The sequence below is a fragment of the Candidatus Diapherotrites archaeon genome (assembly GCA_040755695.1).
Classification (GTDB): Archaea; Iainarchaeota; Iainarchaeia; order Iainarchaeales; family 1-14-0-10-31-34; genus JBFMAK01.
Genome location: JBFMAK010000003.1, coordinates 1 through 54,304, shown reverse-complemented (window position 1 = coordinate 54,304; position 54,304 = coordinate 1). Strand labels below are relative to the sequence as shown.

At 38.9% G+C, this 54,304-nt stretch carries 70 protein-coding genes, 4 tRNA genes and 2 rRNA genes (1 of these 76 cut by a window edge); 41 read left to right on the top strand and 35 right to left on the bottom strand.

Features of this window, described 5'->3' with window-relative positions:
- The 9 genes from pyrB to AB1467_05390 all read right to left on the bottom strand — a co-directional run.
- Nucleotides 1–806: the 5' portion of an aspartate carbamoyltransferase gene (gene pyrB / locus AB1467_05430; GenBank protein MEW6295700.1), read on the bottom strand. The gene continues 187 nt to the left of window position 1, outside the view; the window shows 806 of its 993 coding nt (coding positions 1–806); the start codon lies at nucleotides 804–806; its stop codon lies beyond the left edge, outside the window.
- A gap of 58 nt (nucleotides 807–864) precedes the next feature.
- Nucleotides 865–1,212, bottom strand: coding sequence for a hypothetical protein (locus AB1467_05425; protein MEW6295699.1), 348 nt, complete (start codon nucleotides 1,210–1,212; stop codon nucleotides 865–867).
- 79 nt (nucleotides 1,213–1,291) lie between these two features.
- A 23S ribosomal RNA gene (locus tag AB1467_05420) occupies nucleotides 1,292–4,365 on the bottom strand.
- Between the two features lie 377 nt (nucleotides 4,366–4,742).
- Nucleotides 4,743–4,816 (bottom strand) — tRNA-Ala (locus AB1467_05415).
- Nucleotides 4,817–5,066: 250 nt separating this feature from the next.
- A 16S ribosomal RNA gene (locus tag AB1467_05410) occupies nucleotides 5,067–6,559 on the bottom strand.
- The 16S and 23S rRNA genes sit together here with 1 tRNA gene alongside, the layout of an rRNA operon.
- Before the next feature lie 361 nt (nucleotides 6,560–6,920).
- Nucleotides 6,921–7,073 (bottom strand): hypothetical protein, encoded by a 153-nt coding sequence (locus AB1467_05405; protein MEW6295698.1) that lies wholly within the window; start codon nucleotides 7,071–7,073, stop codon nucleotides 6,921–6,923.
- Between the two features lie 77 nt (nucleotides 7,074–7,150).
- A complete protein-coding gene (locus AB1467_05400; GenBank protein MEW6295697.1) occupies nucleotides 7,151–7,282 on the bottom strand; it encodes a hypothetical protein in 132 nt (43 codons plus the stop codon).
- A 104-nt stretch (nucleotides 7,283–7,386) separates the two neighbouring features.
- Nucleotides 7,387–7,923, bottom strand: coding sequence for a hypothetical protein (locus AB1467_05395; GenBank protein MEW6295696.1), 537 nt, complete (start codon nucleotides 7,921–7,923; stop codon nucleotides 7,387–7,389).
- A 2-nt stretch (nucleotides 7,924–7,925) separates the two neighbouring features.
- Nucleotides 7,926–8,182: transfer RNA gene (locus AB1467_05390), tRNA-Glu, on the bottom strand.
- Between the two features lie 104 nt (nucleotides 8,183–8,286).
- Here AB1467_05390 and rpl40e point away from each other — a divergent pair.
- Genes rpl40e through AB1467_05370 form a run of 4 tightly spaced genes read left to right on the top strand, consistent with a single transcriptional unit; the run spans nucleotide 8,287 to nucleotide 10,885 of the window.
- Nucleotides 8,287–8,451 (top strand): 50S ribosomal protein L40e, encoded by a 165-nt coding sequence (gene rpl40e, locus AB1467_05385; GenBank protein MEW6295695.1) that lies wholly within the window; start codon nucleotides 8,287–8,289, stop codon nucleotides 8,449–8,451.
- A gap of 6 nt (nucleotides 8,452–8,457) precedes the next feature.
- On the top strand, nucleotides 8,458–9,279 hold the full coding sequence (locus tag AB1467_05380; protein MEW6295694.1) for a UbiA family prenyltransferase: 822 nt from the start codon (nucleotides 8,458–8,460) through the stop codon (nucleotides 9,277–9,279).
- A gap of 26 nt (nucleotides 9,280–9,305) precedes the next feature.
- Entirely contained in the window at nucleotides 9,306–10,238 is a 933-nt protein-coding gene (locus tag AB1467_05375) for a helix-turn-helix domain-containing protein (GenBank protein MEW6295693.1), read from the top strand.
- Entirely contained in the window at nucleotides 10,235–10,885 is a 651-nt protein-coding gene (locus AB1467_05370; GenBank protein ID MEW6295692.1) for a protein-L-isoaspartate(D-aspartate) O-methyltransferase, read from the top strand. The genes AB1467_05375 and AB1467_05370 overlap by 4 nt, the downstream gene beginning before the upstream one ends.
- Before the next feature lie 20 nt (nucleotides 10,886–10,905).
- Here the strand turns inward: AB1467_05370 and AB1467_05365 are convergent, their stop codons facing one another.
- From AB1467_05365 to AB1467_05355, 3 genes are all read right to left on the bottom strand, one after another.
- Nucleotides 10,906–11,850 (bottom strand): hypothetical protein, encoded by a 945-nt coding sequence (locus AB1467_05365; protein MEW6295691.1) that lies wholly within the window; start codon nucleotides 11,848–11,850, stop codon nucleotides 10,906–10,908.
- Nucleotides 11,851–11,882: 32 nt separating this feature from the next.
- Nucleotides 11,883–12,080 (bottom strand): hypothetical protein, encoded by a 198-nt coding sequence (locus AB1467_05360; GenBank protein ID MEW6295690.1) that lies wholly within the window; start codon nucleotides 12,078–12,080, stop codon nucleotides 11,883–11,885.
- A gap of 101 nt (nucleotides 12,081–12,181) precedes the next feature.
- Nucleotides 12,182–12,445 (bottom strand): hypothetical protein, encoded by a 264-nt coding sequence (locus AB1467_05355; protein MEW6295689.1) that lies wholly within the window; start codon nucleotides 12,443–12,445, stop codon nucleotides 12,182–12,184.
- A gap of 364 nt (nucleotides 12,446–12,809) precedes the next feature.
- On the opposite strand from AB1467_05355, the gene AB1467_05350 reads away from it, so the two are divergent.
- On the top strand, nucleotides 12,810–13,523 hold the full coding sequence (locus AB1467_05350; GenBank protein ID MEW6295688.1) for an ATPase domain-containing protein: 714 nt from the start codon (nucleotides 12,810–12,812) through the stop codon (nucleotides 13,521–13,523).
- Nucleotides 13,524–13,534: 11 nt separating this feature from the next.
- Here the strand turns inward: AB1467_05350 and AB1467_05345 are convergent, their stop codons facing one another.
- Nucleotides 13,535–14,170 (bottom strand): hypothetical protein, encoded by a 636-nt coding sequence (locus AB1467_05345; protein MEW6295687.1) that lies wholly within the window; start codon nucleotides 14,168–14,170, stop codon nucleotides 13,535–13,537.
- A 75-nt stretch (nucleotides 14,171–14,245) separates the two neighbouring features.
- On the opposite strand from AB1467_05345, the gene AB1467_05340 reads away from it, so the two are divergent.
- From AB1467_05340 to AB1467_05295, 10 genes are all read left to right on the top strand, one after another.
- Entirely contained in the window at nucleotides 14,246–14,974 is a 729-nt protein-coding gene (locus AB1467_05340) for an ATPase domain-containing protein (GenBank protein ID MEW6295686.1), read from the top strand.
- Between the two features lie 24 nt (nucleotides 14,975–14,998).
- Nucleotides 14,999–15,241 carry a hypothetical protein gene (locus AB1467_05335; protein ID MEW6295685.1) on the top strand — a complete coding sequence of 81 codons (243 nt, stop codon included), beginning with the start codon at nucleotides 14,999–15,001 and terminating at the stop codon, nucleotides 15,239–15,241.
- Nucleotides 15,242–15,335: 94 nt separating this feature from the next.
- The gene (locus AB1467_05330; protein ID MEW6295684.1) at nucleotides 15,336–17,729 is read left to right on the top strand and encodes a hypothetical protein; all 2,394 of its coding nucleotides are present in this window, start codon (nucleotides 15,336–15,338) and stop codon (nucleotides 17,727–17,729) included.
- Nucleotides 17,726–18,133, top strand: a complete 408-nt coding sequence (locus AB1467_05325) for a hypothetical protein (GenBank protein MEW6295683.1) — start codon at nucleotides 17,726–17,728, stop codon at nucleotides 18,131–18,133. Before AB1467_05330 ends, AB1467_05325 begins: the two co-directional genes overlap by 4 nt.
- Nucleotides 18,120–18,626, top strand: coding sequence for a hypothetical protein (locus tag AB1467_05320; GenBank protein ID MEW6295682.1), 507 nt, complete (start codon nucleotides 18,120–18,122; stop codon nucleotides 18,624–18,626). Before AB1467_05325 ends, AB1467_05320 begins: the two co-directional genes overlap by 14 nt.
- Entirely contained in the window at nucleotides 18,623–19,048 is a 426-nt protein-coding gene (locus AB1467_05315) for a hypothetical protein (protein MEW6295681.1), read from the top strand. Before AB1467_05320 ends, AB1467_05315 begins: the two co-directional genes overlap by 4 nt.
- Nucleotides 19,029–19,931 (top strand): hypothetical protein, encoded by a 903-nt coding sequence (locus tag AB1467_05310; GenBank protein MEW6295680.1) that lies wholly within the window; start codon nucleotides 19,029–19,031, stop codon nucleotides 19,929–19,931. The genes AB1467_05315 and AB1467_05310 overlap by 20 nt, the downstream gene beginning before the upstream one ends.
- A 40-nt stretch (nucleotides 19,932–19,971) precedes the next feature.
- Nucleotides 19,972–20,556, top strand: a complete 585-nt coding sequence (locus tag AB1467_05305) for an ATPase domain-containing protein (protein ID MEW6295679.1) — start codon at nucleotides 19,972–19,974, stop codon at nucleotides 20,554–20,556.
- Nucleotides 20,557–20,592: 36 nt separating this feature from the next.
- On the top strand, nucleotides 20,593–20,931 hold the full coding sequence (locus AB1467_05300) for a hypothetical protein (protein ID MEW6295678.1): 339 nt from the start codon (nucleotides 20,593–20,595) through the stop codon (nucleotides 20,929–20,931).
- A gap of 197 nt (nucleotides 20,932–21,128) precedes the next feature.
- Nucleotides 21,129–21,365 carry a hypothetical protein gene (locus tag AB1467_05295; GenBank protein ID MEW6295677.1) on the top strand — a complete coding sequence of 79 codons (237 nt, stop codon included), beginning with the start codon at nucleotides 21,129–21,131 and terminating at the stop codon, nucleotides 21,363–21,365.
- Between the two features lie 93 nt (nucleotides 21,366–21,458).
- On the opposite strand, the gene AB1467_05290 is transcribed toward AB1467_05295, so the two are convergent.
- Both AB1467_05290 and AB1467_05285 read right to left on the bottom strand, forming a co-directional pair.
- The gene (locus AB1467_05290; protein MEW6295676.1) at nucleotides 21,459–21,725 is read right to left on the bottom strand and encodes a hypothetical protein; all 267 of its coding nucleotides are present in this window, start codon (nucleotides 21,723–21,725) and stop codon (nucleotides 21,459–21,461) included.
- Nucleotides 21,722–22,012 (bottom strand): hypothetical protein, encoded by a 291-nt coding sequence (locus AB1467_05285; GenBank protein ID MEW6295675.1) that lies wholly within the window; start codon nucleotides 22,010–22,012, stop codon nucleotides 21,722–21,724. Before AB1467_05285 ends, AB1467_05290 begins: the two co-directional genes overlap by 4 nt.
- Before the next feature lie 164 nt (nucleotides 22,013–22,176).
- On the opposite strand from AB1467_05285, the gene AB1467_05280 reads away from it, so the two are divergent.
- From AB1467_05280 to AB1467_05260, 5 genes are all read left to right on the top strand, one after another.
- Nucleotides 22,177–23,874 (top strand): type II/IV secretion system ATPase subunit, encoded by a 1,698-nt coding sequence (locus AB1467_05280; GenBank protein ID MEW6295674.1) that lies wholly within the window; start codon nucleotides 22,177–22,179, stop codon nucleotides 23,872–23,874.
- A gap of 18 nt (nucleotides 23,875–23,892) precedes the next feature.
- The gene (locus tag AB1467_05275; protein ID MEW6295673.1) at nucleotides 23,893–24,777 is read left to right on the top strand and encodes a type II secretion system F family protein; all 885 of its coding nucleotides are present in this window, start codon (nucleotides 23,893–23,895) and stop codon (nucleotides 24,775–24,777) included.
- Nucleotides 24,774–25,793, top strand: a complete 1,020-nt coding sequence (locus AB1467_05270; protein ID MEW6295672.1) for a type II secretion system F family protein — start codon at nucleotides 24,774–24,776, stop codon at nucleotides 25,791–25,793. The genes AB1467_05275 and AB1467_05270 overlap by 4 nt, the downstream gene beginning before the upstream one ends.
- 89 nt (nucleotides 25,794–25,882) lie before the next feature.
- Nucleotides 25,883–26,332, top strand: coding sequence for a hypothetical protein (locus AB1467_05265; GenBank protein MEW6295671.1), 450 nt, complete (start codon nucleotides 25,883–25,885; stop codon nucleotides 26,330–26,332).
- Between the two features lie 97 nt (nucleotides 26,333–26,429).
- Entirely contained in the window at nucleotides 26,430–26,702 is a 273-nt protein-coding gene (locus AB1467_05260; protein MEW6295670.1) for a hypothetical protein, read from the top strand.
- Here the strand turns inward: AB1467_05260 and AB1467_05255 are convergent.
- Nucleotides 26,699–27,136, bottom strand: coding sequence for a PIN domain-containing protein (locus tag AB1467_05255; protein ID MEW6295669.1), 438 nt, complete (start codon nucleotides 27,134–27,136; stop codon nucleotides 26,699–26,701). The genes AB1467_05260 and AB1467_05255 overlap by 4 nt on opposite strands.
- A gap of 88 nt (nucleotides 27,137–27,224) precedes the next feature.
- Nucleotides 27,225–27,296 (bottom strand) — tRNA-Ile (locus AB1467_05250).
- A gap of 152 nt (nucleotides 27,297–27,448) precedes the next feature.
- On the opposite strand from AB1467_05250, the gene AB1467_05245 reads away from it, so the two are divergent.
- From AB1467_05245 to AB1467_05210, 8 genes are all read left to right on the top strand, one after another.
- Nucleotides 27,449–27,722, top strand: a tRNA-Gln gene (locus AB1467_05245).
- A gap of 74 nt (nucleotides 27,723–27,796) precedes the next feature.
- Nucleotides 27,797–28,186, top strand: coding sequence for a hypothetical protein (locus tag AB1467_05240; GenBank protein MEW6295668.1), 390 nt, complete (start codon nucleotides 27,797–27,799; stop codon nucleotides 28,184–28,186).
- Nucleotides 28,183–28,569, top strand: coding sequence for a hypothetical protein (locus AB1467_05235; protein ID MEW6295667.1), 387 nt, complete (start codon nucleotides 28,183–28,185; stop codon nucleotides 28,567–28,569). The genes AB1467_05240 and AB1467_05235 overlap by 4 nt, the downstream gene beginning before the upstream one ends.
- Nucleotides 28,570–28,575: 6 nt before the next feature.
- The gene (locus AB1467_05230; GenBank protein ID MEW6295666.1) at nucleotides 28,576–29,361 is read left to right on the top strand and encodes a DNA glycosylase; all 786 of its coding nucleotides are present in this window, start codon (nucleotides 28,576–28,578) and stop codon (nucleotides 29,359–29,361) included.
- A gap of 227 nt (nucleotides 29,362–29,588) precedes the next feature.
- Complete coding sequence (locus AB1467_05225; protein MEW6295665.1) at nucleotides 29,589–29,741, top strand: hypothetical protein; 153 nt, start codon at nucleotides 29,589–29,591, stop codon at nucleotides 29,739–29,741.
- On the top strand, nucleotides 29,728–29,934 hold the full coding sequence (locus AB1467_05220) for a PspC domain-containing protein (GenBank protein MEW6295664.1): 207 nt from the start codon (nucleotides 29,728–29,730) through the stop codon (nucleotides 29,932–29,934). The genes AB1467_05225 and AB1467_05220 overlap by 14 nt, the downstream gene beginning before the upstream one ends.
- A gap of 200 nt (nucleotides 29,935–30,134) precedes the next feature.
- Nucleotides 30,135–30,614 carry a hypothetical protein gene (locus tag AB1467_05215; protein MEW6295663.1) on the top strand — a complete coding sequence of 160 codons (480 nt, stop codon included), beginning with the start codon at nucleotides 30,135–30,137 and terminating at the stop codon, nucleotides 30,612–30,614.
- Nucleotides 30,615–30,671: 57 nt separating this feature from the next.
- Nucleotides 30,672–30,902 (top strand): hypothetical protein, encoded by a 231-nt coding sequence (locus tag AB1467_05210; GenBank protein MEW6295662.1) that lies wholly within the window; start codon nucleotides 30,672–30,674, stop codon nucleotides 30,900–30,902.
- Nucleotides 30,903–31,019: 117 nt separating this feature from the next.
- Here the strand turns inward: AB1467_05210 and AB1467_05205 are convergent, their stop codons facing one another.
- Entirely contained in the window at nucleotides 31,020–31,334 is a 315-nt protein-coding gene (locus tag AB1467_05205; protein MEW6295661.1) for a hypothetical protein, read from the bottom strand.
- A 76-nt stretch (nucleotides 31,335–31,410) separates the two neighbouring features.
- Between AB1467_05205 and AB1467_05200 the strand changes: the two genes are divergently transcribed.
- From AB1467_05200 to AB1467_05175, 6 genes are read left to right on the top strand one after another with little or no spacing between them, the layout of a single operon-like run.
- Complete coding sequence (locus AB1467_05200) at nucleotides 31,411–31,884, top strand: hypothetical protein (GenBank protein ID MEW6295660.1); 474 nt, start codon at nucleotides 31,411–31,413, stop codon at nucleotides 31,882–31,884.
- Nucleotides 31,881–34,301, top strand: a complete 2,421-nt coding sequence (gene purL, locus AB1467_05195) for a phosphoribosylformylglycinamidine synthase subunit PurL (protein MEW6295659.1) — start codon at nucleotides 31,881–31,883, stop codon at nucleotides 34,299–34,301. Before AB1467_05200 ends, purL begins: the two co-directional genes overlap by 4 nt.
- A gap of 4 nt (nucleotides 34,302–34,305) precedes the next feature.
- A complete protein-coding gene (purQ, locus tag AB1467_05190) occupies nucleotides 34,306–35,283 on the top strand; it encodes a phosphoribosylformylglycinamidine synthase I (GenBank protein MEW6295658.1) in 978 nt (325 codons plus the stop codon).
- A 7-nt stretch (nucleotides 35,284–35,290) separates the two neighbouring features.
- The gene (locus AB1467_05185; GenBank protein MEW6295657.1) at nucleotides 35,291–36,310 is read left to right on the top strand and encodes a DUF362 domain-containing protein; all 1,020 of its coding nucleotides are present in this window, start codon (nucleotides 35,291–35,293) and stop codon (nucleotides 36,308–36,310) included.
- Nucleotides 36,300–36,956, top strand: a complete 657-nt coding sequence (gene nth / locus AB1467_05180) for an endonuclease III (protein ID MEW6295656.1) — start codon at nucleotides 36,300–36,302, stop codon at nucleotides 36,954–36,956. The genes AB1467_05185 and nth overlap by 11 nt, the downstream gene beginning before the upstream one ends.
- Nucleotides 36,940–37,215, top strand: coding sequence for an acylphosphatase (locus AB1467_05175; protein ID MEW6295655.1), 276 nt, complete (start codon nucleotides 36,940–36,942; stop codon nucleotides 37,213–37,215). Before nth ends, AB1467_05175 begins: the two co-directional genes overlap by 17 nt.
- On the opposite strand, the gene AB1467_05170 is transcribed toward AB1467_05175, so the two are convergent.
- From AB1467_05170 to AB1467_05155, 4 genes are all read right to left on the bottom strand, one after another.
- Nucleotides 37,212–37,700, bottom strand: coding sequence for a hypothetical protein (locus AB1467_05170; GenBank protein MEW6295654.1), 489 nt, complete (start codon nucleotides 37,698–37,700; stop codon nucleotides 37,212–37,214). The two genes, AB1467_05175 and AB1467_05170, sit on opposite strands and share 4 nt — an antisense overlap.
- Before the next feature lie 5 nt (nucleotides 37,701–37,705).
- Nucleotides 37,706–37,996, bottom strand: a complete 291-nt coding sequence (locus tag AB1467_05165; protein ID MEW6295653.1) for a DUF357 domain-containing protein — start codon at nucleotides 37,994–37,996, stop codon at nucleotides 37,706–37,708.
- A gap of 1 nt (nucleotide 37,997) precedes the next feature.
- Nucleotides 37,998–38,771, bottom strand: coding sequence for a diphthine synthase (dph5, locus tag AB1467_05160; GenBank protein ID MEW6295652.1), 774 nt, complete (start codon nucleotides 38,769–38,771; stop codon nucleotides 37,998–38,000).
- 261 nt (nucleotides 38,772–39,032) lie between these two features.
- On the bottom strand, nucleotides 39,033–39,887 hold the full coding sequence (locus tag AB1467_05155) for a DUF63 family protein (protein ID MEW6295651.1): 855 nt from the start codon (nucleotides 39,885–39,887) through the stop codon (nucleotides 39,033–39,035).
- 49 nt (nucleotides 39,888–39,936) lie between these two features.
- On the opposite strand from AB1467_05155, the gene AB1467_05150 reads away from it, so the two are divergent.
- From AB1467_05150 to AB1467_05135, 4 genes are read left to right on the top strand one after another with little or no spacing between them, the layout of a single operon-like run.
- Complete coding sequence (locus AB1467_05150; GenBank protein ID MEW6295650.1) at nucleotides 39,937–40,782, top strand: class I SAM-dependent methyltransferase family protein; 846 nt, start codon at nucleotides 39,937–39,939, stop codon at nucleotides 40,780–40,782.
- Nucleotides 40,783–41,196 (top strand): phosphoribosyltransferase, encoded by a 414-nt coding sequence (locus AB1467_05145; GenBank protein MEW6295649.1) that lies wholly within the window; start codon nucleotides 40,783–40,785, stop codon nucleotides 41,194–41,196. It abuts the gene before it with no gap.
- 55 nt (nucleotides 41,197–41,251) lie between these two features.
- Nucleotides 41,252–41,905 carry an adenylate kinase gene (locus AB1467_05140; GenBank protein MEW6295648.1) on the top strand — a complete coding sequence of 218 codons (654 nt, stop codon included), beginning with the start codon at nucleotides 41,252–41,254 and terminating at the stop codon, nucleotides 41,903–41,905.
- Nucleotides 41,906–41,946: 41 nt separating this feature from the next.
- Nucleotides 41,947–42,213 (top strand): ribbon-helix-helix domain-containing protein, encoded by a 267-nt coding sequence (locus AB1467_05135; protein ID MEW6295647.1) that lies wholly within the window; start codon nucleotides 41,947–41,949, stop codon nucleotides 42,211–42,213.
- Here the strand turns inward: AB1467_05135 and AB1467_05130 are convergent.
- On the bottom strand, nucleotides 42,206–42,625 hold the full coding sequence (locus tag AB1467_05130; GenBank protein MEW6295646.1) for a PIN domain-containing protein: 420 nt from the start codon (nucleotides 42,623–42,625) through the stop codon (nucleotides 42,206–42,208). The genes AB1467_05135 and AB1467_05130 overlap by 8 nt on opposite strands.
- A gap of 124 nt (nucleotides 42,626–42,749) precedes the next feature.
- Between AB1467_05130 and AB1467_05125 the strand changes: the two genes are divergently transcribed.
- Nucleotides 42,750–42,884, top strand: a complete 135-nt coding sequence (locus AB1467_05125) for a hypothetical protein (GenBank protein MEW6295645.1) — start codon at nucleotides 42,750–42,752, stop codon at nucleotides 42,882–42,884.
- A 41-nt stretch (nucleotides 42,885–42,925) separates the two neighbouring features.
- Entirely contained in the window at nucleotides 42,926–43,195 is a 270-nt protein-coding gene (locus tag AB1467_05120) for a hypothetical protein (GenBank protein ID MEW6295644.1), read from the top strand.
- Here the strand turns inward: AB1467_05120 and AB1467_05115 are convergent.
- On the bottom strand, nucleotides 43,192–44,022 hold the full coding sequence (locus AB1467_05115) for a TIM barrel protein (GenBank protein ID MEW6295643.1): 831 nt from the start codon (nucleotides 44,020–44,022) through the stop codon (nucleotides 43,192–43,194). The two genes, AB1467_05120 and AB1467_05115, sit on opposite strands and share 4 nt — an antisense overlap.
- The gene (locus AB1467_05110; GenBank protein MEW6295642.1) at nucleotides 44,019–46,262 is read right to left on the bottom strand and encodes a PKD domain-containing protein; all 2,244 of its coding nucleotides are present in this window, start codon (nucleotides 46,260–46,262) and stop codon (nucleotides 44,019–44,021) included. The genes AB1467_05115 and AB1467_05110 overlap by 4 nt, the downstream gene beginning before the upstream one ends.
- A gap of 69 nt (nucleotides 46,263–46,331) precedes the next feature.
- Between AB1467_05110 and AB1467_05105 the strand changes: the two genes are divergently transcribed.
- A complete protein-coding gene (locus tag AB1467_05105) occupies nucleotides 46,332–47,255 on the top strand; it encodes a class II fructose-bisphosphate aldolase (protein MEW6295641.1) in 924 nt (307 codons plus the stop codon).
- Between the two features lie 5 nt (nucleotides 47,256–47,260).
- On the opposite strand, the gene AB1467_05100 is transcribed toward AB1467_05105, so the two are convergent.
- The 10 genes from AB1467_05100 to AB1467_05055 all read right to left on the bottom strand — a co-directional run bounded on the left by AB1467_05100 (nucleotide 47,261) and on the right by AB1467_05055 (nucleotide 54,122).
- Complete coding sequence (locus AB1467_05100; GenBank protein ID MEW6295640.1) at nucleotides 47,261–47,680, bottom strand: hypothetical protein; 420 nt, start codon at nucleotides 47,678–47,680, stop codon at nucleotides 47,261–47,263.
- Between the two features lie 10 nt (nucleotides 47,681–47,690).
- Nucleotides 47,691–48,053 (bottom strand): hypothetical protein, encoded by a 363-nt coding sequence (locus AB1467_05095; protein MEW6295639.1) that lies wholly within the window; start codon nucleotides 48,051–48,053, stop codon nucleotides 47,691–47,693.
- 56 nt (nucleotides 48,054–48,109) lie between these two features.
- Complete coding sequence (locus AB1467_05090; GenBank protein ID MEW6295638.1) at nucleotides 48,110–48,595, bottom strand: acyltransferase; 486 nt, start codon at nucleotides 48,593–48,595, stop codon at nucleotides 48,110–48,112.
- A gap of 2 nt (nucleotides 48,596–48,597) precedes the next feature.
- Complete coding sequence (locus AB1467_05085) at nucleotides 48,598–48,792, bottom strand: hypothetical protein (GenBank protein MEW6295637.1); 195 nt, start codon at nucleotides 48,790–48,792, stop codon at nucleotides 48,598–48,600.
- 65 nt (nucleotides 48,793–48,857) lie between these two features.
- Nucleotides 48,858–49,238, bottom strand: coding sequence for a PPC domain-containing DNA-binding protein (locus AB1467_05080; protein MEW6295636.1), 381 nt, complete (start codon nucleotides 49,236–49,238; stop codon nucleotides 48,858–48,860).
- Between the two features lie 93 nt (nucleotides 49,239–49,331).
- On the bottom strand, nucleotides 49,332–49,703 hold the full coding sequence (locus AB1467_05075) for a hypothetical protein (protein ID MEW6295635.1): 372 nt from the start codon (nucleotides 49,701–49,703) through the stop codon (nucleotides 49,332–49,334).
- Nucleotides 49,704–49,821: 118 nt separating this feature from the next.
- Nucleotides 49,822–51,087, bottom strand: a complete 1,266-nt coding sequence (ahcY, locus tag AB1467_05070) for an adenosylhomocysteinase (protein ID MEW6295634.1) — start codon at nucleotides 51,085–51,087, stop codon at nucleotides 49,822–49,824.
- Nucleotides 51,088–51,108: 21 nt separating this feature from the next.
- Nucleotides 51,109–51,756: a hypothetical protein gene (locus tag AB1467_05065; protein MEW6295633.1), complete on the bottom strand. Its 648-nt coding sequence runs from the start codon at nucleotides 51,754–51,756 to the stop codon at nucleotides 51,109–51,111.
- Complete coding sequence (locus tag AB1467_05060) at nucleotides 51,753–52,667, bottom strand: hypothetical protein (GenBank protein ID MEW6295632.1); 915 nt, start codon at nucleotides 52,665–52,667, stop codon at nucleotides 51,753–51,755. Before AB1467_05060 ends, AB1467_05065 begins: the two co-directional genes overlap by 4 nt.
- 9 nt (nucleotides 52,668–52,676) lie before the next feature.
- On the bottom strand, nucleotides 52,677–54,122 hold the full coding sequence (locus tag AB1467_05055) for a hypothetical protein (GenBank protein MEW6295631.1): 1,446 nt from the start codon (nucleotides 54,120–54,122) through the stop codon (nucleotides 52,677–52,679).
- Between the last annotated feature and the right edge of the window lie 182 nt (nucleotides 54,123–54,304).

The window sequence follows — 54,304 nt, the reverse complement described above, 5'->3', positions numbered from 1 at the left end:
ATAATATAGGAGTCTTTCACCCTGTTGTATTCTGTTTCGTCAGAAAACCTTTCCTTCTGGATTCTTGTAACATAAAGTACGTCCAATTCGGGAAGGCAGGATTCTATTTCACTGCATTCCCTCACAGAGCTTTTCTCTTTTACTTCTTCAATCAAGTGAGAAGGCATCTTTAATGATTCTGGTGAAATATAGAATTGGTTGCAGTTGAAGTGCATTAAGGCGAATGCAAGCGAATGAACAGTCCTTCCGTACTTCAGGTCTCCGGCAAAGCCTATGTTAAGGCCGTCAATTCTTCCAAGGAATTTTTGTATGGTGTACAAGTCTAACAGGGTCTGTGTTGGATGCTGGTTGCTTCCATCTCCTGCATTTATTACTGGTTTGGAAGAAAGCTCTGCTGCCCTCCTTGCTGTGCCGCTCAATGGATGCCTTACCACAATCAAGTCGCAGTAATTGCTTATCACTCTTATTGAATCAGAAAAGCTTTCTCCTTTTTTTGTGGAGGTAACTCCTGCTTCCTGGAATCCAATTACCCTGCCCCCCAATTCTTGCACTGCTGTTTCAAAGGAAAGCCTTGTCCTGGTGCTCGGCTCAAAGAAGAGTGAAGCAATAGTCTTTCCTTTTAGGAGCAAAGCCTTCTTCTCTTTTGGCATTTCTTCTAATTCTTTTGCTTTCTGGAGCACGAACAGAATGTCTTCTTTTGGGAAGTCTTTTATTGAAATGCAGTCCTTTAAAGAAAAATTTGAATTAAGAGGAATAAGAGAATCAGCTTTTTTTTGAAATTTTCGGCTTAATTTTGCGTCTTTCATTTCAAAAAAACAATTGGATACAAAAATGTTTAAAAAATGAAAGGAGGTTATGTATACCTTAAGGATATTTTGTTTTTTCGTCTTGTGGTCTGAAAGCTGGAGAATTAATTAGAATTGCCTTGAATGTTCCTTCAAATGTGTATTCAGTGTTTTTTGGAATGAAAATTAGTTCCCCTTTTTTTGCCATAAATTTTTTATTGCCTTTTCTTACAGTCAATTTTCCTTTTAAGATATAGTATGCTCTGTCGCTGCGCGTGTTTTTTGTTTTTTCACAATGCTTTACTGCATTGCTTAGCGCAACACTCAAATTTTTGCTTAATTCTTTTGTCAAAAAATTAGTTACACCATAATTTTTATTAATTGTTCTTGTAATGCCTTCACTCTTTTTTATGAGCTTGATTTCCATTCGAACCAATAAAATTAGATCAAAAAGAATTTTAAAGTAATTTAAAAAATTCGTTTGACGCATTGGCATTAAGTCCAGGAATAGAGTTCTCTCGAGTTTTTAGTGGCAGTGGACTGAGCGAGTTGCCAAAGCTTCTCGCGTACATCCCTGCTCTATCAAGCTCCTCTTCTAGGAGTACTCTTACCGCTAACGTCCTTTGACCCGGAGGCCAAAAGGTTTCGCGGGTGATTGCTTCTTTTCAGGGACTTCTTCGAGCTTAGATGCTTTCAGCTCTTATAAGTTCCGGCGTAGCTACCCAGCAGTGCCTTGTCAGACAACTGGTATACCAGTGGCCAGGACCCAGCGTTCCTCTCGTACTTACTGGATCTTCCCCTCAAGCAATCCGCATCCCCAATAGATAGGATCCAAACTGGCTCGCACCGTTCTCAACCCAACTAACGTAAGATTTTAATCAGTTAACACCTGCACCCTTGGCCGCTTATGCACGGCCAGGATATCTTGAGACGACGGCGAGGTCGCAAACCGCGGGGTCGATTAATTCAACTTTTTCTTTCTAACAATTTTTTTCTTTTAGTAAAGTTTTTCTTTTTGCTAAAAAGAAAAAGTTTGTGAACTCTCACCCGCGACCACTCAATTACCCCCAAGATCAGTTCACTGTCAGACTAGGCCCCCATTAATAAGGACACTAGTGCTCGCTAGACCCTTCTTTCGAACCCGCGTTCCTTGCTGTGCGGAACACGGTTAAGCGTGCTTTTGGTCTTGTCCTCTACGGAGAATTTCTGTCTCTCCTGAGCACACCTTTGGACACCCCTGATATCTTTTCAGGGGTGTACCACCCCAGTCCAACTACCCATCTAATGTTGTCCTCTTTCGAGTTAGATGCATAGTTTTCAAAGGATGGTGTTCCATTTTTGCCTCCACAACTCCTGACGAAATTGCTTCTAAGGCTACCATCTACTCTGGACATCAAAAACCATACAACAGCATCAGACTGTAGTAAACCGCTGTGGGGTCTTCTCTTCCCATTGGAGATCCGTGGCATATTCACCACGTAGTGAGTTCATCAGGCTCAAACTAGGGACAGCGGGAATCTCGTTACTTCCTTGGTGCAAGCCGGCAATCAACCGGCAAGGTATTACGCTACCGTGAGAGCCTCAGAGTTAGGCCCGCTCTTCACCAGCGCTTAGCTTTCTTGGAAAAAAGTTTAACGTACTGGCAGTGAGCAGAAGTCAGCCCCAATACACACCATTGCTGGCTGGCTGGGACATGTGTTTTTATTAAACAGTCGGACTCCCTTTGTCATTGCAACCTGCAATTAAAAATAACTGCAGGCACCCTTTATACCGAAGATACAGGGCTAGTTTGCCGAGTTCCCTTAGTTTGATTACTCCTGTAACGCCTTGGCCTTCTCAGCCAGGGGCACTTTTCTCAGTTCTTGGTACGGTCGCACAAAATTCTTCCTGTTTCCTTTTTCATTGACTCCAAGCCTAGGCCAAGCTTTGCAGCTATTCTTGGATTTAATCTCCTTCTCATTATTATAATACTCCGAAGATTTATTCCAGTTAAACATTCAGACGAGAATGTTCGGCTTAGCTCGAAGTGTCAGAAAACAGGCTATTGTCGCCAAATCGTATTCGTGCGGTATCAGAATATGAACTGATTTCCCTTTTGGCCACTTCTTATTGAGAGCGGCCTTAGGACCGACTTACCCTTAGCTAAAGATTAGCGCTAAGGAACCCTTGCCCTTTCGGCGGAGGAAATTCTCATTCCTCTATTGTTATTACTAGCGCGAGGATCCGTTTTCATGGAAGATCCACAAGTCTTCTCAAACTTGCTTCTACTCTACCACAATACCTTCCCTACTGAATCTTTCTTCTTTCGAAAAAAGTCCTATGGTATCGGCAGCTGGTTTAGCCCGGTTTATTTTCAAGACCTTTTCCCGTTGGGTGTGTGAGCTGTTACGCTTTCTTTAAAGGATGGCTGCTTCTAAGCCAACCTCCACACTGTCTTAGGAAGAAGATGCTTTTTGCGATTCACACTCAACCAGCATTTATGGGCCTTAACCACAGTTCAAGTTGTTCCCTTCTTGGATTAAAGGCTTACCCTTCAACCCCTACTCCAGCCATCTACGATGACAGCAGATTGGGAGTTTGACAAGAAAGCTGGAACTTTCGAACCAGTACTTTCTAATCAGTATCTCTACCCCGCTGTCTTTCTCCGGCCAGGCTAGCCTGAGGGCTAATTCGGGAGGTGCCCGCTATTGCCGTGCTCGACTGGCATTTTACTCCTACTCCCAGGTCACCCGAACAGATAGACTAGAATCGGTTGCAGACCTCCATCATTCTGTAGAATGACTTCATCTTGCCAAGGAGTAGATCGCACGGCTTCGGGTCTGTAACGCGTGACTCAAGCTCTTACGAACTTTCAACCTAGTTCTTGCGAATTGCGTTGAATTGGTTTCCCTGCGACTTCAAGCTTTAAGCTCTTAGTCTTGCCACGCATTAAAATTCCCTCGCTCGTGATTCATGACGAACGACATGACCCTGATCAGGCCTTCTCGCTTTCAATCTTTCAATTGATTGCTTTGGAGGCCCTCTATTCTTTAAGGCCATGTCTTCCTGTGACCGCATAGTTTCAAGCGCTTTTAACCCCCTGTTAAGGGTGCTTTTCAACTTTCCCTCACGGTACTAGTTTGCTATCGGACTTAAGTTGTATTTAGTTTTTGGGGTCAATGGCCCCAAGTCTTTTCACGCAATATCCAATGCATGATACTCTCGAAATGCAAGAATCTTCCCTTTCCATTTACACTTACGAGGCTCTTGCTCTCTATGGCACTGCATTCCAGCAGACTTCAATTCAATTTCAGGGAAGTACTTGCCTCACACCACATCTCCTGCAGATTGCTCTGCAGAATTCAGTTTGAACTGCGCTGTTTTCGGTCGACCCTAATTACAGCATCACGATTGTTTTCTTTTACTGCAGGTACTAAGATGTTTCAGTTCCCTGCGTTCCCTCTCACGCTTTCGCGCGAGAAATTCAGGCATCCCTGGTTCAAGCGACTGCATGCGTCTCGCCAGGGCTTATCGCAGCTTGCCACGCCCTTCTTCAGCACTTAAGCCTAGTTATCCACTATGCGGCTTACAGAACTCTAAACCTGTTAGACTTGCCAATGCATCAACCGCCACTGTCGGTTGACGCCAGTATACTACCTTCGCATTCGCTCGGTAGTATTTGCTTCGCAATTTACTACTTTGCTTTGCGTCGGTAGTGCTTCCTCGCTTTCGCTCGGAATTATAGCGCCTTCCTCATTCAGTTTTGAACGATTGCTTCCCTCAAGAAATAGCTCTTGAAGTGCTTCACCAATTTTTGATAAAACTTTTTTTTAAAAAGTTTTTGATGAACATGATATCTTAAAATTGTTTTTCTGCTTTAATTCTTTTTCTTGTTCGAATTTCAAATTAATTCTCCCTAATTTAAGGGAGGTACTGGAACCGCCTTATAGGGAGGTATCGGAACCGCAGGTTCTGATATGGACTCAAGGGGATTCGAACCCCTGGCCTCCTCGGTGCAAACGAGGCGCTCTACCAAGCTGAGCTATGAGCCCAATCAAACTGTTGCACTCAATTCAATTAGTCCATGCCCTCTTTTTTTTTGCAGAGCGCAGGCCAATTAATTTCCAATTATTTTTATTTAATTTTTTGTAATTTAAAAAAAGGATTATTAAGAGCTTGAAGCAAAAGAAAAATTTTTGAACCTAGGCCGATACCCCCACAAGGGAGGTATTTGAACCTCTCGTAAGGGAGGTATCTGATCCGCCCTAAGGGAGGTATCGGAACCGTAGGTTCTGATATTGAAGGAGGTGATCCGTCCGCAGGTTCCCCTACGGACACCTTGTTACAACTTAGCCCGCTTTGCAGAACTGGGAATCGTTTTAATCTTTAAGACTACAGCTCATCCAAACTCTACTCAGCTGGCTTGATGGGCGGTGTGTGCAAGGCGCAGGGACTTATTCACCGGAAGATTATGACTTCCGATTACTGGGGATTCCATTTTCACGAGGCCGAGTTACAGACCTCGATCCGAACTGAGGTTGAGTTTAGGAGATTGCCTTGCCCTTTCGGGTTTGGAGCCCATTGTCTCAACCATTGTATGCCGCGTGTTGCCCAGGAGATTCGGGCCATACAGATCTACCGTTGCCCACCCCTTCCTCAAGGTTACCCTTGCAGTTTTCTTAGAGTGCTCTCCCTGAAACCAGAAAGATTGCAACTAAGAATGTGGGTCTCGCCCGTTGCCTGAGTTGACAGGACGCTTCATAGTACGAGCTGACGATGACCATACAACACCTCTCAGCGTGTCAGGTAAGCCCTTCGGACTGACCATCATTCTGCTGTCGCCCCTGGTGAGTTATCTGGCGTTGTATCCAATTGAACCGCAGCATCCACCCCTTGTAGTGCGCCCCCGCCAATTCCATTAAGTTTCAACCTTGCGGTCGTACTTCCCAGGCGGCAGACTTAATGGCTTCCCTTCGGCACCCCTATAACTTGTAGTTATCGGGACACCTAGTCCGCATCGTTTACGGCTGGGACTAACCGGGTATCTAATCCGGGTCGCTCCCCCAGCTTTCGTTTCTCACCGTCAGGTCCGTACTAGTCAAGCGCCTTCGCTACTGGTGGTCCTCCTGAGATCTTTAGATTTCACTCCTACCTCAGGAATTCCCTTGACTTCTTCCGGCCTCGAGCCTGAAAGTATTTTTGGCACTTCATTGAGTTGAGCTCAATGATTTCACCAAAAACTTTTCAGGCAGGCTACAAACTCTTTAGGCCCAATATAAATGGACACCACTTGCGGGGTACGTATTACCGCGGCGGCTGGCACGTATCTTACCCCCCGCTTATTCATGAAGCTTTTTTGGCTTCATAAAAGCTGTCAGTGACAGCACTTGAAATCCCCTTATCACGCTTTCGCGCATTGTAAAGAATTCGCAACTGCTGCACCCCGTAGGGCTAGGAACCTTTTCTCAGTTTCCTTCTCCGGGCGACCTCTCCCAAGGCCCGTATGGATCTTTGGTTTGGTGGGCATTTACCCCGCCAACAGCCTAATCCACCGCAGCCCCATCTTCAAGCGAGTTATTCCAGCATGAGGAATAATCCCTTTAAGCAATAGAACCTTCCAGTGTCAGTTGCCTGTAGTGCATTATGCCCAGTTTCCCGGGTTTTGCTCTTCTTGAAGGCAGGTTAGCTACGTGTTACTGAGCCGTTCGCCACAGTCCTTCATGGCTAGGACTGTAAGACTTGCATGTTTGAGTCGAATTTCAATAGCAGTATCCGCCAGCAGGATCAGCTGGTATCAATTATATTTCGTCCTTTTAGCTTGGCTGAAATCGGAATTGGTTAATTTTTTTTTTCCTTTGCCTCAATTAGCTCATAATCCTTTTTTTTCCTAAAAAAATTCAAAAATTTTTTTTTTTTGAGTTAATTGAATTGATTCAATAAACTTGAATCAGAATTTAATCTTGATGCTAACGCATAATTCTTTCGTTGTCTGTGCATCGAAGCCATTCAGTTGGGTGAATGCCTTCTGTCATCGGAATTAAGAAGCAATTCCTCTTGTGAAACGCATTGAACTCCAATAAAACCCAATCAGCCTATCAGAGAAAGGTTTTATTGTTCTATTAAATTTATAGTAATAATAATTATGTGTTTTTGTATTTAAAAATCTATCGCGTTTTCGTGGTCTTCAAATATCTTTGAAGGCATCTTCTTCATTATGAGCTTTTGCCTTATGAAGCCTGATTTCGTGCCTGCCTTTCTCTCGTGCCAGTAAGGCCTGTCAAAGAAACCGTGAAGCTTCCTTCCCTTCAAGCCAATTCCCTATAATATAAGGACTCCAGGGCTTTTAAGCTTTGCTTTTTTTTAATCAGAATTTCGCAATTTTGTCTTTATGTTGTCGCCCTGTCTTTCAGGTATTTTTTCTTTCTTTTTTCTCTTCTCATTTTCTTTTTCTTCCACTTCCATCTCTCTCTGGCTCGCGTTTTCTTGAACCTGCTGGAGTCCTTGCTTCTCGTGCCCAAAAAACCACCTGAAAAAATCAATCAAAAAAATTTTAAATTCAATTAATTACATAAAATTGACTGAAAAAGAATTTAAATGGAACTGGGCTTTTTCTTAAATTGAATTAGCCGTGCGGTCCTTGCTCGCACCAAGGGTCTTGCACTCCAAAAGCTTTCAGCACTTCTTCGCGAGTTTTTGATTGAAGTAAAATTCTTTTTATCTGCTCACCCCTGTATCCTTTTCTTGCTGTCTTGACTGCAATCTCTTCCAGGGTTAAGCCCCCTAACACAAAATGCTTTTTCTCAATGATTTTCTTTATGAGCAAACAGTTTTTTTGGAATTCAATTAATAATCCTAAATACTGCCTTGCCTTTTCCGGAGCCTGTTTTCCATAATGATAAATAAATTTTTTCCCTTTCTCTATAAAAGCCCAGTCAAGAGGATACAATTCAGGGGAAGTGCTTATATCATGCTTTTCCAAAAATTTCTTGTCCAATTCAACAATTCTTTTTAATGTATTTAATGTTTCCTGAATTTGATTTTTTGGTGTTTTTCCCCTTAACCTACTTAACCTTGATTTTCCTATACGGCTCAAATGCAATTTTTCTCTCTCAAAAAAAGCCAGTTTTTTTTCTACAAGAGCAGGAACTCTTTTTTTCATAATGCTCCGACCGGGATTTGAACCCGGGTTACAGGCTTACTGCCCCTTTTCTTTTTTAGAAAAAAAGAAAAGTGGTAAGTTGCCCCAAAAGAAAAAAACCATAATAAATTTGCCTGAAGCAAACCCTTTTTCTTTTGGATAGACCGTAGACTTTTCTTTTTCGGGAAAAAGAAAAGGCTTAGGGTGAAAGGCCTGAGTGCTATCGGCAAAACCAAAAATAATAATTTCTTGATTTTTTGGCCGGCTACACTATCGGAGCATAAAGCCTTTCCCAGTGTTTTACAACTGGTTTTTTAATATTTGGGGGGGAATAATTATTTAATTTGATTGTAATCGTTTTTTGTTTTTCTGTCAGGTGATGTAATGGCAAGGTTTGAGCAGGCGGATTCAAGGCTTTACAGCAATGTGTGGATTTGCATGAGGTGCAATGCAAAGAACAGGGCTACTCCCGGAAAGAGGCCTTCCAAGTGCAGGAAATGCAATTCCAAGAAATTGAGGTTGAAGAGGAAGGCTGTAAAGAAAGTGTAATGCTTTATGAGCTTAAGGGATTATATTAAAATCATAAGGCCTTTTAATTGCCTGATTGCGGCTTTTGGAGCATTCTTGGGTTTCAGCCTTTCAATGAATTCTTTTTATTTTGACTTGCCTTTGCTGTATTCAATGCTTGCTGTGTTCTTTGTGTGTGCTGGAGGCCAGGCAATAAATGACTTTTTTGATGTTGAAATCGACAGGATAATTAAGAGGCACAGGCCTCTTCCAAGGAAGGCAGTAGGCTACTTTAATTCATTGGTTTATTCTATTGCTTTGTTTTTGGTTGGAATTGGCTTTTCTTATTTTATTGGTTCATTGCATTTCTGGCTTGCAGTGTTTTTTGCTTTGCTCTTGATTTTTTATTCTGCTTTCCTTGGAAGATTTAAGTTCATAGGAAATTATGTGATTGCTTTCAGTGTTGCTTTCACTATAATTTACGGGGGCCTTTTAGGTGAAAGCCTTTGCCTGCCTGTAATTCTGGCTATTTCTGCTTTCCTTGCCAATTTAGGCAGGGAGATAACAAAGGACTTGGAGGACTTGAAGGGAGACAGAGGATTAAAGACTTCTTTAGGTTCATTTTTCTCATTGAGGCCTCTGGCTTTCTTTGCTTTGTTCTTGTATTTGCTTGCTGTTGCTGTAGGCTTTTATCCTTTTGTTGCCGGGATTTTCTTTAATTTTTATTACTTCTTTTTGATGGTTGCTTCCTTTCTTTTGTTTGTCTGGGCTTTCAGGCTTCTCCTGGAAAAAGAATTCAGGAGCTCTCAGCTTTACTCCAAGCTTGGAATGCTGGCTGGAATGATCGCCTTTCTTGTCGCATTGATTTAAATTTTTGTTTGAGCACAATTTTTTGTATGAGGGAAGTAGTTTTATTCAAGTTAGTGTCTTTTCTTAACGGGAAAGGCTTTACTGTGAACAGCTTTTTTGATTACAATTCCTGTTTTGATTTGATTGCCAAAAGGAACAATTTCACTTTGATTGTGAAGGTTTACTCCAATATTGATGCCGTAAGGCCAGAGCAGGCTTTGGAGCTTTTAAAGCTGGGCAAAACATTTAATGCAATGGCTTTGGTTATTGGAGAGAAAACAAGATTAGGCGAATTAAAGAAGGGAGAAATTTATGAAAGGCATTCTATTCCTGTAATGTCCTTTAATACTTTTTCTTCTGTTCTGGATTCTTTTGCTCCTTCTGTAAGGCATTTCAAGGGCAAAACAATTGTTGAATTGGATTACAATAAATTAAGGGAGGGCAGGGCGAAAGAGGATTTGTCCCTTGAGGAATTGGCTAGAAAAGTTGGAATTACAAAGGAGTCTTTGTACAGGTTCGAGCACGGGCATTCGACAAGCATTGGGACTGCAAGGAAGCTGGAGAAGGCTTTGGGCGTAGACCTTGTTTTGGAAAAGAATCTCCTTGACTCTTTCTTTCAGGACCAGTTGGAGCGCGAGAAGAGAATGCCTTTTGATTCAATGCCTAAGGACGAATCAATTGAGAAGATTCACTATTTAGGCTTGGATGTTTTTGAGCTTCAGCATTCGCCTTTTAGGGCTGTGGGCTCGAAAAAGGAATTTCTTTTAATAGACAAGGGAAAAGAGAAGCAGGAATTAAAGAAGAAGGCTTTGGTGTTAGAGAAGGCAAAGGCTGTCTTTGATTCCCATTCCCTTATAATTACAAAAAAATACAAGATTGAAAGGATTTCAGGTACTCCAGTAATTCAGGAGGAAGAATTGGATTCTTACAGCAGGATTAATGAATTGCTTGCAGAAATAAAGAGAAGGGAGAAGAAATGAATGAAAGAGAATTTGAGTTGAAGAGAAATAATTTAGTGCGCTACCTCAAAGAATCTGATGTAATAAAGTCTCTTTTGATTGAAAAAGCTTTCCTTAAAGTGAAGAGAGAGCTCTTCATGCCTTCTCATTTAACTGAATACGCTTACTCTGATAACGCTTTCCCTATTGGATTCAATCAGACAATAAGCCAGCCTTACACTATTGCTGTAATGCTTGAATTGCTTGATGCAGGAGAGGGAATGAAGGTGCTTGAGGTTGGCTCTGGCTCAGGCTATGTATGTGCTCTGCTCTCAGAGATTGTTGGGCCTAAAGGAAAGGTTTTTGGAATTGAGTTGGTGAAGGAATTGTTTGAGCAGGCAAAAGAGAACCTGAAACTGCAGGGCTGCAGGAATGCAGAGCTTTTCTTGGGTGACGGCACTAAAGGTTTAAGTGAAAGAATGCCTTTTGACAGGATTCTCTTGAGCGCTGCAGCAGGCGATGTGCCTGAAGCTTTGGTTGAGCAGTTAAGTGAAGGCGGAAAAATTGTTGCCCCTGTTGGAGACCATTGGAGCCAGCAAATGCAGGTAATAGATAAATCCAAAGGCAAGATCAGGAAGATAATTCCTTTGCCAGGATACTTTGTTTTCGTGCCTTTGAAGAAAACGTGAAAATTGCAGTAAATTGTCTTTTAGTGCATTCTAAGTTTTCTAGTGTGCCTTAAATTTTTTGGCTGCAAAAAAGAGGTTGTTTGAATTCTTCTGATAATACTATCTTTATCACTCAAAAAGATTCTTCTTTTGCGCCGGAGTCTTTTCCTTAATTTTTCAGCTGTCACCCAACCCTTTTTTGCCTCACTTTCTCGTATTCTATAGGCGGCATATCTCTCCATTTCTTCTCGTGTTAAACCTATTTTTTCCAGCTTTTCTTTTTTTCTAAGCACTTCATTTATTTTGCTCATCTCACTTTCAGGGATTTTCTTCCCGCTTTTATTAGCTGTTTCATATTCACCCAACAATTTTTTTTCTTTTCCGGTGAGTTGTCCTTCGCTTTGCACTTTTACCTTTTCAGCTATTTTCCTTATTTCTTCTAAGCCTCTTTTTCTTGGCAGGCCTTTTTCTCTTTCTGTTATAATTTCTTTTATATTTCTTATATCTGCTACTAGTGCACCGTATAAATCTGTGAAGTAATCGCCAGTGCTTGTTTTTTTGTCGTGAATGTGCTTGAGCAGAATGCCTGATTCAATTCTCGGCTCTAAAATTTGAGCAATTTTTTGCATATCTCTTTTTTTCCTGACAACATATCTTCCATCTTTCTTCTCAATTTTAACATCAAAATTTTCCAGGCGCCCTTTGCTGTGTGGGGCTATTTTTTTGAGTGCTTCTATCCTAAGTTTGTAGTATTCCTTGATGTAATTTTCTACTTTTTCTTTGTTTGGTTCTATTTTTCTTATTTCTTTTACTTTTTCTTCGAAGCTCATTTCCTTGGCTGGTTTCTTTAATATCTTTTTTATTTCTGGGGGGAACATTCTTGAGCCTGAAACAAGGTCGGGAATTATTTCTGGGTATTTGCTCTTATAGTAGAGAAGCAGTTCCTTTCTCGTGCGTTCTCTTGACCTTCTCTTTTTTTCGCTCATTTACGACCCCAATTTTTAAGTAGAAAACTGGATTAAATTCCTGCTGTGTTCTTGTATTCTTCAAGGCATTGCTCTGAGCAGAAGCGCCTGTAATACAAATAATTTCCCTTGTTTGTGAGGACCTTCCCGCAGTTCAGGCAGGAGAATTCTTTTTCCGGTTCATCCTTTTTCCTGAACTTGTCTTTCTGCCTGCTTAATTTAATGTATTTTTCGTCTATTCCTATTCCCATGGTTTCACCTTACGAACTTGATTTAATAATTTAATTATTGAACCAATTAATAAAAATAGTTGTTCAGAGCGCTTTCAAGGTGATTTCTTTTTCCTCTTTTTTTAGAGTATCTCGAAGTCCTCTGAACCAGAAAACTTTTTTAATTTCTCTTTTACTGGAATTATCTGTTGCCCGAATTCCCTTGGCGTTCTCTCCACCATTACCTGAGAGCTGTTACCCCTTTTCACGCTCGTTACAAAGGCGTTGATTTTGTCCATTGCATCTTCTTTCATTTGGCCTGCATAATTGCATTTAGTGCACACAAGGCTTTGGCCGTTGTACTTCAACTGCATTGAACCGCAGGAAGGACAGTATTTGAATTTCACTTTACATCACCCCAAATTTTTTCTGCTGGTTTTTGATAAAACTTTTTTTAAAAGTTTTTTTTGATAAAACTTTTCCCGGAGAAAAAGTTTTAAAGGCAGTTATTTATTGGCATTAAGTTATTTTTAAGCTTTTCTCTTGCGCTAAGCAAACTTCTTTCTTTTAATTTTTTTCTTTACATAGTTATTTTGCCGGGATGAAGAACGACGATGACTCAGATTCCGAAGGGAAGATGGTGAGAGATGGGCGACCTGACTGGTTTTTTTTCTTTTTCCTCTTTTTTTGACTGCAAGGTTTATTAATTATTTTACTGTATTTTTTATGGCATTAATTAAAAATAATTAAATAATTGGTTTGGTGTGGGGCATGAAGAGGATTCCGTCAGGTATTGATGGTTTGGATGAATTGATTGAGGGAGGCTTGCCTAAGGGCTCCTCAATTCTTATCTCAGGTGGCTCTGGAACAGGAAAGACAATTTTTACCTTGCAGTTCTTGTATTATGGAGCAGCAAAACTGAATGAGTCGGGATTGTATGTTACCTTGGAAACCAATTTGAAGAATATTACTTGGGACATGGAGAATTTCAGGTGGGACATTAAAAGATTGCAGGACAGGAATTTGTTTAAAATCTATAAATTGAATTTGGCTGAAAAAGAGGCAGAGAATATAGAGGATGAGGTAATGGAGGAACTGAATATTATCACCGAGTACGTTGAAAGGATTGGAGCCCAAAGGCTTGTAATAGATTCTACTACTGCTCTTGCAATGTGGATTAAGGGCTCAGCTGCAATGAGGAAGACTTTATTCATGTTTACTGATGGGTTGAAGAAATTGGATTGCACTACAGTTCTTACAACAGAGACAAAAGGGGACAAGAACACCTTCAGTGCCTTTGGAGTGGAGGAATTCGTGTGTGATGGTGTTATAGTGCTTTATTTTCATCCGCCTCACAGGTCTATTTTCGTGAGAAAAATGAGGGGCACCCAGCAGTCAATGAGCCCTCACCCGTTCGAAATAAATGATAAAGGAATTACAATCAGGCCCAAGGAAGAAATCCCTTGGGAAGGAATCAACCTTTAATTCTCTTTTTTTTACAGTTTTATTTCTTCGAAGTCTTCCATTTTCTTTTTTGTCTGAGTATCTTTTATTTCTGGGCCGCCAAATTTTCTTTTCTCTGTTTCTTTGTATTCTATTATTGCGTCTGCGAAGAGTGTTATTTCTTTTACGAGCATTGAGCTCACGTCTTCTTTGAGTGAAGTGAATACTGCCCTGCATTCTGTCTCCCTTACCTTGCTCATTACATGATGAATGAATTTCATGACCTCTTTTTCTTCATTGTAGATCAGGAGGGTTGAAATTGAATCGAACAGCATTTGTTTTATTTTCTTGTTTTCAAGCATTTTTGTTATTCCCAGGCCTAATTGCGTGAGGGAGTGAGGGTTGTCTATGAAGTAGAATCTTTGCGCTATTTTTTCTTGTTCTATTTTTGTTGCCTGGGAAGGAGAAAAGCTCCTGCTTATGCAGTCAACGCAGTAGAACTTCTCTGTCTGCCTTTTGTCCAATTGTTTAAGTATGTCTTGGCAGGGCTTGTTTATGCTGACGTAAAGAAAGTCTCCTTCCAGTGAAAGGAGTTCTTTTGCAATTGAAATTACTGCATCAGGATATCTTTCGTTTGGTATTATGAGCACAATGTTCTGTTTTGATTGAAGGTATTCTTTTATGGTCATATCCTTAGATTAGGCAAAAGATTAATATTAACCTTTCTCTTAATTAATTAAAATTCAAGTTTTTTTTGTGGTTTTATGGAAGGGGAATTAAATAAGAAGAAGGAGTCAATTGAAAGGGTTTCAACAGGAATTTTTGGTTTGGATGAATTGATTGAAGGAGGATTCGAGAAAGGTTCGGTAATATTGGTTACAGGCAGTGCTGGAACTGGAAAGACTACTTTTGGATTGCAGTTCTTGTATTATGGAGCAAAAAATTATAATGAGGCCGGAATCCTGATAAGCTTTGAAGAATCAAAGGACTCCTTGTACAGGCATAATGAAGAGTACGGCTGGAATTTCGAGGAGTTAGAGAAAAAGAAATTGTTTTCTGTTCTGGAGTATAAGCCTCATCAAGTCGGAAAGCTGTTGGAGCAGGGCGGTGGCCCTATAAGGGATGCAATAAAGGCAATTAATGCCAAAAGACTGGTGATTGATTCAATTACTGCTTATTCTCTTTTGTTCAAGGACGAGTACCAGCAAAGGGAGTCAATTCTTGCTTTCTTTGACATGCTCAGGAAATGGGGTTGCACTTCAATTGTGATTTCTGAGATGACCCCACAGGAAGCAGAGTCTGAGCGAGGCTCTGTTGGCTTTCTTGCCGATGCTGTTATTTCCCTTTACTATGAAAAGAAAGAGCAGAAGGACGTGAGAGTGCACAGCATGGAAATCCTCAAAATGAGGGGCACAAGGCATACAAACAAATTGTGTGCTATTACATTTGAGCAGGATGGAATTAAAATTTATGCTGATGTGGAAGTATTCTAATGAAAATAAAGGGGGGTGAAGGATTTGGCTGCTAGTGGAATTGTTTCTTTTTCTTCTGTGAAAAGCCAGCAGGCAAAGATTGTTTTTGTCATAATAATTGCAATTGTAATGACCTCTCTTGCTGTCACTGCTTTCATTGAAGGCCTTATAACCCAATTGCACGGAGACAGTTTTAGTGCATTCAAGTATTACTTTGTTTCTGTTTTATGTGTTGCAGCAATCTTTTGGGCTCAATCAAGGCTTTCTGCAATGCTGAGGGCAATGTAATTCTTTTTCTTTCATTTTTTTTCTTTGTATTCTTCTTTCAGTGAATAAAATTATTAAGCACTTTCCCCTAATTATAATGGAATGATTTTTTTTGTTGGTTAAAATGAGAGGCCAGAGCTCAATTGAGTTAATAATAATTTTTGCTGTATCCCTGATTGCGCTTCTTTCAATTATTGCTCTCGCGAACAACAACATTATTGGATTGAATTCCCAGAGAGAAAAGGATGACGCTTTGACTTCAGTGAATGAATTGGCTCAGGCAGTAAAAGATGTTTACTCTCAAGGCCCAGGAGCAAAAAAGCTTGTTTTTATCAGGATTCCTAATGGCATTGACCCAAGCAAGACCCTTATTTCTAATAGGACAATAAACTTTAATGTTTCTGGCTCTGACATTTTTGCTTCAACCGATGTGGATGTTTACGGGAGCCTTCCAACAGAGCCTGGAGGCCACTGGCTTTGGGTGACTTCAGCAGAAAACTTTGTAAGAATTGGAAGCACTTCAATTCAGTTGAGCGTTCAGTCCATTTACACTCAAATGCTTCAAAGTACAACAAAGACTGAGAGCATTACAATTACAAACCTTGGGAAAAGCAGCATTAATTTCTCCCTTTCAAAGGACTGGAACAATACTGCTGTCACTCTTTCCTTGAGTGATTCTTCTTTCATTCTTGCTCTAAATCAAAGCAAAATAGTTGATTTGAATTTTACGGCTTCCTCGAGTGCAGTGGGCAATTATGTCGGCACACTAAATATTATTGGCACTTATGGTTCAACTACAGAAAATCTGAGTGTGCCTTTGAATGCAGAAGTATTGGTTCAAGGAGGCCCCCAGTCTTATTTAGTTGTAGTACCGAATTATTTTACTGACACAATTTCTGCTGGCAGTTCAAGCACTAAAACCTTCACTGTATGCAATACCTCAGATTCCGTTATGGCAAATGTTTCTTTCACTCCTTCAGCTGGAGCGCCAGGCTCTTGGGTTGAATCAATTACTTCAATTTCGCCTCTTTCAGCTCAGTCCTGCCAAAGCAAATTAATTACTGTTTTAGTCCCTGCAGGAGCTTCAAGCGGAATTTATTCAGGCAGCATTGCCTTGTCTGACGGCGCAGGAAATGACACTTCAATTTCTCTTTCTATTACGGTTCCTGTTTCTCTCCCCACAACTGCTATGAGATGGGCTCTTTCTTTCTGTGATTGGTTGAACTGTAACTCCACAGCAAAGGTAATTAGTGCTCCGGACAATGTTTTTGACGAATCAACTCAAGCGAATAATTCTCTTGGCGGAAGGAATTTTGATTTCTCTGGCTTGAGCGGCACAATAAATTCTGTTTCTCTTTACTGGAGCCATGAAATTCCTCTTACAACAGCTCAAAGCTCTATAATTGAAACAAGTGTTGCAGATTTCTCTGACGGAACAAACACCAATACTGAAATAACAAATAATTCAGGAGGGGAGGTTGCCCTGAAACAAATTCCTAGAATTGATGTTATTACCGTAACCTCTGGCAATACTCAATTATATATTGCTCGCCGCACTACTCAAGCATGGGCTGGCCAGTCTTTTAGGCCAACCGTAAATAACATTACTGGTGTAAGCTTGAATCTTAGAAGATATGGGCGCCCACCAGTCTTGCTTGTAAGCCTGCGTTCAACTCTTACAGGCGCAGACATTGCGAGCGCTACAATTGATTGGTTAATTCCAACGGCTTATACTTGGATTGACGCAAACTTTTCTGCTCCAGTGAATGTTACTGTTGGCTCAACTTATTATATTGTTCTGTCAACTGGGTCAATGGGGAGCACAAACAATTATTATCGTTGGAATGCAAACAACACTAATCCTTATGCCAATGGAACTGCCTACCAGCAGACAACACAGCAACCTAATACAGATGCCTTGATGAGGACTTATTACAGGGGCTATGCTTCAAGCGGGAATTATGTTTCAAGCACTCTTGATTTTAGTTCCATGAAAACAATTAAGACTCTTGAATTTAATTCAACCTTAAACGGCCAGACTCTTACCTTGGCATACCAGCTTTCAAATAATGCAGTTGACTGGAATGCATGGAGCGCAGAGAACCCTGCTTCTCCAATTACAGTTGACTGGAATGCAAGGTATTTGAGGTACAGGGCAAGCTTCACTGGAAGCGGAAGCGCTACTGCTTTCCTGAATGACGTGAATGCTACAGCCCTTTCTCAGAGCGGATTAATTGATGACTCTGTTGCATTAACTTACGGCCTCACAAATTACAATGACCTTACTGCAAAAACATACAATAATTCCAATACTCCTGTAGATTTCATGGATTCAGACCCTTTGCTGGTTGAGAAAATTGATGTTACTTCTGCGAGGCCTGGAGGGGGCAGCTGGACTTGGGCTGACTTCAGCAACTTGAAGATTGGAGGCCTTTACTCTATTGTTTCTTCTCTTGATAGTTCTTGGAGGCTTGATGCTGTAGGAGTTGAAGTGAATTACGCTCCTTGAATGTGAGATTTATGGATTTGAATGCCCAGATTTCTGTTGAGTTCATTATTGTGCTGGTTGTTATATTTTTTTTGTTTGGTTTTGCTTTTGCTGTTTACTTGGGGCAGAACGAGGTTTCATTTTACTCTAAAGAGGCATTAAAGGCAAAAAGGAATGCCTTTGCCTTGGCTTCAGTTATTGATAGGATTAATTCTTCTGATTTTAATTCTTCTACAACTGTATTCCTTGAGCCTGACTTCAATTTCGCTGTTTCTAATGGTTCAGTGGAAATGCATTACAGGACCAATTACGTTTCAGTTCCCCTCACCACAAAAAATGTTTCTGTTGGAACCTCAAGCAATTCAACTGGAAAGAATTTTAAGGTAAGAAAATTTTCCGGGGGAGTATTAATTGAGGACTCTTAATTCAAAAGGCCAGATTTTTTCTGTTGAATTAATCTTTGCTGTAATTGTATTCCTGTTAATCCTTCTCTTGTTCCTGAATGTTTCTTTGAGTACAAGCCAGAAGATTGAAAGGAGGAATTCCTTCAATGAAAGATATTTTCTTGCAGTCAATGCATTACAGCAACTGCTCTGGAGCTCAGGCAATCCCTCAAACTGGCAGAATCTTTCCTCGCTCGCTGATGTGAATTCTCTTGGCCTTGCAGAAAGCAAGAATTATTTAAGCAAGGAGAAAGTGCAGAGAATGGTGGACTTAAATTCTTCTTCTTATCCTGAAGTGAAGGCATTGCTTGGCTTGAACAATTACGGGATGCATTTCGTGGTTTATGATTTTAATGGTCTTATTATAAAGGAATTTGGATTGAGCCCTTCAAGTGAAAGCCAAAGCATTGTAATTGAGAGGTTTGCTTTTTATGACGGCTCAATTGTTAGGGTGAAGATGGAGGCCTTCAAGTGAAAGGGAAAGGATTTGCAATTTCGCTTGATGCAGTTATTGCCTTGAGCCTTGCTTTCATTTTCTTTGCTGCCATATCCTATTATTTTTCTTTCCCTGAGAGCTCTTCTTTTGTTTCACTGAAACTGAAGGAGGCTTCATTTGATTTGGGTGCAGTGCTTGAGAAATCAGGTGAATTGGAGAGCGCTGTGAAAGATAATAAGACAATTGAATTGAGAAGGATTCTGAATAAAACACCAAACAACTTGTGTTTTCAATTGAAGGTCTTTTCTCCTGCAAGCAGTACTCCAGTCCTTTCAGTAAGAAAGAGTGGCTGCCCTGCTAAATACTCTGAATTAACTTCAATTAAGAGGAGTTTTGTTGTGCTGGAGGGTAATGATGCAAACTTTTATTGGGGTGAGGTAAATGCCTGGAACAGGGAATAGTAAAGGATATCTGCTTTCTTTCAGTGTTTTAGTGCTGTTTTCCTTGCTTATTGTTTTTTCGCAGTTTTATTTTAATTCTGAAAAATCATTTGATGAAACAATTGCAGGGCAGAGCATTATAGATAAGGCAGGCTTTGTTGCAGATGATATTTCTTCAGATCTTAATTCAATGCTTGGAACAGGGATTGAAGCTGATAGAAATACTGAATTCATTCAACTAAAATTTTTTGATGTTCTTCCTTCTGATTTGAACAAGCAGGAGGCCCTCTTAAATTACTCTGATTTCATTAATTCTTCTTATGCCTTACAGCAGAATGCTTTCCTTTCATTGGATTTGAATGATTTGGCTGACGGTAAAACTGAATTGGTTTTCTCGAACGGATTGGAGTATGACTATAATTATTCTCCTAACAGCAGTTATTCTGATGCAGTTGTGTCCTTTTACTCCAGCACAGGCAGCACTAATGTCTTAAGCTATGACATTAATGTTTCAGTAAATTCTTCTTCCATAAAAGTCATTCCGTGGACTTGGAATGCAGGCGGCGATATTTCAGTGAATTTGTATTATTATGACCTTAATTCAAGCAATACTGTTTGGGTGAGCGGGAAAATTGATTCTGCTCTGGATAATTCTTATAAGATTTATTTTTCTGCAAGCCCTGATGACGTGCTTGAAATTCATTTGGGCTTGATTGACGGAAGGCAGAAGTCATTCAAATTGCTGGAGGACATTGATACTCCTTCTTCTAAGGCTTCTTTGTATTTGGGCGCATTAATTCCTTTTGTTTCAAACAATGATTTTTCTTACTACTATAACGGCACAATTAATTACAGGCAATTGGATGTAAACAATTTTTCTTTCATTGAATTAGGGAAAGGTTAATAAAGGTCCTCACACCTATTTTTTCAAGAGCTGATTTAGCATGGCAGAAAAGCATGACCCTGAAGTCATTGAAAAATTAAGGCATGAATTTAAGGGCCTTCCATTAAAGTGGATTGCATTGATTGAAGTCCCAGGAGAAAAATTCTTTGATGTCAGCATGGCTGCCCTTCAGGTTCTGGTTAACGAGCAGGACTACCGTGGCGTTTATATCACCTTGAACAGGCCTTACAGCAACATGGCTCAAATGATTTCGGATAACGACATTAACAGCGAAAAGCTTTACTTCATTGACGGGGTCTCAAAGCAGAATTTGAGGCCTAACGAATTGAAGAGGGATGAAAAGGTAATATACATTGAGAGCATTAAGAGCCTTACAGACTTAAGCATTGCCTTGACTCAGGTAATACCAAAAATTGAGGCTGAAAAAAAGTTTTTGTTCTTGGATTCTATCAGCACCTTGCTCATATTCAATTCTCCTGAGGTGATAGGAAGGTTTTCTCACGCCCTCACAGCAAAAATGAGGGCTTTAGGCGTTTCAGGGGCAATTGTTTCTATTCCCTCTGACACGGAGCCTGCAATAAGGCAGATGCTTAGCGCTTTATGCGACAAAGTGATAAAAATATAAACAACAAAGGCATGATAAGATAAGGTTGTGAATAAAATGAATGAATTGATTGCAAACTTCAATTTGATTGTTGTTCCCTTGTCTTTGGCTTTGACCTTGCTTGCCTCTTTCTTTACCTTTCAGTCCTATAAGAAGTTCACTCAAGGCCAGGTGAAGAACTTGACTAAATGGCTTTTAATGGCAAACATCTATATTTCCTGCTTTCTCCTCACAATGCTCGTAGCATTGATTGTAAGCAATTTCTCTCCTAATGCAACACTGGAATTCTTCTTGAACTTCCTGAGCCTGGCGTTCCTCATCATTGCTTCAACCTGCATCATCAAGACAGTCCTGGTAGTAAAAGAGCTGGCGCAGGAATTCGGGTTCAATAAATAGTGATTGAGTAATGAAGTTTATTAATAAAAAAATTGCAATCATTATTTTGGCGGTAATAATTGTAATTATACTTGCAATTTTGATTGGAGGGCTAAATAAACCACAAATAGTATTCCAAATAACCCCCAACGAAGTAGAAAAAAAAATTATGCACATTTTCTAAGATTTCAAATTTTGAGATTGAAACTAATGAATTAATGAAACTTGAAAAATGTGTTCTTGGAGGAATAACCCTGTATAAAAAAACAAGAGATACTAAAAATGCAACTGATTCAATGCAAATTTTTTTTTATAATGAGTCTGGTAGCGAAATTTGCCAAATTTACTTGTTTTCTAAAAAAAGAGACTGCAATGATGAATTAAAAAAATGGAACCCTGATTTTAATATTTCTAATTGTAACTGGCAGAAGATCTGCAGTGCCGGCGGATGGTAGCTCAATAGTAGAATTTAATACTTGAATTTTCTTTCGTATTCTTTGTGTTCAAACCAGTCCAGTATTACTGAAAGTATTTCTATTTCAGTGCCTTTAATTGTATAAATTAATCTTCCCGTTAGGCAAATCATATTTCCAGAGATTGTTGATTCCATATTTTTGAATGTATTCTTTTGGCCAATTTTTCTTGGGAATATGGATTCCCACAAAAGGGTTTTCTTTTAAGTCATCAATTGCCTTATCAATAAACTCGTAAAGTTGTCTGTCTTCAAACTTTCCTGTTTTAAGCTTATCAAAAGATTCCTTGGTTATGTCATCGATGAAAATAACAATTTTTTCTCTGTTGTCATGCTTTTTCACCTAACCACCAAATGCTTTTTGTCCAGCAATTTTCTGACTCCTTCGGGGTCCCAGATCCAAATTATTGATCCGTCTTTGGCGATGAAAATCTTGCCGGAGTACTCCAGATAGTCAAGAATTAGTTTGAATGTTTGGTACATGGTCTTTTTAGGAAGGCTCCTGTACAATTCAGCCTTCGTGGGATACTCTTTTGCTTTATGGATTGCCTCTTCCACCATTAAAACAGTATCCAGCCTTGGATAGCGAAGAATATTAGAAGGCTTAAATACAGTCAGAGTTGAAGCCATAAAACAGCACTATATCAATTGATATAATAAGTTTATTTAAATGTTTCGCCTTGATTTATTTTTTTCTTTTTCTGCATTAGGTTTATTAAGAATAATTGAATAATTTTATAGCGCGAAGCATTTAGGGTGGGAGAATTAAGACTAAGATAACTGAACTGGCTGAATTGCTCGAGAAAGGCAAGGCACTTGAACTGGAAGAGATAGAGAAAAAGCTGGACTGGAAGAGGGAATTAATAGAGAAGACAGCAAAGGTTTTAGAGAAGAAGGGTTTGCTTGAATTAATGTATCCTTCGAATATTTTCTCCAAGCCCCACATTAAATTGAAGCAGAAGCTTGAATGGCGCAAGGAGAAGAAGGTGCAGGGAAATATTCTTTCTTCTTACAGGGTTTCAAGCGACTTCATTTCAGCTGAAGTGAAGATAATTGAGGATTCTTCTGATAGAAGGCCTTTCTATGACATTTTCATTGACAGGCCGTGCCCTTACACTGAAGCGTTCTTAGAGGAGATAAAGGAGCATATTGCAAGGAAGATTCCTGTAGAGGTAGAGGAGATTACAGACGAAAAAAGGGCAAAGGCCTTAAAGGAAAAATTCTTTTATACAATAAAAAAAGAGTTGGGAGACTATTTTCAGGGCGAATTATTATTGAACGAGCTTTCAGGCTACATGATTCACTCAATGTACGGCATAGGGGACATGGAGTTGTTGATGGCGGACAATTTCCTGGAGGAAATTGTAATTAATTCTTCTGCTACCCCGATTGCAGTGTACCACAGAGAGTTCGGCTGGATGAAGTCCAATCTTCAATTGTTCACTGAAGAGGAAATATTCAATTACAGCTCGCAGATAGGGAGAAAGGTTGGAAGGGAGATAACAAATCTTGCTCCAATCCTTGATGCTCACCTTGTTTCAGGCGACAGGGTGAATGCTACACTTTATCCTGTTTCCAGTTATGGGAACACTATTACTATAAGGAAGTTTGCAAGAAAGCCTTGGACTGTAATTGATTTTATTGAGCCTGAAAGGCACACAATGAATTCGGATATTGCTGCTCTCTTATGGCTTTCAATTCAGTACGAAATGAATTTGATGGTTGCAGGTTCAACAGCCTCAGGAAAGACTTCTGCCTTAAACACTTTGTGTGCTCTGATTCCGAATTATCACAGGATTATTACTATTGAGGATGTAAGGGAGCTCATGCTTCCCGAATACCTTAAATGGAATTGGGTTGCTTTGACTACAAGGAATGCTAACCCTGAAGGATTAGGGGAGATAAGCATGTTTGATTTGATGATGTCTTCTCTCAGAATGAGGCCTGACCGTATTGTTTTAGGGGAAATGAGGCAGAGGAAGGAGGCTGAAGTTCTCTTTGAGGCAATGCACACAGGCCATTCAGTGTACAGCACAATTCACGCTGACTCTGGCACTCAAGTAATCAGAAGGTTGTTAGAGTCACCAATTGAAATTCCTCCTTTGGAGGTAGAAGCATTGCATCTGGTTCTAGTGCAGTACAGGGACAGGAAAACTAACAGGAGAAGGACTTTTGAGCTATCAGAGATTGAGTCTGGTGTTTCTCCAGGGCAATTGAGCGTTAACACTATTTTCAGGTGGAGGCCGAGAGAGGATGCATGGGAGAAGGTGAATGAGCCTGCAAAGCTTTACAGTGAATTGAACTTGCATACAGGAATGACTGAACAGGAAATAAATTCTGAATTGGAGGACAGGAAGAGGGTTCTTGAATGGATGCTGGAGCAAAAAATGTTTGAATTGAATGATGTAGGCAATGTAATGAAGTTGTTTTATTCTGAGCCTGAGACAATAAAAAAAGCTGCCTTTGAAGGCAGAGCTTTCTCAAAGCTTTAATTTTTTTTTGTGGTGGTTATGAGGATTAAATTCATGCTTTTTTCTTTAGAGAAAGGAGAGAAATTCAAAAGATTTAATTTCATTGGAAGAAGGATTTCTTCCCTCTTTTACGGTCTGAAATATGACTTAAGCAAGGCTGGAATTGAATTGGGGGCAGAAGACTACTGTACTCTCTCATTTTTTTCCGCCCTCTTGTACGGAATAATTTTCTTTGCTTTGATTTCAGTTCTTTTATTCGCAAAAAATGCTTCACTGCAGGGCGTCTTTCCATTAAATTTAATTATTGGTTTTGCTTTCTTTCTTGTTTTTTTGCTTTTACATTTATTTTATCCTAAAATTATTTCTGGAAAGATTGCAGCGGAAATAGACCAGGACCTGATTTTTGCTTTGAAGAGCATTTTAATTCAGGTTTCTTCTGGTGTTTCGCTTTTTGAGGCAATAAAGAATGCAAGCAAGGGCTCTTACGGTTTAGTGTCAAAGGAATTGGAGTTGTTAGTTCAAGACATTTCTTCTGGTGTTTCTGAATTAAAGGCTTTCGAGAGGATGGCTTTAAGGACTAAATCTGATTACTTGAGGAAAACAACATGGCAGTTGATGTCTTCTCTGAAGAGCGGAGCAAGCCTTTCTTCTGCTGTCTCTTCTGTTGTTGAGACCCTTAATAACAACCAGTTCAGGGCAATAAAGAATTATGCTGCTGAACTAAATTTATGGATTCTGATTTACATGTTATTGGCTGCAGCACTTCCAACTTTGGGCGTTACATTCCTTATTGTTCTCTCTTCCTTCGGCGGAACAAATATTGGTGAAATTCATATTGCAATGATCATAGGTTTTGCTTTTATTGTTCAAATAATCCTGATTGGATTCATTAAGAGCAGGGTGCCAAGGGTGATGGTCTCATGAAGTATTCTTCTTTTTCCAGGCTCTTCCCGCGCAAGAGAATGGAGTGGGCCAAAAAATTGTATGACTTCTCTGGCTCAACTCAAGACTTTGATGGATGGCTTGGCCAAAAAATTTTTGTTGCAATTCTTTTTGCTTTTATTGGGTTCCTTCTGCCTTGGACTTTATTCAAATACTTTGCCTTAATTGACTTTGCCTCTTTTTTGGTTCCATTAATTCTTTCAATTTTTTTTGCGATAATTTTTTTCGTTTTGATTGCAGTTCTGTATTACCTGCACGTTTATTATGTAATTGAGGACAGGACTAAAAGGGTTGAGGCAATCCTTCCTGACTTCCTTTCATTGCTTTCTTCTAACCTGCGCTCTGGCATGACTCCTTTTGCTGCCTTCCGTTCAAGCGCAAGAAACGAGTTTGGCCCGCTCAACGAAGAAATCAAGGCTGCAACCTCCAAGAGCTTAGGCACAGAATCATTCAATGAAGCTTTGGGGGAACTGGCGAAAAGGATTAATTCAAAGGTCCTGAAAGAATTTGTTTCTTTTTTCGTTCAAGGAATGATCTCCGGAGGCCACATAACAAGGCTTCTTGAGTCAAGTTCAGATGATTTAGTCAAGACACAGGAAATGAAGAAGGAATTAGTTTCAAGCACCCGCATGTACATTATTTTTGTTGCGTTCATTATTGTAATTGCAACGCCATTGCTTCTTTCAATCTCATTGCAGTTCCTTTCAATGATCCAGTCAATTCAGGCCCAGAATACTTCCTCAGGCCTTTCTTCAACTCCAGGCCTTGCAACAGGATTCCTTAACTCAAAAATTAATATTTCCACTCAATTCATGTTCTACGCTTCATTAATTCTACTGGCAGGGAACGCCTTGCTTGCAAGCATTTTTGTAGGGGTAATAGCAGAAGGCAAGACAAAGAATGGATTGAAGTATTTTCTTCCAATGCTTGTCTCTTCAGTCATACTGTTCTTTGTGTTCAAGGAAATTATTTCCTCGCTGCTTTCTGTTTTGGGTTGAAAAAAGCAAAGGAATTTAAACCCTAAAACAATTATTATAATCAATTAATGTTTTTTATTGTAATAAAATTGAAAAGGAGGAATTAAAGAATGCTTAACTTTAAAGCTCAAGGAACAACAGAGTACCTGATTATTCTTGCAGTGGTAATAGTGATTGCCTTAGTGGTTGTAGGCATAATGGGCTGGGTTCCAGGATTAGGCGGAGGAATTTCCGAACAGCAATCTAAAACTTATTGGGCGGCAGCAGCCCCATGGAGCATTACAGACTGGAAGGTCGGCTCGACAGCCCAATCAATTGTATTGCAGAACATGACTTCCGGGAGAATGGAATTAAAGGAAATAAGCCTTGGAGAAACTGCTCTTACTATACCAGACCAGAATGTTGCAGGTGGAAGCACTTGGACGGCAAACGGTTCAGCAGCTTTGACTTGCGCTTCAAGTTCAAGATACAGCTTTGATGTAGTAATAACCTATGACAGCCCTGGCATTGCAGGAAAAACCCAGAAAGGCGACAAGCCATTGATTGGAATCTGCACTTAAAAAGCAATTCCTTTCTTTCTTTTTCTTTTTGTTTTTTAATTAGTTATTGGGTTTTAATAGCATATTATTAAAACAGTTTTCATGGAATTACTGTTTTATGGTTAACTCTAAAGGAAAGACAATAATGAGTTTCTCTGCTGAGCCAGGCTTCGCTAAATTAGTGGATAGGACGATAGAGAAAACTGAAGCCTATCATTCCAAAAGCGAGTTCTTGAGGGATGCCGAAAGGCAGAGGATAATTCAGCTGATGGGTTTAGAGGAAGAGATGAAGAGAGTTCACAAGGCAACATTAAAGCTCAGGAAAAAGATTAAACGATACCATCACTTAACACAAGAAGAAAGAGATAAGCTGGCATTAAAATATGCTTAAGTGAACTCCTCAATGAATTCTTTTGGGTTCAAACAATTTATCAGGCTTCTGGCTTTAAGGAAATCTTTTTTGTTCCAGGAAACAATTAAGTCTGCCTTAGAGTCAAGTGCTATTGCAATATGCAAAGCGTCTCCAAAACGAATTCCTGTTTCTCTAGCTATATTTTTCATTTCAAGGTAATATCCTTTTCCTCTCTTAATTTCTTGAATCAAAACGGCATAATTACTTTTCAGTAATTCAACCACTTCCTCTTTTTGAAGAAAAACTGATTTTTCTATTTCTTTAAAGAACCAATAAGAAAGAAGCAATGAAAAATTCTTTTTTGAACAAATCGAGAGAAACAGCTCTGTGTCCTTGAACAATATATTTAAGCTTCCGTTGATTTCTTCGCGCACAAGAGAAATGAAGACATTGGAATCAAGATACAGTCTCAAAAAAACCAACTCTCTGAAAATTAAGTCAATGCAATAAAAATAAAAATCAAGCCAAACGTGAATCGACGAAACAAAAAATAAAAAAAGGTGGGAAGGATGGGACTCGGACCCATGACCTATCGGTTATCAGCCGATTGCGCTACCACTGCGCCACCCTCCCATAACCAGCAAATTCATGGCTAACCAATTCGTTAGAAATAGAATTAAAATTCCTGCAGCAGAATCCGTAAATCCCTTCTTGAAACCATAACAATCTATTCCACGAAAAGCAATTTAAATGTATGCAGAACAAATTTTTATTGCATCACAAACAGCCCCGTAGTCTAGAGGCCAAGGATGCAGGGCTTTGGACCTAAGACTTTTCTTTTTCCCGAAAAAGAAAAGTCTCCAGGCCATCCAAAAGAAAAAGGGTTGGCTGGCTTTCCAAAAAGAAGAGTTGTGCAAAATTCAAAAATTATTTAAGCTCCCTTTTCTTTTTTGGGCAACCAACCTTTCTTTTCTTGGGATAGCTTACCACTTCTTTTCTTTTGGAAAGAAAAGAAGGGGGAGAGACCCTGAGACAGGAGTTCGAATCTCCTCGGGGCTATCAGACGCGAGGTTTTTGAACCAGCAGGCTCAAATTTCCTCGGGGCCATTAATTCAAAAAAAGGGAAGTGCAAAATGCCTTTAAGAAAATTCATTCAAAGAAAATTCAGTATTATTAATAAGGCAGAAAAGAAATGGAAAAAAGCAGTGAAAGAAAAAGGTTTCCATGAATTAGAGCACAAAAAATTTCTTTATGCAAAAAAGTTTATTGTTCAAAGGATTTACTTGCACGAGTCAAGTGATCGCCTTAAAAGAGAACTTGAAAAGACAAAGCCCCATTCAGTTAAGCATTCTCAAATAAAAAAAGTTATTGAAGAAAAATATCATGAGCTTAGAGCCATTGATAACAAGGTTGAAGGCTTTGCTAAAAGCGTTTTAAGGCCTTTGGGATTTTACGATGAATTCTTTAAAGCAAAAATGGAGAGACTGCACAGAGAGAAAAAAAATAATATTAAAAATCATTGAAATGGTTGAGAGGAATTTTTTTGAGGCTTGACTTAATTCTTTCAAGAAGGAAGTACGACAAGAAGAAGCTGCTTGAGCAATTGGAATTGGTTAGAAAGAAGTATCCTAAAAAGGTTTCAGGAATTCTTGGAGCTAATGTGTGGCTGAGGATGAGGACTGCAATAAAAGACTACCCGTTGCAGGTGAAGGAGCTTGAAAGGCTTTACTTTCTTTTGGGAATAGAGAAAAATGCTTTAAGGAAAAAAGAGTTGAGGGATGAAATTCACAGAGTAGAATTAAGGATTTTGTGGTGCAGGGAAGAATTCAAGAGCTTTGATGACAGGATAATGAAGAAGTTCAATGCAAAAAAGAAAGAAAAGGACAGGTTCTGGTTTGGCAGGTGAATTCTCTTGCTTGTAAACCTTGATTTGACAATGCTTTCAGGTCAGCCCCCGCACTTCATTTGGGCAAAAGAAAACGGAATATTCAAGAGGATTTGGAAGGGAAAAATAATTGAATTAAAGCAGAATGAAAATGGAAAGATTGAAACTAATAACAGGAAATTCGCCAATTTCACTTTGCGTTCTCAAGACGACCTCAAAAAAATTTACTCTAAAATTGCACTTGACTCTTTCATGAAAAAGGCAGTGAAAGACTATGAAGGAATGAGGATAACCCAAAGCCCTGTCTGGGAGGCTGCAGCCTGCTTTGTTTTAAGCTCAAATAATTCTATTTCAAACATAAGGAATTCAGTTCAATTGCTCATGAAAAAGTTTGGAGAAAAGAAAGAAGAATTGCATGAATTTCCTTCCATTGACTCAATTGCTAAGGCTAAAGAGTCAGAATTAAGGGAATGCAAGGCAGGCTTTAGGGCGAAATACCTTAAGTGCGCTGCAAAACTTCTTCTAGAGAATGACTATAATTTTGATTCAAAGGATAAAACAAAAGAATTCCTTCTTGAATGCCATGGAATTGGAGGAAAAATAGCTGAATGCATTTGCTTGTTTGGTTACGGCTTCCTTGATTCCTTTCCTGTGGACGTATGGATTAAAAGGGCTATGCATGAAATATATTTCCAAGGAAAGCATTCAGGCATTGATTCAATTCAAGAAAAGGCTGAGGAGTTGTGGGGCTCCTTTCAAGGATATGCAAACCATTATTTGTTCTATGAGTTCATGAGCAAGAAAAGAAAGTAATTCAATTGATTTCACGGGCGTTTTACTTCAGAAAAGATATAAGAAGCCTTCAAGGCAAAATAGGTGGGGTATTGCAATGGAAGAAAACAAGATGGAAGAAATACAGGAAGAGCAGGTCAAAAAATTCGATTTCCTGCTTAAAATTCACGCCCTGCGCTTAGACTCCAAGTTCTGCAATGCGTTTTAAATATTTTTCTTTTATTCTTTTGATTTGAAGGGGTTTCTTAATGGGCGTAAGGCTTGGCAGAAGCCAATTAATAAGAAAATGGAAAAAGAAAGTTAGGTGGGCTGCAGCAGGGGCGTTGAAAAAGGAATTTCCTTCACAGAAGCTTGGAGGGAGAAAGCAAACTAAAAAAAGAGGGGGAATTGAAAACGGCTGAAAAAATAAAGAAGCTTTACCGCTCGGAAAAAGACAAAATGATTGCAGGAGTCTGTGGTGGCATAGCAGAATACATTGGAATGGACAGCACGGTAATAAGGATTCTTTGGGTTCTGCTCACAATTCTGAGCTTGGGCTTGGGCGGGATAGCTGCGTATATTATCTGCTGGATTCTAATTCCAGAAAAGCCCTAACTATTAAAACTATTTTTTTGTGTGAGAAATAAAAACAATATTAAACTAATCATGATTATAGTTATATAAATTGCAATAATTAAAAGTGTTTTAATTGAAAGCAAAAACACCTAAATATGTAGAGCGTTTATTTAAAAAAATACATTGGGCTTGATACAAAAGAGACCGCCATAAGAAGAGAAGTTTTCAATAATCCTTTGTTGCCACCCAGAGAAATAATAAAAAAATTGAGAAAGCAAAGAATAAATACAACTGTTAGTTCTGTTTGGGCAGTTAAGAGTTGGATGAGAAGAGAAGGGATAGAGCTTCCAAGACTTCCTGCATCCATAAAAAAACCGAGAACTATTTTAATTGAAGAAGTTATTTCTGATAATCTTTTTTTACCTTCAATAGAAATAAAAAAGATGCTGGAAAAAAATAAAAGAATTAGAGTAAAAACAGACTTTGTTACATGGGTTAGGTCTAGGCTGAGAAAAGCTGGAATTCCTTTGCCATATTTATTTGAGAGAAAACAACCTAAAATTAAAATCCCGAAGCTTTCAAAAACCGAAGAGAAAAAGATGAATGAAGTAATGCCTAATGTTACAACAACACTGCGTATAATAAGATTCAAACACAGATTTACAAGAAAGACTTTTGAAGAATTCAGAAATGATGCGTTATTACTTCTTCCTTACTGAATAAAAAAATTCAACCCAAACAAAAAGATGAAACTTTCAAGCTGGGTAGACCTTAAAATGAAGTATTATGCAAAAGATTTTATAAGATCAGAGCTGAAGAAAGAACTGGGCATTAGAAGCACAGAAATAAGACGTTTAGGGGCATTAATTGGGCGTCTTAATAAAAAAATGAGCTTAGAAGAGGCAGCTAAAGATGCTAAAATTCCTTTAGAAGAGGCAAAAGAATTATTAGCTGCATATTCTAGTTATAAGAATAGAATTCCTTTAGACTCACTAAAAAAATTATAATTTAATGGAATTCGTGCTTTCCGTAAGAGGTTTCTGGGGGCAGCTTTTTTACCTCGGAATAAGGAATTTTTATTTTTTTTCTTTTCTTTTTCTCTTGCTCTTTTTTTTCTTCCAATTCTATCGCCTTTTAATATTTCTTATTTTTTGAAGCCTTTTAATTGCGTTCAATCTTCTTTCTAGTCTTTTTTCTCTTGGGAGGAAAGGCCTTAATTTTTGCAGGTATTCTTCGCCGAGCTCTTTTCTTCTTTCTCTTAATGCTTTGATAGATTCATGCCTTTGCTTTGATGCATTCCTTGCTTGTTTTTTCAGGAGTTCTTTTATTGCTTCAGCCAATTGACTGTCTTTTTTCAGATATTCTTCCTTTAATTTTCTTATTTCTTCCAGCTCAATTGCAGTTTCTGCTTGGGTTTTTGGCAGTAAAGGCTTTGCCATGAATAAAATTAATTAGAAAGGTCTTATAATTCTTTTTTTAAATATTTTCTTGTAAGGATATGCTGGGGGAAAGAAATTGCACGAAATACAGGTAGGATACAAGGAAAACAAAGCTGATTTTACGGCAATTGCCTTAAAAAGCTCTATTGAGCAGGATTTGAGGATTAAAGGCATAAAAAGCCTAAAAATTATTGATGTTTTCAGGGTTGAATCCAATCTTTTTCCAAGCCAGATACAGAAGATTGCAAGAGAGCTTCTCCATGACCCTATAACACAGAATTATTCAATTGAAAAGCCTTTCAGCTCTCAGTTTGACTGGCTTATTGAAGTGAAATTCCACGACAATGTCACAGACAATGTTGCTACTGCAGCCCTTGAAGGAATTGAGGACTTGATTGGAAGGAGGTTCAGGGACAATGAATGGGTGAAGACTGCAAGGCATTATTTAATTGAAGGCAAGCTGAGCGAAAGCGAGGTGCGCGGAATCTGCAAGGACTTATTAGCAAACGAGCTCATAGAGTATTATTCTTACAGGAAGGGGCATCAATGAATCAGGGCGTACAGGAAATAAAAATTTTAGGGCTTAAAGAAAAGCAGTTGGGAGAATTGAGCAATAGAATGCTTTTGTCTTTGAACAAAGAGGAGTGGAAGGCAATACAGGAATACTACAGCAAGCTGAAAAGGAATCCAACAGATGTTGAATTAGAAACAATTGCGCAGACATGGAGCGAGCACTGCAAGCACAAGGTTTTCAACGCAATAATAAATTATGTAGAAGTTGATGATAAGGGGAAAAGGAAGAAGTTGTTGATTGATTCCTTGTTTAATTCTTTCATTAAGAAATCCACTCTTGTTATTGCAAGGAAGAAGAACTGGCTTGTTTCTGTCTTCTCTGATAATGCTGGAATAATTGAATTCAATAATTCTTTTGATTTGGCTTTCAAGGTTGAAACACACAACCATCCTTCTGCCTTGGACCCTTACGGTGGGGCAGGCACTGGAATTGGCGGGGTCATAAGGGATATAATTGGGGCTGGCTTGGGTGCAAAGCCTATTGCTAATACTGATGTCTTCTGCTTTGGGCCTTTTGATTTTGATTTCAAGAAATTGCCCCCGAAAATTCTGCATCCTAAAAGGATTGCTAAGGGCGTCAGGGCTGGGGTGGGGGATTATGGCAACAGGATGGGCATTCCTACTTTGAATGGAGCAATACTCTTTGATGAAAGATATTTGGGCAACCCTTTGGTTTACTGTGGTACTCTGGGAATTATGCCCAAGGGTTTAGGCTCAAAATCTGCAAGGCCTGGAGACCAAATAATTGTTGTGGGAGGCAGGACTGGAAGGGATGGAATTCATGGGGTTACATTTGCTTCAACGCAATTGACTGAAAGCACTCCAAGCACTCCTGTCCAAATAGGAAATCCAATTGAGGAAAAAAAGGTTTTGGATGTAATCCTTCAGGCGCGAGACTTAAAATTATATGACTGCATCACTGACTGCGGCGGAGGCGGATTTTCTTCTGCCATTGGAGAAATGTCAAGGGAATTAGGCTGTAAGGTCTACTTAGATAAAGCGCCTTTGAAGTACAAAGGTCTTTCACCCTGGGAGATCTGGGTTTCTGAAAGCCAGGAGAGAATGATTCTTTCTGTTCCGCCAGAGAATGTTCAAAAAACAATTGAGTTGTTTAATGCAGAGAATGTTGAGGCAACAGTAATAGGCGAATTCACTGCAAACAGGAAGCTTGAATTGTATTACAATAATAATTTGGTTTGCAAGCTTGACATGAAGTTTTTGCATAAAGGCCTTCCGAGAAGGAATATGAAGGCTTTATGGCATCCTGCTAGTTCAAGGGAGCCAAAACTCAAAGAACAGAGGTCTTATGATTTAACACTCAAAAAAATTCTTGGGATGCCCAACATTGCCTCAAAGGAATCCACAATAAGGCAGTACGACCATGAAGTGCAGGGCTGTTCTGTCTTGAAGCCTTTGGCTGGAGCAGAGAATGACGGCCCGAATGATGCTGCAATTATAAGGCCTTTGTTTGATTCAAGTGAAGCTGTAATTGTAAGCAATGGAATTAATCCATTGTACGGAGACTTAGACACTTACTGGATGGCTGCTTCTGCAATAGATGAGGCTTTAAGGAATATTATTGCTGTTGGCGGATCATTAGAAAAGATTGCTTTGCTTGACAATTTCTGCTGGGGCAGCCCTGAAAACCAATTCGCTTTAGGGCAATTGGTCAGGGCAGTGCAGGCATGCCATGATTTCTCCTTGATTTATGAAACTCCTTTCGTTTCAGGAAAAGACTCCTTCTATAATGAATTTATTGTGGGAAAGAAAACAATTTCTATTCCCTCTACTTTATTGATTTCTGCTATTGGGGTAATTCCTGAAGCATCAAAGAGGATTTCCATGGACTTGAAGGAAGAGAGAAGTTTAATTTACATTGCAGGAACAACCTTCAATGAATTGGGCGCATCCCATTACTTGAAGTTGCATGGTTTTATTGGAAGGAATGCCCCTAAAGTTAATGCTTTGAAGGCAAAAAAATTGTATGAGTCAATTTCAAGGATTTCTGCAATGGGCGAAAAGAATTCTGAAAGGTTGATCAGATCAATGCATGACTGCTCTGAGGGAGGCCTTGCTGTTGCTGCAGCAGAAATGGCTTTCGCCGGAATGATTGGAATGGAGATAGAATTGAGCAAAGTTGTTTTTGAGGGCGTAGAAAAAGATAAGAGGAATGATGCCCTGCTTTTCTCTGAGTCCAATTCGAGGTTATTAATTGAAGTGCCTGAGAAATTCAAACAAGAATTTGAGTCCTTGATGCAGGGCAATCCTTTTGCTTTGATTGGGAGGACAGTAAAACAAAAAAAGTTCATTGTGAAAGGCCTGAACGGCAAAGAAATCATTAACTCAGACCTTTCAGAATTAAAGAATGCATGGAAGCAAACCCTGAAGTGGTGAAAAAATGAAGAAGGCAAAAAAGGCCAAAAAAGCAGTGAAGCATAAGGCAAAGAAGGCAAAATTAAAAGTAAAGGCTGTTAGGTATAAGGCTGTTAAAAAGATTAAAATAAAGAAACATAAAAAAATTGAAAAGAAAAAATTAGTGAAGCATAAAATTGCTGAAGAGAAGAAACTGGTTCACGAAATTCCGCCTCGCATTACTGTTCAGCCCAAGCCCTCAAAGCAGCCTAAGGTTCTGGTGTTAAGGACTGCTGGAACGAATTGCGATTATGAGACTGTAAATGCATTCCAGAAGGCCGGATCATTAGTTGAATTAGTTCACGTGAACAAGCTCATAAGAAGAGAAATTGAGTTATCTGATTTTCACCTTCTTGCAATTCCCGGAGGCTTCTCTCACGGGGATTATTTAGGTTCAGGGAAGATTCTTGCGAACAAGATTTTGTACAGGCTTAACAATTTGGTTCCTGATTTCGTGAAGCAGGGCAATCTTGTAATCGGAATCTGCAATGGATTCCAGATCCTTGTAAAGGCAGGCCTTCTGCCTGGATTCAACCAGAATTACAGGCAGCAGTTAATGACTCTCACATTCAATGCTTCAGGCAATTTCCAGGACGAATGGGTTGTACTGAATAATATGAATAAAGGGAAATGCATTTGGAGTTCAGGAATAAGGAAGCCCTTGCATGCGCCCATTGCTCACGCTGAAGGCAGGCTTGACTTGAATGATTCTGAATTGCTGAAGAGGCTGTATGCAAACGACCAAATTGTATTCAAGTACGAAAGGAATCCTAATGGTTCAATTGATTCTATTGCAGGGGTCTGCGATGAAACAGGCAGGATTTTTGGTCTCATGCCCCACCCTGAAAGGAATACATCTTTCCTTAATGACCCGCGCAGTACAAGAATTGAATTGCCTGCTGAAGGCGAAGGCATGCAGGTAATAAGGAACGGCGTTGAATTCGCGCGAAAGAAACTGCTTTAAAATTTTTATGCCGAAGGCGAAAATTGCAATAGTTAAAGGCCCTGAAAGAAAAAAGAACTTGCTTGATGCAATAAAAATAATTGAGCCCGAAGTAAAGAAGGCAATAAAAGAAAAGAATTCCAAGGCTTTATTCATTAAAGTGAATACAACCTGCTTTGACTGCCTGCCTTCAATCACTCACCCTAAAGCATTAGAGGCAGCATTAAAATATTTTTACCCTAAATTCAAGGAAGTAATAATTGGAGACAGCAGTGACGCCTTCAGGGAAAAGAAAAACAATCCTTATTCTTCTCTCAAAAAAAATTTCCCTAAAATCAAATTCTCTGACCTCACAGAATTCAAGGCAAAAAAATATTCTGCTGAAATGATTGGCGGCTCAAAAAAGAATGCAGTTGTTTCTCTCCTGCCAGAAGAAGCTTTCACAGTTTCTCTTGCCCTGCCTAAAACCCATGACTGTTATGTTTTCACTGGCTGCACCAAGAACATGTTCGGCTGCACAATCAAAGGGAGGGGCTATGTTCACGGCCTGAGAATGATGCAGAGGGTTTTCTTGAACAATGTAATTGAAAGCAATAAATTCAAAGACAAGAATCTGATTAAAGCCCTTATGGCAGCAAAAGCTGACCTGCATTTAATGGATGCTTTTACTGGAATGCAGGGCAACGGCCCTGTCCTGGGAGAGCAGATTCGCTTAAGCTATGCAATGGCAGGATTGGACGGCATTGCAGTTGACTCCATTGCTTCAAGGCTTTTCTGCATTGAAGAAGTGCCTTACCTTAAACTCCTTGAAAGAAAAGGCTTTGGTGTAGGAGACGCAAAAAAAATTGAGTTAATAAAAAAAGGCTTTAAGGAATTGGACGAATTGAAGATTAAGGCAAGGCTTCATTACACGTACAAGTATCAAATAATTGACCCTAAAGAAAAATTCCTGTTTCCAGTGCCTGACCTTAATTTAATCAAGGATTCATTAAGCTTTGGCCTTCCAGCAAAATTCATTAAAAGAATGATGACAAGAAATGAAGAATAAATCTCAAATCAAAAAAATAGTCCTGCTTCTCAGAAAAGAGGTTGGAGGACATGAGGCTATAGTGCATTATTCTGACCCTTTTCGTGTACTGATTTCCACTGTCCTCTCCCAGCGCACAAGGGACGCAAACACTGACAAGGCGTCAAAAAATTTGTTTGCAAAATTCAATTCACCAAAAAAACTGGCCCGAGCAGGATTGATGGAAATCCAAAAGCTCATTAGGCCAAGCGGCTTCTATAAAGTGAAAGCAAAAAGGATAAAGGCTATCTCCAAACAGTTAACGGAAAATTTTAATGGAAGAGTTCCAGAAAAAATTGAAGGCCTCCTCTCCCTTGAAGGCGTCGGCAGAAAGACTGCAAACTGCGTTCTTGTTTATGCATTCAATATTCCTGCAATCCCTGTTGACACTCACGTGCACAGGATAAGCAACAGGATTGGGTTGGTGAAAGCCAAAACTCCAGAGCAGACAGAAAAAGCTTTAGTAAAAGTGATTCCAAGGAATTACTGGATTGAATTGAATGACTTGATGGTGAAGTTCGGCCAGAGAATATGCCTTCCAAGAAACCCTAAATGCAGTATCTGCCATTTAAAAATTTTTTGTGATTATTATTTCTTGGTTATGAAAAAAAATGAATCAAAGGCTTGATTTGACTGCAAAAGGAATAGTTCAGGGCGTTGGATTCAGGTTCAGTGTTAGCAGCTATGCCTCTGGCTTGGGATTAACTGGTTTCGTGAGAAATCTTCCTAACGGAAATGTTGAAGTAATTGCAGAAGGAAAAAAAGAGAAGTTGCAGAAACTGATTGAATTCATTAGGAAGGGAGGGCATTACGCCAGAATAGAGCAGGTTGAAGAGAGATGGCTTAATGCAAAGAATGAATTCAATTCCTTTGAAATAGAGTATTAAACGCTTTTCACTGTAAGGGTTACTCTCTTGCTGTAAACATTGCTTCCCGCAGTGAATTTGATTTCAATCTCATAATTCCCTGAGGCAATTTCTTTTGCTGGAGCATTTGCTTCAACAACAAATGGAAGCGTTCTATTTTCGCCTCTGCCTAAAACACTCACTGTCTGCTTTGATTCTAGAACCCTCAGGGATTTCTGGTCAATTGGAGTAACTTCAATTACTGCATTTGATAAGTCTTGGTCCAAGGGATTCCAGACAGTGACTGAAAGCAGGGAATCGTTTTTTGGGTTTGAGGAGATGTCCAATGGATTAGAAGAAAAGCTTGCCTGTATTGGGTCTGATTTCGTGAAGCCCACAACCAGATAATAAATTACCACAATAAGGACGGCAATAATTATTACTGCCAAAGGATACTTCAGCTTCTTTAAATTAAAATTCAAGCCCAAGGCCTTCTTCTCTTTCACTTCCTTGTCATATATGCCCATTTTTTTCACCTTTGCGTGAAAAGCCTTTCATCTTCCCCTTTCAGTATTCCTGCCCTTACGCCGGCATCAAGCCAGGCGTGCGCATAAGATAATGCAGCCAAAGAGTTTATTAAATCTTTTTTTTGCTTGAAGTGCTGTGCGTCAGAAAAATAATTCCTTGCCATTGAAAGATAATCCATTGCAATATTGTACTCCTTTGAATCCTTTTTTGCTTTTACTGAAACCTTCCTTAAGGCTTCTTCTGTGAGCAATTCATAATTCCTGACCTTGACTGCAAGTTCTTCCTCCAAGTTCATTTCATTTCCCCTTCATTTTCAGCCCGCAGAATTCTTTTAATCCCTCTAACTCTTTTTCGCTGGGCTTTGCGCAAACAATAAATGACTGGGGGAAGACATTTGAATCAAGATTTTTTATTTCATCAAAATTTCCTGCAGCCATTTTCTCTCTCCTGCCCCCAATTCCATAAAGCCCTACAATGATTGAATCCCTCACATTCCTTTCATCTCTTTTTTCTTCTATTTCTTCTATTATCTTCAGTCCTTCTTTTGCTTTCATAAATTTTTTTTCTTTCGGCTTCAGGTCCAGAAGGCATAATGTATGTAGGCCTGCACTCAAATTTTTTTTAATTGCATCATAAAAGCTTTCAGGTGAATAATTTTTTGAACGGAATACAATTGAAACTGTTCTGCCGAAATTATAAGCGCTCAATCCTGTCCCTCCCAAATGGCTGTACAGTGAAATGCCAGGCATTGCCTTAAATTTCACTCTCATTTTTTTTGCTTCAAGCATAAGCTGGATATGGGTTGTAGCATAAAACGCGTTCCCAATTATTATGATTGCAAGGTCTTTTGCTTTTGCTTCTTTTATTATTTTCTTGCTTCTTTCTTCAAGGTCTTTCCTTTCGAGCAGAATTATTCTTTTTCCAATTATTTTCTGCAGTTCTTTAATGCTTCCCTCTGCGTAAACGCTTGTATATTCTTCAGCATAAACCTTGCTGCATTTTTTTATTGTATTCAATTCTTCCAGCGTAAGGTCTTCTGGTTTGAGTCCTGCACCTATCAAGTAAAGCATGAATATTTTTTTATCCAACCATTTTTTTAATTATTTTACTGGAAATTTTTAGAAAAAAAATTTTTTAACGCAACATTTAAATATTAGAATGATTATAATCTAATTGAAATAAATTTTTTTATTTAGGAGGCAAAAAGGATGGCAAAGAAAAAGAAAAAAAAGAAATAAATTTTAATTCTTGATTTTTGAAAAAAGGACTTCGAAGTTCTTTTTTCTTTTTCTATTTTTTTAGGTTGTTAAAATTCTGTTTTTAATCTGGTTTTATAGCACGCCCAAGCTGAAGCTATCCCTTATTCCCGGAGCAAAGCCTATTATTATCACGAAAACCTTTATGAAATTCTTCAATTTTGCGTCCTTGATTTCTGTTTCCGCAAAATAGATTATTAGCAATGCAATAACTATTTTCACGAGAAGGAATGCAAAGGGGCCAAAGAATGTTGAGTTTGTTGCATTGTTCACTGCATCCATTAGAAAATTTGATACAACGTGCTGTTCAGAGAAAGTGGAAAAAGAGGTCAGCGCTGTAAAGGTTGCTCCTCCGTCCATTGCCTGTCCTGCCGCAACCATTAAGCTTGAATTGTCTTTGAAGATTTTTGTTTTGAGTTTATTTGATAAAAACTTTATTAGAATTACAACTACTGCCACAATCAATAAAACTTGAATGAATTCCTGCACGTGCTTTAATTTGAATAATAAGAATAAGACAACCGGGATGTCTGCAATCAATCCTATTGCACCAAAGATTTTTAGTGCTTTGTATAAATTTTTCTTGCCTGCTTTAATTGAAGCATAAAGCGCAACAATAGTGAATAATCCAATCATTATGTAAATGCCCGGGCTCACAAAATAATAGCCTAACTCCCACGGGAAAGGATTGCGCGTAATCAATTGCAGGTCCTCAAAAATTCTCAATGTTGAGCCCAAAACAATATAGGGGAAAACTGCTTTCACGAAATTGAAGTCAAAACTTATTCCTCTTTTCGCAAAAAAAGGGAAGATGATTTTGAATGAGACAAAAAGAAGGATTGCAGCGTAAACAATTGTGTTCACTAAATTGTATCCTGAGTAATCTATTATGGGCTTCACGAAGTATTCCTGGAAGAAATCAGAAATCATGAAACAATTTTTTAATACATTAATTTAATAATTTAATACAGTGAAAAAAATGAAGAATCCAAGAAACCTGAAGGAAGCCCTGGAAGGCAAGCTCTCGCACAAAGAAAAAGCTTTTCTTGTTTCCTCTTTTGACCAGGTAGGAAACATTGCAGTAATTGAAGTGCCTCAGGAATTAAATAAAAAGCAAAAAATTATTGGGGAAGCACTGCTCAAGGTAAACAAGTCAATCAAGACTGTCTGCAAGATTGCTGGAGCCCACAAGGGAAAATACAGGATTCAGCCCCTAAAGATTATTGCAGGGAAAAAGAATTTCATTGCAGAATACAGGGAGGCAGGCTGTCTCTTCAGATTTGATTTGAGAAAGGTCTTTTTCTCCCCAAGGCTTGCAGGCGAAAGGCTCAGGATTGCAAGACTCATTCAGCCTAACGAGATTATAGGCGCATTTTTTGCAGGGGTAGGCCCTTATCCTATTGTGTTTGCAAGAAATTCTCCAATGAAAAAGGCTTTTGCTGTTGAATTGAATCCAATTGCAGTGAAATACCTGAAGGAGAACATTGCCTTGAATAAATGTGCAGAAAAGATTGAAGCAATAAAAGGCGACGTGAAAAAGATTGCCTCAAAAAAATTGAAGGGGAAATGCGACAGGATTGTAATGCCACTGCCTCACAGGGGAGAAGACTTCCTTGATTCCGCTTTCACTGCATTAAAGCCTGAGGGAGGAATAATTCACTTCTACCAGGTTGTTCCGAGAGATGACCCTTATAAAAATGCATTGCAGAGAATTTCTGAAACAGCAAAAAAGTTCAAAAAAATTTTTTCCGTCCTGTACAAAAAAGAGGTCAGGCCTTTCTCTGCCTCAAGGATTCAGGTTGTAATGGACTTCAAGGTGCATTGAATGAAGGAATTGGGCATGCACAAAATAATCCAGAAAATCAGGAAAGCAAAAATGAGGGCAAAAGATTTTGATTTGGTGGTTGGGGTTGGAAGGAATGGCTTGATTCCTGCTTTGATTCTGGCTTCAAAGCTGAAGAAAGAGCTGGGTGTAATTAAAATAAAGTTCTACAATGATGGAATGAAGCCAAAAAAATTGTTTTCAGAACCCAGAATTCTTTCTCAGCCAAAAACTAAAATTAAGGAGAAGAGAGTTCTTTTAGTTGATGATGTTGTGAGGACTGAAAGCACAATGAATTCTGCAAAAAAATTCCTTGAAGGGAAAGGAGCAAAAAAAGTGAAGAGGTTCGCTTTGGTCGGCAGCAAGAATTACTGCCTCGTCAAATGCAGTGAGTGCGTCAAACTGCCCTGGAATTAATTAATAAATTTAATGTATTTTTATTATTCTTTAATGAACAAAAAAAGGTGATTGAATGAATTTGATTTTTTTTGGTCAGCAGGGAGCAGGTAAAGGCACTTACGCGCAGTACATGGAAAAAAATTATGGTTTCAAGCAGATAAGCACTGGGGACTTGCTTAGAGAAAAGGCAAAAGGGCAGACTCCTTTAGGGAAAAAAATCAAGGAGATAATTAATTCAGGCGCCCTTGCAGACGATGAGACTGTAACGCAAATTCTTGAAGAAAGGTTAAAGCAAAAAGATGTAAATAAAGGCTTTGTGTTGGACGGCTATCCAAGAACCCTCAAACAGGCCGAATTACTTGATGAATTACTTAAAAGAATTGGAAAAAAAATTGATTTGGTTGTGAATTATGCTGTTACTGATCAAACCTCGCTTCAAAGGCTTGGAGGCAGGCTGACCTGCCCTAAATGCAACAGGATTTACCACACAAAAAATATTCCCCCAAAAGTTCCAGGCATTTGTGATATTGATGAAGCCCCGTTATTCCAGAGAGAGGATGACAAGCCCGAGGCAATAAAGAAGCGCTTGGAAGAGTACAGGAAGCAGACAAGGCCCTTGATTGAATACTATAAGAATAAAGGCCTGCTAAGAGAGATTGATGCTAACCCTGAGCTTCCCATAGTAAGCAAAAGGATAGACGAACTGTTCAAGGAATTCATTAAATGAACAATAATATTTAAATATTATTTTGTATTACTTTGTATTATATGGATGTTTTAACTGTCAAATTAGGCGAAGGATTTCTGAAAAAAATTAACAAGGCAATGAGGAAATTCAATTACAGCACTAAAACTGAATTTATAAGAGAGGCAATAAGAGACAAGCTTGATGCCTTGGAGAACAGGCGTGCCATGAAAAGGCTTTATGCAGTGAAAGGTACTGCTTCACGTGCTGTTTCAGAGGAAGAGCTTGAAGCAGTAAGGGAAAAACTAAGCAGGGAACTAGAAAGGGAACTCAGCAAAAGATTCAAATAATTTCCTCTGGAGGTCTGCATTCAACTATTGCAGATAAATCTTCAAAGTGTTTGTCCCTTGATATCAGTACTGCATTTGAATCCCTTGCCATAATTGCATGGATAATGTCATTCAAAGGAATTTCTTTGAAAACCTTTTTTATTTTATTTGCTTCCATTAATTGCTTTTCTGAGACACTAACTTTCATAAGCAAATTCTTTTTTATTACTGAAAACAGGATTTTTATTTCTTTCTCTGGAAAGAACTCTTTGAGTTCAAAAAGGACAAAATCTGAAAAAAACACCTTGCAATTATTTTCATTGCAATGCTTGAAGAATTTGAAGGCAAACTCTCCCAACGGCCTAATGCCATCTTTCCTGTCGCCATAGTAATCAAGCCAGACCGAAGTATCAACATAAAATCTTTTCTGCAATAAAAACCAACTCTCAAATTAAATAGAATTGATTGCTGAAAGGGTTTTAAATTTTTTTATACGTTGATTGCAGAAACGTTTAAATACTTTTGAAAGCATTAGTACTTTGCAGAAGTGAAATTTTATGGTGAAAATTCCAGCAGAAAAAGAAATTAAAAAGAACAGAGCTGATTTTCCGTACAAAAAAGGGCAGACAGTAACTGTTGTTTTAGGTCATAAAAAATTCCCCTGTGTTGTTTTAGGGCCTGCGAAATACTAAAAGGTCCACTTGGGCAAAAAGGCTTGTATCAATGGTTACATTTGGACAAAAAATTAGACAAGTTTCAGACTACAACAATATTAAAAATGACTGGCACTTTCTCTGTTCCAATTGAATTAATTCAAATAAAAGAAAAAAGTGAACCCAAATACAGATTAGTACCGAAAACTGAAATAAGAAAGTCTAGAAGGGAAGCTTTAATTAGAGAAGCTGGCGCAAAGATTGCTAAACACAAAAATCCAAAGAGAGTGCATAGAGAGCTTAGAAGAAAAGGAATTTTAGCTCCAATCCATAAAATACGTTGGCATTAAATTTTCTCATAAGTCTTTTTGAGGAGTAGAGCATCTTCTTCCAGGTTCGGGCTCTCGCACACTATGAAGCCTTTTGCTTTGAATTCTTTTAGTGACTGGAGGAGTTCCTTGTAATTGAAATCAGATTCTTTCAATGGCATGTGGTTTCTTTCCCCTTTCTCCGAGTAATTTATTCCCGAGACATGGCAGTGGAGGTTTTGCAGCCCTTTCTTCCCTAATTTTTTTTCCACTGATTCCAGAATTGCTTCGAATTCTTCCCTTGAATTAAGTTTCTGTGTTCTTGCATGCATGTGGGAGAAGTCAATGCACGGCATCACCATCTCTAATTCTTCTGAAAGTGAAAGTATTTCTTCTAAGGTTCCAAACTGGCTGTGCTTTCCTGTTGTCTCAGGCCTAACCCAAATTTTTATCCCTTCTTCTTTCAGCGCATTCAGTATATACTGCATTTCTTTTTTCACCCTATCGTAAACTGCCTGCGAGTCCATTTTCATGTAGTATGCTGCGTGAAATGCAACTGATTCTGCCCCGCACAGAAAGCCTATTTTAGCAGAATTTATTACGTGGCTTTTGCTCATTCCTATTGTCTGCTTGCTCAAAGAATTCAAATTAATGTAATAAGGCGCATGAACCGTAAGCCTTATGGAATTCTCTTTTGCTGTTTTTTTTACTTCGGGCGCAGCACCCTTCTTTATGTTTATGCTGTGCACGAACTCTAATTCCATGCACTCCAAGCCTAATTCTTTCACTCTCTTTATTCCTTCAACTGTATTAGGCTTTCTTGTTGAATTAGGTATTCCTGCTGGGCCAAATAATAGTCCTTCGCTCATTTTTTCACGTGATGCTTCTTTTTTTTCTTCTCGTAATGCATTCTTCTTTCCACGAAATAGATTATTGCAACAACTACTGCGGCTATCCCTATGGCGTCGGTTTCTGTTGCGTTAACCTTTCTTATTTTTATCACAGAAAAAATCGTCCTGCACTCGTTGTTTTTCAGGTATTTCTGTTCTTCAGGCAGCAGGCTTTGAGTGGCTTCAGCGTTAATGAAATAGTTCTCGTTTTCTTTTAAGGCAGTGGTATCATATTGTGTAATGCTGAACATTTCTGTGCTGTTATCAGGAATGCCTTGTGAAATTGTTCCTATTGACTGCCCAACAGGATTTCCTTCTTCGTCTGAAATAAAGAACGTTACCTTTACATTCAAGCCAGTATAACTCATGTTTTTTACATATGCATTGAAGGCCATCTTGTCTCCTGCATAAACAATGCTTGGCTCTGTCTTCAGTTCATACAGCCATAAAACATCTCCGTAGCCTATATTTACTGTGCAGGTTGCAGTGCCTGTTTTACCGTTTTCATCTTTCACTTGAACTGTTGTGTTGTAAGTTCCGATATAATCGAAAACATGGAATGCTTTTTTTTCTGTTGTCCAGTCAGTATTGTATGTAACACCATCAATATCAGCCCAATCCCATCTTACTTCCAAGTTTTCTTTTGGCGTGTGGTCGTCATTGCTGTCTCCTGCATCAAACTCGAATTCTGTTTTTATGTCCCCTGAAGTTGGCTTCACCTTGCATACAGCCTTTGGCGGCTTGTTTGGGGCAGGCAACGGTCTAGTGCAGTCTCCCCAGTAAACCATCCATATCTGGCCTTTGTCTGAGCCAGTAAGTTTTTGTTGCCAGGCAATGTAAGACCTTCCATCATAATTTAATCCAATAAATGGATAGTCTGCGTTATGAACGCTTGGATCAGACCATATAAGGTTATTTCCTCCAAGGTTTTGCCATGAATTTGATGCATTATTCCAGTACTTGAAATAAATCCTCGAATGGTTTGAATCAACTTTTGGTTCACTCCATGCAATTTTTGGAACTGCATTTGCATCCACAGCAATTGTTGGATGCAGTGAGTCTTCAATTGTATTGCTTATGTTTGGGCTTCCACCCAAAGGTTTTGTGATCCAGTTACCGTTTTCCAGCATTCTGTAATATATTTCTCCGTTGTTAGGGGGCACTCTTTCTTCGTATGACACGTGAAGGCCCCCGCTGTTGTCAGCTACACTGAAAGGATGGCTTGACTCGTTTGTTGAGGTTTGGTCTAAATAATCTATTGCAGTCCATGATGCCCCTGACTCAATGTTTTTTTGCTTGTGAACAATTTTTCCGTCAGCCATGTTCTTCCAAATTATATGAATTACATCTGGGGGGCAAACCCCGCAGTCTCCGCAGCAGTTTGCTGCTGTTTCATAGCAGTCTTCGCATAATCCGTTTCCGCAGCTGTAAGTACATGGTTCTGGCCCGGGCCCTGTTGCAAATTCTATTAATTCTTTTTTCCGGGGTAAATCCATTAAATAAAAAATTGGTTCTGAAGGAACATTAGGCACTTTCTTTTTGTCTACTGTAATGTAGATTGGATTTACTCTTTCTGTGCTTCCTTCCGATGCTGCCTCCCCTATTAATTCTAGGTTGCTCCATGCGCCCCCTGTTTTTGTTGTGTAATACACTTTTTGTATTCCTCCAGAATCATAATAGAATATGACGTGGGGGTTTCCGTCTGAATCCAATGCAACATAAGGGAATTTTGCTTTATTTAATGTTTCACCACTTAATCCATCCAATGGTTCTGGTGCAGTCCAAGGGTCCCCGAAACCTGCTGAAAAAGAGTAGTATACTTTATTGAATGAAGATTCCTCTGTGCTCCACACTAAGTGCATTTCCCCGTTTTTTATATTAATTGCAAAAACTGGGTTGTGCGCTTTGTTGTTTCCTGTCTCGTTGCTGACTGAAATAGGGGTCTGCCAGCCAATTCCATTCCAGTAAGTGAAAAATATTCTTGTCCAGCTTACTCCAGTCTGCTGTCCTTCATAAGCGATATAAGGAGTTCCTTCATACACTACAATTGTTGGGCTGTTGGACCAATTGTTTGCTTGGCCGAGGATAGTAATCAAATTGTTTGTGATGTCTGGGTTGCCTGGACTGGCAGCGCACCAGTCTGCTCCTGCATTAAAGCTTAAAATTAGTAAAGCGATTAAGATGGATAAAATACGTATTTCTGTTTTAATTCCTGTCATGCTATTCTAATTAATTTCTTATTGTTTATATATCTTTCTATTTATTTTGTAATACTGAAGGTGAAGCAGATGGCTTTGGTTTCTTCAAAGAAAATTCTCCTGAAAGCAAAAAAAGGAGGATATGCTGTAGGCGCATTCAATGCATTTAACTTGGAGTCAGTGCAGGCAATAATTGGAGCAGCAGAAGAGCTCAAGGCTCCTGTAATCCTGCAGACAACAGAGAAAGCATTAGAGTATGCTGGAACAGAGAATCTGGCTGATTTAATTATTCCAATTGCAAAAAAATCAAGGGCCCAAATTGCGTTGCATTTAGACCATGGTTCTTCTCTTGCCTGGTGCAAGAAGGCAATTTCTTTTGGCTGGACCTCAGTAATGATTGATGCTTCAGCCTTGGATTTCAATAAGAATGTGGCTCTCACAAAAAAGGTTGTTTCTTTTGCGCGCAGAAAGAAAGTTTCAGTTGAAGCAGAATTAGGCAGACTGCAAGGAATAGAAGAAGGAATGCATGTTAGCGAAAGAGACTCTTTTCTCACTGACCCGATTAAAGCCCAAGAGTTTGTGGAAAAAACCAAGGTTGACGTCCTTGCTGTTGCTGTTGGAACATCTCACGGCGCATTCAAGTTTAAGGGAGAAGCATTAATTGATTTTAATAGAATAAAAGAAATTTCTTTTGTTACAGGACTTCCACTTGCACTGCACGGCGCATCCTCTGTGAAAAAGGAAGTAATAAACAAAGCTGTTTCCCTTGGAATTAAATTGGAGGAAGCAAGGGGCGTTGACGAAAACTCGATAAGAAAAGCCATTTCTTCAGGCATAACCAAAATAAACATTGACACTGATTTAAGACTTGCCTTCACTGTTGCAGTGAAGGGATTCCTGTACTTCAACACAAGAGAATTCGACCCGAGAAAATTCCTGGGTGAAGCCCGCGAGGCAGTAAAAGATACAGTGAAAGAGAAAATCAAATTATTTGGCTCTGAAGGCAAGGCTTAAGAAAATTATTTTTTTGTTTTAAAACCTAATTCTTTTTTTATTTGTGCAATTTCACTTTGTAAAGCGATAAATTCTCTTTGTTGTAAAGGATTTAATTTTCTTTGTGACATCTCTTGTAATAATCTTTCTTTACTATTAAGTTTTTCCCATAAATTTTTTCTTTTAAATTCTGCAATTTTCTTTTCTCCCATAAAATTAGTCGCTGGTTTCATACCTAATTTTACTTTTATGCGTTGAATTTCTTTTAATCTGTCTTCATAGTCAATTTTAGACATTTTTTTGTTTTGTACTAATTTCATTAAATGAAATAGTCTTTTCTGTAAATATTTTTCAGGGGTTTTTTCTTGCGGTGGAAATATCCTTTTTACAAATTTTCTTCTATTAGTTAAATTCAAAGCTTTCCTTTTTACCGTTACAGCACTCATTTTTTTCACCTCACTCCAATAGCCTGTTTGTTTTGCGGATTTTTCTTTTTTGTTTTTCTGTGATTTTCCTGTGGCTGAACCTTTTCTGGAGCTCTTTCTCGATTCTTGCGAGCGATTCATCTATTGCTGCAATCAAATCCCATTCCTCTCCTGAGGAGGCAACTTGGGTTCCGCTGAAGCCAAGCCTTGCGTCAACAAAGAACTTCTTCTTTTTCCCTGTTCCACAGCATTCCTTCAAGTGCAAGTGCAGGAATTCAATGTTTTTTAATGTTCTGTTGTTTTTTTCAATGAATTTCAGGCTTATGTCCGTGACCTTGTCTTTTTCAAACGAATCAATTTCTTCAAATCCGTTCAACTCAATTCTTTCAGGCATACAAAAAACCACTAATTAAATAGTAAGGCCTTCTCTGCTTTAAATTCTTTTCCATTTCATTTCCTTCCTTTTCTTATCTCCCTTGCAGGAATGCCTGCATAAAAGGAATTTGCAGGAACATCTGAGTTCACAAGAGAGCATGCTCCAATTATTGAGTTGTCTCCAATTTCAACCCCTGCAAGCACTGTAGAGTTTGCTCCTATTACCACATTCCTTCCAATTACTGTTTCTCCTGTCCTGTATTCTTTGATTAAAAATTCATGGCATAAGATGAGCGCATTGAATCCTATGACTGAATTTTCTTTTATTGTGATGAGCTCAGGGAAGAAGATGTCAAAGCTTGCGCCCAATCCTACCGATACATTTTCTTCAATTTTCATTCCAGTCAATCTAAGCAGGAATCTCTTGAGCGAGAGCGAAGGAAGGTATTTGCATAAATAAATTACAATGAAATTGAATACCACAATAAGAGGGTTCTTTACTTTATACCATTCTGTGAGAGAGTTTGGAGTTGAAACCTTTACTGTCCTCAGATGCCTCATAATTATTTCTTTATTTCTTCTGCTATTTCTTGTATTGTGGGAGACCTTACTGGCAGTGAGGGAGCCTCTCTGGATAATTCCTCTATTGTTTCAGAAGGCTTTCTTTGTGTTTTCGGAGCAGATTTTTTTATTATCTTTTTCTTCTTTTTTACAGCCTTTTTTTTCGCTAATTTCTTTTTCTTTTTTGCTTTTGCCATAATTCAATCAACCCCTTTTTTTTCTTCAAGATATAATCATGAAGAATTTAAAAACATATTTCTTTTCAGGAGATTATCATTTTTTTGTAGTCAATGAGCCTTATCATTATTTCCATTTCTTCTTCTACTGTACCCTTTAAGAGGAGGCCGTTGATGCTGTTTGTTCCGCTTCTCGTAAGGCTTACCTTCATTTCAGGATAGAATGAATTGCCTTTCTTGAAAATCCTCCCCGAAACTGCTATTACTTGGTACGGGGTCCTAAATGCCGTGTTCTCTATTTTTCCTGCTCCCTTGAATCCGCTTATCTCGAAGTCTTTAATGTATCCTGAGCCTGAAATGAAGTATCCTTGAGTAAGGTTATTGTTTTGCGCGAACTCCTTCAATTTGTCTATTATGTTGTCTCCGTGCACTAGCTTAAGAACGAATTCAGTATTTCCTGAAACCATAAATTTCACACCCCCAGCAATTCTTACATTAAAAAATAATTCAATCAGATATATGGGAAAAACAATTAATAAAGCGTAATGGTGGAGAAAGAATTAGCCTTCAATTATCCTTGAGCCTGAATTGCTTTTTGGGATCTTGAATTTTATGCCGCCAACCTGCCTTACTCTTTCGTCTTCCTGCTTAATTTTTGGCCCAAACACTACATCGTGCCTTATCTCGTGCATTTCTTTTGGTTGTTCTATTTCTTTTCTTTTCCCGCGGAAAGGGTTTTCCTTCAAGAATTTAATTAGCACTTCATTCCCGTCTATTACATTTATTCCATGATACCCGCATTCATCGCAGTAATGCACTTCAGCAAAGTCATCGGGAATTTTCAGGAAGTCTCCTTCCCTATACAATTGCGCTCCATGCTTTACCTTAATTTTTGTTGAAAAGCATTTTGGGCAGATAGTTTTTATTCCCACTCGACTTCACCTCAAATTCTGCATTCAATTCTTTTACAGTTAATTAAAACTCTTTTGCTGCTTTTAATTATTACTGGTTTGAAAAACTAATTATATATGTTGCCTGCGCTTAAAAACCTTATGTGCCCTGCTCCCATGAAGTTAAATACTTCTTCTGCTCTTCTGTTAACTCATCAATGCCTACATTCATTGACTCTAATTTCAGCCTTGCGATCCTTTCATCTATTTCTTTAGGCACATCGTACACTTTATTTTTTAATTTTTCTTTATTCTCTTTCATGAATTCAACGCTTAAGGCCTGGTTTGCAAAGCTCATGTCCATTACTGCTGCAGGATGGCCTTCTGCTGCAGCCAGATTGATCAGCCTTCCTTCTCCGAGCACGTAAACTTTCTTTCCGTCCTTTAAAGCGAATTCTTCAACGAAGTCCCTTATAATCCGCCTGCTCTTGCTTATTGCTGCAAGCTCTGGAATATTTATTTCCACATTGAAATGCCCTGAATTCGCCAGAATGCATCCGTCTTTAAGAAGTTCAAAGTGCCTTTTGTCCACAACATTAATGTCTCCTGTCAATGTTACAATTAAATCAGCATTCCTTGCAGCCTCTTCCATTCTCTCTACCTTGAAGCCGTCCATTAATGCTTCCAGTCCTTTTAAATGATCAACCTCTGTTACTGTAACATTTGCTCCCATGCCTTTCATTTTTAATGCAAGTCCTCTCCCGCACCAACCGTATCCTGCAATTACGACATTTCTTCCTGCAAGAAGAATATTTGTTGCCCTCAGGATTCCATCTATTGTGCTCTGGCCTGTTCCGTACCTGTTATCAAACATGAATTTTGTTTGCGCGTTATTCACTGCAATTATTGGATACTTCAGCACCCCGTCCCTCTCCATGTTCTTGAATCTAATGACCCCAGTTGTTGTTTCTTCTGTGCCCCCGATTATTTCTTTCAGGCACTCTGTTCTTTTAGAGTGGATTTCACTGACCAAATCGCCTCCGTCATCCATTGTAATTTGAGGCTTTAAGTCTAAAACAGAATTCAAGTGCTTGTAGTAAGTATTATTGTCTTCTCCCTTGATTGCATAAACATTTATCTTCAAGTCTTCTGCTATTGCTGCAGCAACATCATCCTGCGTGCTTAAGGGGTTTGAGGCGCACAACCTTACCTCTGCCCCGCCTTCCTTCAGCACTCTAACCAAATTGGCTGTCTCTGTTGTAACGTGAAGGCATGCTCCAATCCTTATTCCTTTCAATGGCTTTTCTTTCTCGAATCTTTTCCTTATAAGTTGAAGGACAGGCATCTGCCTTTCAGCCCACTCAATCTTCAGCATTCCTTTTTCGTGCAATGAAATGTCTTTAACGTCATAATCTGTCTTGCTCATTCATTTATCACCTTTATTCTGCTATTTTATTATCTTTAGCACGAATGAAATTAAAATTATTAGTGCTATTGCTGCAATTATTATGAGTACCCATATTATGCTGCTCGTCATTGGCTGGATCTGTTCTTCTGTTATTATTGGAGCAGTCTTCTGGTATTCTTTTATTATGTCTTGTTCTTCTGGGCTTACCTCTCCAATTACTTTCATTGGAACCACATTATTTTCTCCACTTCCTGTTGTAGTATTAGCTATTGAAGTGCCTCTCTCAAAATTGTAGATTTCAATATAGTATTGCTGCATTAAAGCGCTTTTTAATCCGCTCAAATCAATTCCTGCGCTCAAAAGCTTCTGCATTCCGTCCAGGTCGCTCAGCACAAAGCTTAATTTTATTTTTGCCTGGTCTTTGCTGAATGAGCCTGAAGAATAATAATTGTAATACTCCAAGTAATCGCTTGAAGTTCTTGTCTTGATTTCCTGCAGTGACTGTGAATTAGCTTGCCCTTCAATTATTTGCGTGGGGGTTGGCTCTGTGCCTGAAGTAGAATTCATTGAATTTATCATCATTATGTTATCCAGCCTTTGATTGAATTCTGCCGGAGTATAAAGTTTTCCCCAGACATTCACTGCAAAGAAAATTAAAACCAGTGCAATTAATGCGATTTTCTTCATCTGCCTTTCACTCCAATCAATAATGCTGAAATTAATATTACCACGATCAATGCTGTTGTGGCGTCTGCTTCAGGTAATGGTGAAAGGCTTTTTGCTTTCACTATAAACCATAAGCTCTTAAAGTTGTCTGTCCTGTCTGATTCTGTCGGCAGTACTTTCACTTGCGCGTAAACATAGTATAATGAATGCAGTGACGGTTTAGGGAGAGCGCATGGAGGAGAGGCAGTTGGATTGCATTCGAATATTGTTGTTTCCCCTGGGTTCAGCAAAGGCACTGAAGAAGGACCAAACACCAGCTCATTTATTGTAGTATAAACATTCAGGTCTGCTATTGCAGGCTTGTCTCCTGTGTTTTTTACTTCCACTCTGAAGCCTATATTGTCATCTATATTGAAGTATTGCTTGTTTGGAATTAATTCAAATTTGGTTATCTTCAAATTATTAGTAAAAAAATTGAAATTCAGGTTCAGGTCGTCATACACATAAGGATATGTATTAGATGCCGACCGCACGTCATAATGGCCGTTTGAGTCCCTTACATTCCTTGCATCAATGTACAGTTTGCCGTAAGTGAATCCGTATTTTCCTGTCGTATGATTGAATCCTGGCACTAGTTTTTGCTGTGAATCAAATGTAATGTCTGGAAGAGTAACCTTTTCAGGCAGTGAAATCAAATTGTATAAGTCATTTATCTCTAAAGGGCTCAACAGCTTAATGTCAAATTCTGTTACATTATTCTTGTTCAAGTCTATTTCACCGTAATCAAATGTATTAGTCCAACAGTAATCTGCTCCACCTTGCGGTGTAAGGCATTCGCTTTGAGGTACAGCAGGATGCCTTATCATTATGAGCCTTTCAATTTTTGGGTTAATTATTTTCCTGTCATAAAGCCAGTAACTCCCATTATGCAAGCCTTTCACCTAAGCGATTATTGAATTCAGTTTAAGGAAAGTAGAATATTTTTCTCCAATCCTGTATGAAAAAACATAAGTCTTATTGTTGTCAGTCAAAAAAGTTTTTGTGCCTGCATCATATTGAGATGCTTGAAGATCTGTTATTGTTTTTCTTTGGCTGTCAATCACAGCAAAAGTGTCATCTATAATGTTGACGTCAACGTAAATAGTGTTTTCTGCTCCATCCCCATTCCAGTCCCATGGCTGGGGGGACAAATTGAATAATGGCACGTAAATGTTGTAGTCGATGTCAGGCTGGATGTATATTTTGCCCGACCCAAATCCCGGCCCGACTATGGCGTCATGTCCTTGCACTGGAATTCCTTTAGGGAAAAATATGTCTGAGTGAGGCCAGGGAGTGTAATTGCCGTCATAGGTTAGGGGGTCATATGGCGAACCGCATCTTGTAGTATTAATGTTATTTGTAAAACATATGTAAGCCCTGCAGTAAAATCTGCCTCCAGTATCATCTACCAGCACATTGTCTGAAATTATTTTGTTTTCATTTAATTGGGTGAAATGGTAATAATTCCTGTTTACATTTCTGTCAAAATAAAGATAATTAACGTTATAGAAAACATTTGTGTCAAGGTCTCCTGGGTTTACTGTTGCTCCACCGCACCTGCTTTCTGTCAGTGTTTGGCTGTTGAAATCGCATGAAGTAGGAAAGACTACATCGCATTGGAATTCATTTTCAGCTCCAGAGCACGCCCACCTGTCGCTTCTATGAAAAAATCCTCTTTGTGCTCCTATACTTTCTATTTCACAATAAATACGGTAATAATTTAAGTACACTTCGCTGTTCTTGTTGTTGTATACATTTAAATCAAAGTATATCCTTTGCCCTTCTGCTCTTATGTCCTTGAATTTTACTCCCATGCTGAAATTTTTAATTGTTGGGCTCCATAAAGGATTTTTGAAGTCTGCTGCTACATATGTAGGACTGTAATAACTGTTGTCAGGGTATGTTATTTGTATTTGGATATTATAAAGTTTTGGTTCATAGCTTGTGCCTGGAGGTTGAAATTGCACTTGGAATGTTTTTGATTCATTACTTGAAAAGTAGACAGTGAATGTTTCTGGCACGCGGCCATAATAAAAGGCTTCCCAGCCAACTGCAGTAATTGTTGCGTTTGTAATGTCAATGTTATCGTCATCTGAAGGGTCAGGAGTGCCTTTGTCGTTATATGAAGTATTGCGCAAAGTGAAATTGTAGTCAATTACGTCTGTTGTATTCACATCCCTGTAAGGCAGAACATCATTTCTAGTATAATAGTTTGCATTATCGCCGTTATCATCATGATACAAGTGATTATAATCTACCGCAACCTGATAATGCAGTGCACCAAAAGCACTCCCAGAAAAAATCAATGCGAAAACGCTTACTGCAATTAATGTAAGTATTTTATTCATTTTACTTCAAGTTATTAATTAGTACTAAGAACTTAATATACTTTTCTTAAATTTTGGCTTTGGGACAAAAATCAGCTGTAAAGGTGTTTCATTGAGAAGTTGTGTAGTATTGCTCTTGTGAGTGCTGCTGTTATTCTCCTCACATTTATCTTTTGTCTTATTTGACCGAACTTTCTTTTGTC

Bases quoted from the DNA above. Each gene is read 5' to 3' on its own strand.
- AB1467_05055 (MEW6295631.1), bottom strand. From the start codon at position 54,122: ATGAATAAAATACTTACATTAATTGCAGTAAGCGTTTTCGCATTGATT.
- AB1467_05310 (MEW6295680.1), top strand. From the start codon at position 19,029: ATGCCTGGAACAGGGAATAGTAAAGGATATCTGCTTTCTTTCAGTGTT.
- AB1467_05395 (MEW6295696.1), bottom strand. From the start codon at position 7,923: ATGAAAAAAAGAGTTCCTGCTCTTGTAGAAAAAAAACTGGCTTTTTTT.
- AB1467_05155 (MEW6295651.1), bottom strand. From the start codon at position 39,887: ATGATTTCTGATTTCTTCCAGGAATACTTCGTGAAGCCCATAATAGAT.
- AB1467_05065 (MEW6295633.1), bottom strand. From the start codon at position 51,756: ATGAAGAAAATCGCATTAATTGCACTGGTTTTAATTTTCTTTGCAGTG.
- AB1467_05110 (MEW6295642.1), bottom strand. From the start codon at position 46,262: ATGACAGGAATTAAAACAGAAATACGTATTTTATCCATCTTAATCGCT.
- AB1467_05125 (MEW6295645.1), top strand. From the start codon at position 42,750: ATGGTGAAAATTCCAGCAGAAAAAGAAATTAAAAAGAACAGAGCTGAT.
- AB1467_05300 (MEW6295678.1), top strand. From the start codon at position 20,593: ATGAATGAATTGATTGCAAACTTCAATTTGATTGTTGTTCCCTTGTCT.
- AB1467_05115 (MEW6295643.1), bottom strand. From the start codon at position 44,022: ATGAGCGAAGGACTATTATTTGGCCCAGCAGGAATACCTAATTCAACA.
- rpl40e (MEW6295695.1), top strand. From the start codon at position 8,287: ATGGCAAGGTTTGAGCAGGCGGATTCAAGGCTTTACAGCAATGTGTGG.
- AB1467_05090 (MEW6295638.1), bottom strand. From the start codon at position 48,595: ATGAGGCATCTGAGGACAGTAAAGGTTTCAACTCCAAACTCTCTCACA.
- AB1467_05340 (MEW6295686.1), top strand. From the start codon at position 14,246: ATGGAAGGGGAATTAAATAAGAAGAAGGAGTCAATTGAAAGGGTTTCA.
- AB1467_05225 (MEW6295665.1), top strand. From the start codon at position 29,589: ATGGGCGTAAGGCTTGGCAGAAGCCAATTAATAAGAAAATGGAAAAAG.
- AB1467_05135 (MEW6295647.1), top strand. From the start codon at position 41,947: ATGGATGTTTTAACTGTCAAATTAGGCGAAGGATTTCTGAAAAAAATT.
- AB1467_05365 (MEW6295691.1), bottom strand. From the start codon at position 11,850: ATGAGCGAAAAAAAGAGAAGGTCAAGAGAACGCACGAGAAAGGAACTG.
- AB1467_05105 (MEW6295641.1), top strand. From the start codon at position 46,332: ATGGCTTTGGTTTCTTCAAAGAAAATTCTCCTGAAAGCAAAAAAAGGA.
- AB1467_05095 (MEW6295639.1), bottom strand. From the start codon at position 48,053: ATGCCTGAAAGAATTGAGTTGAACGGATTTGAAGAAATTGATTCGTTT.
- AB1467_05370 (MEW6295692.1), top strand. From the start codon at position 10,235: ATGAATGAAAGAGAATTTGAGTTGAAGAGAAATAATTTAGTGCGCTAC.
- AB1467_05260 (MEW6295670.1), top strand. From the start codon at position 26,430: ATGGTTAACTCTAAAGGAAAGACAATAATGAGTTTCTCTGCTGAGCCA.
- AB1467_05380 (MEW6295694.1), top strand. From the start codon at position 8,458: ATGAGCTTAAGGGATTATATTAAAATCATAAGGCCTTTTAATTGCCTG.
- AB1467_05085 (MEW6295637.1), bottom strand. From the start codon at position 48,792: ATGGCAAAAGCAAAAAAGAAAAAGAAATTAGCGAAAAAAAAGGCTGTA.
- AB1467_05170 (MEW6295654.1), bottom strand. From the start codon at position 37,700: ATGGGCATATATGACAAGGAAGTGAAAGAGAAGAAGGCCTTGGGCTTG.
- AB1467_05275 (MEW6295673.1), top strand. From the start codon at position 23,893: ATGAGGATTAAATTCATGCTTTTTTCTTTAGAGAAAGGAGAGAAATTC.
- AB1467_05375 (MEW6295693.1), top strand. From the start codon at position 9,306: ATGAGGGAAGTAGTTTTATTCAAGTTAGTGTCTTTTCTTAACGGGAAA.
- nth (MEW6295656.1), top strand. From the start codon at position 36,300: ATGAAGAATAAATCTCAAATCAAAAAAATAGTCCTGCTTCTCAGAAAA.
- AB1467_05150 (MEW6295650.1), top strand. From the start codon at position 39,937: ATGAAGAATCCAAGAAACCTGAAGGAAGCCCTGGAAGGCAAGCTCTCG.
- AB1467_05185 (MEW6295657.1), top strand. From the start codon at position 35,291: ATGCCGAAGGCGAAAATTGCAATAGTTAAAGGCCCTGAAAGAAAAAAG.
- AB1467_05210 (MEW6295662.1), top strand. From the start codon at position 30,672: ATGAAGTATTATGCAAAAGATTTTATAAGATCAGAGCTGAAGAAAGAA.
- AB1467_05100 (MEW6295640.1), bottom strand. From the start codon at position 47,680: ATGAGTGCTGTAACGGTAAAAAGGAAAGCTTTGAATTTAACTAATAGA.
- AB1467_05295 (MEW6295677.1), top strand. From the start codon at position 21,129: ATGAAACTTGAAAAATGTGTTCTTGGAGGAATAACCCTGTATAAAAAA.
- AB1467_05270 (MEW6295672.1), top strand. From the start codon at position 24,774: ATGAAGTATTCTTCTTTTTCCAGGCTCTTCCCGCGCAAGAGAATGGAG.
- AB1467_05345 (MEW6295687.1), bottom strand. From the start codon at position 14,170: ATGACCATAAAAGAATACCTTCAATCAAAACAGAACATTGTGCTCATA.
- AB1467_05140 (MEW6295648.1), top strand. From the start codon at position 41,252: ATGAATTTGATTTTTTTTGGTCAGCAGGGAGCAGGTAAAGGCACTTAC.
- purQ (MEW6295658.1), top strand. From the start codon at position 34,306: ATGAAGAAGGCAAAAAAGGCCAAAAAAGCAGTGAAGCATAAGGCAAAG.
- AB1467_05265 (MEW6295671.1), top strand. From the start codon at position 25,883: ATGCTTAACTTTAAAGCTCAAGGAACAACAGAGTACCTGATTATTCTT.
- dph5 (MEW6295652.1), bottom strand. From the start codon at position 38,771: ATGCTTTACTTGATAGGTGCAGGACTCAAACCAGAAGACCTTACGCTG.
- AB1467_05360 (MEW6295690.1), bottom strand. From the start codon at position 12,080: ATGGGAATAGGAATAGACGAAAAATACATTAAATTAAGCAGGCAGAAA.
- AB1467_05145 (MEW6295649.1), top strand. From the start codon at position 40,783: ATGAAGGAATTGGGCATGCACAAAATAATCCAGAAAATCAGGAAAGCA.
- AB1467_05240 (MEW6295668.1), top strand. From the start codon at position 27,797: ATGCCTTTAAGAAAATTCATTCAAAGAAAATTCAGTATTATTAATAAG.
- AB1467_05165 (MEW6295653.1), bottom strand. From the start codon at position 37,996: ATGAACTTGGAGGAAGAACTTGCAGTCAAGGTCAGGAATTATGAATTG.
- ahcY (MEW6295634.1), bottom strand. From the start codon at position 51,087: ATGAGCAAGACAGATTATGACGTTAAAGACATTTCATTGCACGAAAAA.
- AB1467_05175 (MEW6295655.1), top strand. From the start codon at position 36,940: ATGAATCAAAGGCTTGATTTGACTGCAAAAGGAATAGTTCAGGGCGTT.
- AB1467_05425 (MEW6295699.1), bottom strand. From the start codon at position 1,212: ATGGAAATCAAGCTCATAAAAAAGAGTGAAGGCATTACAAGAACAATT.
- AB1467_05285 (MEW6295675.1), bottom strand. From the start codon at position 22,012: ATGGCTTCAACTCTGACTGTATTTAAGCCTTCTAATATTCTTCGCTAT.
- AB1467_05080 (MEW6295636.1), bottom strand. From the start codon at position 49,238: ATGGTTTCAGGAAATACTGAATTCGTTCTTAAGCTAGTGCACGGAGAC.
- AB1467_05350 (MEW6295688.1), top strand. From the start codon at position 12,810: ATGAAGAGGATTCCGTCAGGTATTGATGGTTTGGATGAATTGATTGAG.
- AB1467_05305 (MEW6295679.1), top strand. From the start codon at position 19,972: ATGGCAGAAAAGCATGACCCTGAAGTCATTGAAAAATTAAGGCATGAA.
- purL (MEW6295659.1), top strand. From the start codon at position 31,881: ATGAATCAGGGCGTACAGGAAATAAAAATTTTAGGGCTTAAAGAAAAG.
- AB1467_05205 (MEW6295661.1), bottom strand. From the start codon at position 31,334: ATGGCAAAGCCTTTACTGCCAAAAACCCAAGCAGAAACTGCAATTGAG.